The sequence below is a fragment of the Neobacillus ginsengisoli genome (genome assembly GCF_030813055.1).
This window is the reverse complement of the sequence record NZ_JAUSTW010000008.1, coordinates 115,343-173,013: the sequence shown is the minus strand read 5'-3', so window position 1 is coordinate 173,013 and position 57,671 is coordinate 115,343. Positions and strand designations below refer to the sequence as shown.

General features: G+C 39.4%; 50 protein-coding genes, 5 pseudogenes and 2 riboswitches (1 of these 57 cut by a window edge). Of the genes and pseudogenes, 47 read left to right on the top strand and 8 right to left on the bottom strand.

All coding sequences use genetic code 11. From position 1 onward, the window contains the following. The 9 genes from J2S10_RS21700 to J2S10_RS21660 all read left to right on the top strand — a co-directional run. Nucleotides 1-288, top strand: partial view of a sugar phosphate isomerase/epimerase family protein gene (locus J2S10_RS21700; RefSeq protein WP_307412296.1) — the end only. Its footprint begins 555 nt before the window's first position; the window shows 288 of its 843 coding nt (coding positions 556-843); the start codon falls outside the window, past its left edge; it ends in the stop codon at nucleotides 286-288. Between the two features lie 93 nt (nucleotides 289-381). Next, nucleotides 382-615 (top strand): hypothetical protein, encoded by a 234-nt coding sequence (locus tag J2S10_RS21695; protein ID WP_307412293.1) that lies wholly within the window; start codon nucleotides 382-384, stop codon nucleotides 613-615. Nucleotides 616-690: 75 nt separating this feature from the next. Continuing rightward, entirely contained in the window at nucleotides 691-1,242 is a 552-nt protein-coding gene (locus J2S10_RS21690) for a shikimate kinase (protein WP_307412290.1), read from the top strand. A gap of 400 nt (nucleotides 1,243-1,642) precedes the next feature. After that, nucleotides 1,643-2,656, top strand: a complete 1,014-nt coding sequence (locus J2S10_RS21685) for a LacI family DNA-binding transcriptional regulator (RefSeq protein ID WP_307412287.1) — start codon at nucleotides 1,643-1,645, stop codon at nucleotides 2,654-2,656. A gap of 312 nt (nucleotides 2,657-2,968) precedes the next feature. Further along, nucleotides 2,969-3,997: a zinc-dependent alcohol dehydrogenase gene (locus tag J2S10_RS21680; protein ID WP_307412285.1), complete on the top strand. Its 1,029-nt coding sequence runs from the start codon at nucleotides 2,969-2,971 to the stop codon at nucleotides 3,995-3,997. Continuing rightward, complete coding sequence (locus J2S10_RS21675; RefSeq protein WP_307412281.1) at nucleotides 3,966-5,732, top strand: thiamine pyrophosphate-binding protein; 1,767 nt, start codon at nucleotides 3,966-3,968, stop codon at nucleotides 5,730-5,732. Before J2S10_RS21680 ends, J2S10_RS21675 begins: the two co-directional genes overlap by 32 nt. A gap of 103 nt (nucleotides 5,733-5,835) precedes the next feature. After that, nucleotides 5,836-6,789, top strand: coding sequence for a hydroxymethylglutaryl-CoA lyase (locus J2S10_RS21670; RefSeq protein WP_307412279.1), 954 nt, complete (start codon nucleotides 5,836-5,838; stop codon nucleotides 6,787-6,789). Between the two features lie 47 nt (nucleotides 6,790-6,836). Continuing rightward, nucleotides 6,837-8,267, top strand: a complete 1,431-nt coding sequence (locus J2S10_RS21665; RefSeq protein ID WP_307412276.1) for an aldehyde dehydrogenase family protein — start codon at nucleotides 6,837-6,839, stop codon at nucleotides 8,265-8,267. A gap of 458 nt (nucleotides 8,268-8,725) precedes the next feature. Next, nucleotides 8,726-10,045 (top strand): MFS transporter, encoded by a 1,320-nt coding sequence (locus tag J2S10_RS21660; protein WP_370876263.1) that lies wholly within the window; start codon nucleotides 8,726-8,728, stop codon nucleotides 10,043-10,045. 146 nt (nucleotides 10,046-10,191) lie between these two features. Here the strand turns inward: J2S10_RS21660 and J2S10_RS21655 are convergent, their stop codons facing one another. Next, nucleotides 10,192-10,365, bottom strand: a complete 174-nt coding sequence (locus J2S10_RS21655; RefSeq protein ID WP_307412270.1) for a hypothetical protein — start codon at nucleotides 10,363-10,365, stop codon at nucleotides 10,192-10,194. A 446-nt stretch (nucleotides 10,366-10,811) separates the two neighbouring features. Here J2S10_RS21655 and J2S10_RS21650 point away from each other — a divergent pair, with 446 nt between their 5' ends. The 3 genes from J2S10_RS21650 (at nucleotide 10,812) to tagD (ending at nucleotide 12,686) form a co-directional block, all read left to right on the top strand. Then, the gene (locus tag J2S10_RS21650) at nucleotides 10,812-11,534 is read left to right on the top strand and encodes a cell wall hydrolase (protein ID WP_307412267.1); all 723 of its coding nucleotides are present in this window, start codon (nucleotides 10,812-10,814) and stop codon (nucleotides 11,532-11,534) included. A 448-nt stretch (nucleotides 11,535-11,982) separates the two neighbouring features. Beyond that, nucleotides 11,983-12,159 (top strand): hypothetical protein, encoded by a 177-nt coding sequence (locus tag J2S10_RS21645; protein ID WP_307412264.1) that lies wholly within the window; start codon nucleotides 11,983-11,985, stop codon nucleotides 12,157-12,159. A 122-nt stretch (nucleotides 12,160-12,281) separates the two neighbouring features. Then, nucleotides 12,282-12,686 (top strand): glycerol-3-phosphate cytidylyltransferase, encoded by a 405-nt coding sequence (gene tagD / locus J2S10_RS21640; RefSeq protein ID WP_307412262.1) that lies wholly within the window; start codon nucleotides 12,282-12,284, stop codon nucleotides 12,684-12,686. 180 nt (nucleotides 12,687-12,866) lie between these two features. Here tagD and J2S10_RS21635 read toward each other — a convergent pair. After that, a pseudogene (locus J2S10_RS21635) lies at nucleotides 12,867-12,959 on the bottom strand (glucose-1-dehydrogenase); the annotation flags it as partial. Nucleotides 12,960-12,969: 10 nt separating this feature from the next. Next, a pseudogene (locus tag J2S10_RS21630) lies at nucleotides 12,970-13,185 on the bottom strand (GRP family sugar transporter); the annotation flags it as partial. Between the two features lie 173 nt (nucleotides 13,186-13,358). On the opposite strand from J2S10_RS21630, the gene J2S10_RS21625 reads away from it, so the two are divergent. Further along, nucleotides 13,359-14,165, top strand: a complete 807-nt coding sequence (locus tag J2S10_RS21625) for an HAD family hydrolase (protein ID WP_307412259.1) — start codon at nucleotides 13,359-13,361, stop codon at nucleotides 14,163-14,165. Between the two features lie 136 nt (nucleotides 14,166-14,301). On the opposite strand, the gene J2S10_RS21620 is transcribed toward J2S10_RS21625, so the two are convergent. After that, complete coding sequence (locus J2S10_RS21620; protein WP_307412256.1) at nucleotides 14,302-15,726, bottom strand: Na+/H+ antiporter NhaC family protein; 1,425 nt, start codon at nucleotides 15,724-15,726, stop codon at nucleotides 14,302-14,304. A gap of 193 nt (nucleotides 15,727-15,919) precedes the next feature. Here J2S10_RS21620 and J2S10_RS21615 point away from each other — a divergent pair, with 193 nt between their 5' ends. The 6 genes and pseudogenes from J2S10_RS21615 to J2S10_RS27520 all read left to right on the top strand — a co-directional run. Continuing rightward, nucleotides 15,920-16,138 (top strand): hypothetical protein, encoded by a 219-nt coding sequence (locus J2S10_RS21615; protein WP_307412253.1) that lies wholly within the window; start codon nucleotides 15,920-15,922, stop codon nucleotides 16,136-16,138. 178 nt (nucleotides 16,139-16,316) lie between these two features. Then, on the top strand, nucleotides 16,317-16,445 hold the full coding sequence (locus J2S10_RS21610) for a hypothetical protein (protein WP_307412251.1): 129 nt from the start codon (nucleotides 16,317-16,319) through the stop codon (nucleotides 16,443-16,445). 174 nt (nucleotides 16,446-16,619) lie between these two features. Beyond that, complete coding sequence (locus J2S10_RS21605) at nucleotides 16,620-17,804, top strand: cytochrome P450 family protein (RefSeq protein WP_307412248.1); 1,185 nt, start codon at nucleotides 16,620-16,622, stop codon at nucleotides 17,802-17,804. A gap of 138 nt (nucleotides 17,805-17,942) precedes the next feature. Then, nucleotides 17,943-18,029, top strand: a pseudogene (locus J2S10_RS21600) (hypothetical protein); the annotation flags it as partial. Between the two features lie 86 nt (nucleotides 18,030-18,115). Next, a complete protein-coding gene (locus J2S10_RS21595; protein WP_307412245.1) occupies nucleotides 18,116-19,261 on the top strand; it encodes a glycerate kinase family protein in 1,146 nt (381 codons plus the stop codon). Then, nucleotides 19,239-19,355: pseudogene (locus tag J2S10_RS27520) on the top strand (cupin domain-containing protein); the annotation flags it as partial. The gene J2S10_RS21595 and the pseudogene J2S10_RS27520, both read left to right, overlap by 23 nt. 487 nt (nucleotides 19,356-19,842) lie before the next feature. Here the strand turns inward: J2S10_RS27520 and J2S10_RS21590 are convergent. Then, nucleotides 19,843-20,391 (bottom strand): MerR family transcriptional regulator, encoded by a 549-nt coding sequence (locus J2S10_RS21590; protein WP_307412242.1) that lies wholly within the window; start codon nucleotides 20,389-20,391, stop codon nucleotides 19,843-19,845. A gap of 344 nt (nucleotides 20,392-20,735) precedes the next feature. After that, the gene (locus tag J2S10_RS21585; RefSeq protein WP_307412456.1) at nucleotides 20,736-24,068 is read right to left on the bottom strand and encodes a glycosyltransferase; all 3,333 of its coding nucleotides are present in this window, start codon (nucleotides 24,066-24,068) and stop codon (nucleotides 20,736-20,738) included. Between the two features lie 639 nt (nucleotides 24,069-24,707). Between J2S10_RS21585 and J2S10_RS21580 the strand changes: the two genes are divergently transcribed. From J2S10_RS21580 to J2S10_RS21450, 27 genes are all read left to right on the top strand, one after another. Further along, nucleotides 24,708-25,337 carry a hypothetical protein gene (locus J2S10_RS21580; RefSeq protein ID WP_307412239.1) on the top strand — a complete coding sequence of 210 codons (630 nt, stop codon included), beginning with the start codon at nucleotides 24,708-24,710 and terminating at the stop codon, nucleotides 25,335-25,337. A gap of 263 nt (nucleotides 25,338-25,600) precedes the next feature. Then, a riboswitch (cobalamin riboswitch) is annotated at nucleotides 25,601-25,797 on the top strand. Between the two features lie 235 nt (nucleotides 25,798-26,032). Continuing rightward, nucleotides 26,033-26,221, top strand: a riboswitch (cobalamin riboswitch). Between the two features lie 134 nt (nucleotides 26,222-26,355). After that, on the top strand, nucleotides 26,356-26,739 hold the full coding sequence (locus J2S10_RS21575) for a (2Fe-2S) ferredoxin domain-containing protein (protein WP_307412236.1): 384 nt from the start codon (nucleotides 26,356-26,358) through the stop codon (nucleotides 26,737-26,739). Between the two features lies 1 nt (nucleotide 26,740). Then, nucleotides 26,741-27,064 carry a hypothetical protein gene (locus tag J2S10_RS21570; protein ID WP_307412234.1) on the top strand — a complete coding sequence of 108 codons (324 nt, stop codon included), beginning with the start codon at nucleotides 26,741-26,743 and terminating at the stop codon, nucleotides 27,062-27,064. A gap of 1 nt (nucleotide 27,065) precedes the next feature. Further along, nucleotides 27,066-28,688 (top strand): precorrin-3B C(17)-methyltransferase, encoded by a 1,623-nt coding sequence (gene cobJ / locus J2S10_RS21565; RefSeq protein ID WP_307412230.1) that lies wholly within the window; start codon nucleotides 27,066-27,068, stop codon nucleotides 28,686-28,688. A 60-nt stretch (nucleotides 28,689-28,748) separates the two neighbouring features. Continuing rightward, the gene (locus tag J2S10_RS21560; protein ID WP_307412228.1) at nucleotides 28,749-29,681 is read left to right on the top strand and encodes a sirohydrochlorin chelatase; all 933 of its coding nucleotides are present in this window, start codon (nucleotides 28,749-28,751) and stop codon (nucleotides 29,679-29,681) included. Further along, nucleotides 29,678-30,478, top strand: a complete 801-nt coding sequence (gene cobK, locus J2S10_RS21555; protein ID WP_307412224.1) for a precorrin-6A reductase — start codon at nucleotides 29,678-29,680, stop codon at nucleotides 30,476-30,478. Before J2S10_RS21560 ends, cobK begins: the two co-directional genes overlap by 4 nt. Nucleotides 30,479-30,494: 16 nt before the next feature. Next, nucleotides 30,495-31,142 carry a precorrin-8X methylmutase gene (locus J2S10_RS21550; RefSeq protein ID WP_307412221.1) on the top strand — a complete coding sequence of 216 codons (648 nt, stop codon included), beginning with the start codon at nucleotides 30,495-30,497 and terminating at the stop codon, nucleotides 31,140-31,142. A gap of 3 nt (nucleotides 31,143-31,145) precedes the next feature. Continuing rightward, a complete protein-coding gene (locus J2S10_RS21545; protein WP_307412218.1) occupies nucleotides 31,146-32,249 on the top strand; it encodes a cobalt-precorrin-5B (C(1))-methyltransferase in 1,104 nt (367 codons plus the stop codon). After that, on the top strand, nucleotides 32,236-33,441 hold the full coding sequence (cbiE, locus tag J2S10_RS21540; protein WP_307412216.1) for a precorrin-6y C5,15-methyltransferase (decarboxylating) subunit CbiE: 1,206 nt from the start codon (nucleotides 32,236-32,238) through the stop codon (nucleotides 33,439-33,441). The genes J2S10_RS21545 and cbiE overlap by 14 nt, the downstream gene beginning before the upstream one ends. 2 nt (nucleotides 33,442-33,443) lie before the next feature. Beyond that, complete coding sequence (gene cobI, locus J2S10_RS21535) at nucleotides 33,444-34,145, top strand: precorrin-2 C(20)-methyltransferase (protein WP_307412214.1); 702 nt, start codon at nucleotides 33,444-33,446, stop codon at nucleotides 34,143-34,145. Then, nucleotides 34,142-34,915: a precorrin-4 C(11)-methyltransferase gene (gene cobM, locus J2S10_RS21530; RefSeq protein WP_307412208.1), complete on the top strand. Its 774-nt coding sequence runs from the start codon at nucleotides 34,142-34,144 to the stop codon at nucleotides 34,913-34,915. Before cobI ends, cobM begins: the two co-directional genes overlap by 4 nt. Then, nucleotides 34,915-36,036, top strand: a complete 1,122-nt coding sequence (locus J2S10_RS21525; protein WP_307412454.1) for a cobalt-precorrin 5A hydrolase — start codon at nucleotides 34,915-34,917, stop codon at nucleotides 36,034-36,036. The genes cobM and J2S10_RS21525 overlap by 1 nt, the downstream gene beginning before the upstream one ends. A gap of 23 nt (nucleotides 36,037-36,059) precedes the next feature. Beyond that, the gene (locus J2S10_RS21520; protein WP_307412205.1) at nucleotides 36,060-37,430 is read left to right on the top strand and encodes a cobyrinate a,c-diamide synthase; all 1,371 of its coding nucleotides are present in this window, start codon (nucleotides 36,060-36,062) and stop codon (nucleotides 37,428-37,430) included. Beyond that, nucleotides 37,423-38,940: a cobyric acid synthase gene (locus tag J2S10_RS21515; RefSeq protein WP_307412202.1), complete on the top strand. Its 1,518-nt coding sequence runs from the start codon at nucleotides 37,423-37,425 to the stop codon at nucleotides 38,938-38,940. The genes J2S10_RS21520 and J2S10_RS21515 overlap by 8 nt, the downstream gene beginning before the upstream one ends. Next, nucleotides 38,937-39,977 carry a nicotinate-nucleotide--dimethylbenzimidazole phosphoribosyltransferase gene (cobT, locus tag J2S10_RS21510; RefSeq protein WP_307412198.1) on the top strand — a complete coding sequence of 347 codons (1,041 nt, stop codon included), beginning with the start codon at nucleotides 38,937-38,939 and terminating at the stop codon, nucleotides 39,975-39,977. Before J2S10_RS21515 ends, cobT begins: the two co-directional genes overlap by 4 nt. Before the next feature lie 19 nt (nucleotides 39,978-39,996). Continuing rightward, nucleotides 39,997-40,776: a uroporphyrinogen-III C-methyltransferase gene (cobA, locus tag J2S10_RS21505; RefSeq protein WP_307412196.1), complete on the top strand. Its 780-nt coding sequence runs from the start codon at nucleotides 39,997-39,999 to the stop codon at nucleotides 40,774-40,776. 1 nt (nucleotide 40,777) lies between these two features. Further along, complete coding sequence (locus tag J2S10_RS21500; RefSeq protein ID WP_307412194.1) at nucleotides 40,778-41,347, top strand: nitroreductase family protein; 570 nt, start codon at nucleotides 40,778-40,780, stop codon at nucleotides 41,345-41,347. 12 nt (nucleotides 41,348-41,359) lie between these two features. Beyond that, on the top strand, nucleotides 41,360-41,917 hold the full coding sequence (gene cobO, locus J2S10_RS21495) for a cob(I)yrinic acid a,c-diamide adenosyltransferase (RefSeq protein WP_307412191.1): 558 nt from the start codon (nucleotides 41,360-41,362) through the stop codon (nucleotides 41,915-41,917). A gap of 181 nt (nucleotides 41,918-42,098) precedes the next feature. Continuing rightward, nucleotides 42,099-43,010, top strand: a complete 912-nt coding sequence (locus J2S10_RS21490) for a GHMP family kinase ATP-binding protein (protein WP_307412186.1) — start codon at nucleotides 42,099-42,101, stop codon at nucleotides 43,008-43,010. After that, nucleotides 43,000-43,638 carry a 5,6-dimethylbenzimidazole synthase gene (gene bluB, locus J2S10_RS21485; RefSeq protein ID WP_307412183.1) on the top strand — a complete coding sequence of 213 codons (639 nt, stop codon included), beginning with the start codon at nucleotides 43,000-43,002 and terminating at the stop codon, nucleotides 43,636-43,638. Before J2S10_RS21490 ends, bluB begins: the two co-directional genes overlap by 11 nt. 281 nt (nucleotides 43,639-43,919) lie before the next feature. Beyond that, entirely contained in the window at nucleotides 43,920-45,506 is a 1,587-nt protein-coding gene (locus J2S10_RS21480) for a bifunctional metallophosphatase/5'-nucleotidase (protein WP_307412180.1), read from the top strand. A 705-nt stretch (nucleotides 45,507-46,211) separates the two neighbouring features. Then, nucleotides 46,212-47,498 (top strand): glycosyltransferase family 2 protein, encoded by a 1,287-nt coding sequence (locus J2S10_RS21475; RefSeq protein ID WP_307412178.1) that lies wholly within the window; start codon nucleotides 46,212-46,214, stop codon nucleotides 47,496-47,498. Between the two features lie 266 nt (nucleotides 47,499-47,764). Next, nucleotides 47,765-49,678, top strand: a complete 1,914-nt coding sequence (locus J2S10_RS21470; protein ID WP_307412176.1) for an LTA synthase family protein — start codon at nucleotides 47,765-47,767, stop codon at nucleotides 49,676-49,678. 507 nt (nucleotides 49,679-50,185) lie between these two features. Further along, on the top strand, nucleotides 50,186-51,460 hold the full coding sequence (locus tag J2S10_RS21465) for a glycosyl hydrolase family 18 protein (protein ID WP_307412174.1): 1,275 nt from the start codon (nucleotides 50,186-50,188) through the stop codon (nucleotides 51,458-51,460). 318 nt (nucleotides 51,461-51,778) lie between these two features. Further along, nucleotides 51,779-52,327, top strand: a complete 549-nt coding sequence (locus tag J2S10_RS21460; protein WP_307412452.1) for a cell wall hydrolase — start codon at nucleotides 51,779-51,781, stop codon at nucleotides 52,325-52,327. 560 nt (nucleotides 52,328-52,887) lie between these two features. Beyond that, entirely contained in the window at nucleotides 52,888-54,051 is a 1,164-nt protein-coding gene (locus J2S10_RS21455; RefSeq protein WP_307412171.1) for an iron-containing alcohol dehydrogenase, read from the top strand. A gap of 119 nt (nucleotides 54,052-54,170) precedes the next feature. Continuing rightward, nucleotides 54,171-55,334 (top strand): YecA family protein, encoded by a 1,164-nt coding sequence (locus tag J2S10_RS21450; RefSeq protein WP_307412168.1) that lies wholly within the window; start codon nucleotides 54,171-54,173, stop codon nucleotides 55,332-55,334. A 241-nt stretch (nucleotides 55,335-55,575) separates the two neighbouring features. Here J2S10_RS21450 and J2S10_RS21445 read toward each other — a convergent pair. Further along, nucleotides 55,576-55,773: pseudogene (locus J2S10_RS21445) on the bottom strand (gfo/Idh/MocA family oxidoreductase); the annotation flags it as partial. 338 nt (nucleotides 55,774-56,111) lie between these two features. Beyond that, complete coding sequence (locus J2S10_RS21440; RefSeq protein ID WP_307412165.1) at nucleotides 56,112-56,354, bottom strand: hypothetical protein; 243 nt, start codon at nucleotides 56,352-56,354, stop codon at nucleotides 56,112-56,114. Nucleotides 56,355-56,846: 492 nt separating this feature from the next. Here J2S10_RS21440 and J2S10_RS21435 point away from each other — a divergent pair, with 492 nt between their 5' ends. Beyond that, nucleotides 56,847-57,557 carry an ABC transporter ATP-binding protein gene (locus tag J2S10_RS21435; RefSeq protein WP_307412162.1) on the top strand — a complete coding sequence of 237 codons (711 nt, stop codon included), beginning with the start codon at nucleotides 56,847-56,849 and terminating at the stop codon, nucleotides 57,555-57,557. The last annotated feature ends 114 nt before the right edge of the window (nucleotides 57,558-57,671 follow it).

Below are 57,671 nucleotides of genomic sequence, written 5' to 3'. Positions count from 1 at the left end.
TGGTTTCGATTTTTCCATCTTTGCGATACAATGAAAGAAATACCTCCTTCTATGGAAGAAATGACCCGAATCCTTCGTGAGGAACGCTTGTATGTAGGAGAGGGGAGCATCGAAATTGCAAGTATTGTTAATCGAATTCCAGAAATTCCATATTCAATTGAATTGCCAAACATCAAGCGTGTTCAGGAATATGGGTTTGAAGAGCATGCACGTCGCTGCTTGCAATCAGCGAAGAACTATTTTGATCTACACCAGTGTGATGAAGAAACCATTTTTCATTTAAAGTAAAATTAGATCGATCTAATTTATGATGAAGCATCATTGGAACCAAAGATTTTGAAAAATATCTTCTTATACTATTTACGCAAGGGGGATTTCAAGATGTCATTTTATGATAAAATGTTTAGCACCTTAGGCTATAAAACATTGCAGATCATTTTTAATGTTGATGAACCGTCGCTAACGGAAGAAGAAAAGAGACTGTTGGTTCAATTAATCATATTGATGGAAAAGGATACTGAACTTAAGGCTAAAGTAAATGAAGTAATCAGTAGTAATTTGGACAATGTGGCAAAATTGGATATGTTTTATAAATTAGAAAAAAATAAAGAATAAATTATCATTTAATCAAAAAAGGAAAAGATATCCTGTTCGTGCAAAAAAATTACCTGAAAAGAGTGTTTTTAATTTATGAACAATAGAGAGTCAATAAGGGAAAAAAGTATCGTTATTATTGGATTTATGGGAGTAGGGAAAACTACAGTTGGAGAATTGGTTGCTAAAAAGCTCTATAGAGATTTTATTGACATAGATAGGGTTATTGAAAATAGTTTCAATATTCCTATTGTTGATGTCTTTAAACTTATCGGTGAGAAATCATTTCGGCAAAAAGAAAAAGAAATAATTAAGGAATACTGTGCACAAAAACTAAAGGTAATTTCTTTGGGGGGGGGAGCTTATCTTCAAGAAGATATTCGAAAAGTTACATTAGAAAATTGTATAGTTATTTTTTTAGATATTACATGGGAATCCTGGAAAGAAAGGCTTAATATTATTATTGATAGCAGGCCGGTATTGCACGGAAAAACAATGGAAGAAATTGAAGAGTTGTTTTATAAGAGACAAGGTATATACAAAAGTCATCATTCCAAACTTGAAACCGATAATTTAAATACGATCGATATTGCTGACTTTATAGTTGAATCTTTGAAAATAGCATATGAAATGTATGATCCAAATTAATAAAAAATTACTAAGCCAAGATTATTCAAGTAATCTTGGTTTTTTTCATGCAATTTAAAAGACTTTATTGAAAAAATTCGAGGAAGACTCTTAAGCTCAACTGATTCAAATTACCAAGAGCCGTGGACATAATTTTGTTCCCGCTGAAGCGTGGTAGTTATGGGATGAATTTCTTTGCAAATTCAGCAGAAATCCGGAAGGACTCATAAAGTAACCAGGATTCAGAACTTTTGAAATAGCGTAATACTCCACTAATGCTAGAACAAATAAAAAGTAGCTAAATGCTACTATCAAGGTTATAATTATATCCATAATGGAAATTGCTGGTGGCAACCGTAGAAAAAGAAGAATTGCATTGTCACCTATTTTCGATGAAAAACTTTAATTTTGAAAACGGTGAATGGATATGAATCAAAAAAAACGTGTCACCTTATTAGATGTTGCTAAGCATGCAGGTGTATCTCGTGCAACTGCTTCACTTATTGTGCGAGGAAGCACTAATATTGCTGAAAAAACACGTAAAAAAGTACTAGAATCAATGCAGGAGCTTGGATATGTTTATGATCGGGTTGCTGCAAATATGCGTTCGCAGAACACTTCAACGGTAGGTCTTATTATAACAGATATCGGGAACCCGTTTTTTTCTGAATTGCTTAGAGGTGTTCACAATTCCTTGGAAGAGGCAGGATATACGGTATTTCTTGGAACTACCTTTGATTCTGATTCTAAACAAGAACAGCTGTTATCAAGAATGCTTGAACATCGGGTTGGTGGATTGATTTTATGCCCTGTCTCTGATAGTTCACATGAAACGATCGAGCGAATCAAAAAATTAGATGTTCCGCTAATACTCGCTGTTAGGGAAATAGAAGATATAGAATTAGATTATGTCGGGATTGACTATGTGGCAGGATCACATATGGCTGTAAACCATTTAATCCAAAAGGGACATCGGAGAATAGCATTCCTTGGAGGTTCTTCAGGATCCTCTGCGTGGCAAAAAAGAAAGCAAGGTTATTGCAATGCTCTTGTACATGCTGGAATTGAAGTAGATGAATCATTAATAATTAGTAGCACTGTGACACGGGAAGGAGGAGTAAATGCAATTCAGAAGGCTTTGCATCTTCCGAATTCACCTACCGCAGTCTTTTGTTTTAACGATTTGGTCGCACATGGGGTAATGTTAGGGTTGGACGATGCCAGAAAAAAACCAGGGAAAGATATAGCGGTCGTTGGTTTTGACAACGTTCCAGAAGCATCCTTATATAATCCGCCGTTAACAACTGTTTCTTCATTTGCCCGGCAGATCGGTTCTGAAGCAGCAAGTCTTTTACATCAAAGAATTATAGATCGTGACCGCGAACTGCAAAGAATTATTATTCAGCCGGAATTGGTTGTTAGGAGTTCCTCTTAAATGTATATCCGGAGTGAGTTCAAATTTCACCCGGATATACATTTTTTATTTTTTAATTAAATTTAATTATAAGAATATTTATAAAATTGATTGAAAGGGTAATCGTTTTGTTGTATTATAATGATAACGCTTTCTTACAAAGGAGTGAGGCAGAGAGCTTTGATCTAATTTATTTTTTTACCGTTTTATTAGATCGATCTAATAAAATGAATTTTTTTGTACAAGAATTAGATCGATCTATTTATTAAGTTTTTTTTATTAGAGCCTTTCTTAAAACTAGTGGAGGATGATAAGAAGATGGAGGTGAACAAGATGTTAGGGTTGTTTTTGAATAATCCAGGTGATCTTCAATTAAAGGAATTAACTTCCGAAGATCCTCTTAATGATTATGAAGTAAAAATTAAATCAAGTTATGGTGGAATTTGCGGCTCAGATATTAGTGTATATAAGGGGAAGATGGCACATGCCAATTATCCCGTAACACCGGGCCATGAAATTGTTGGTGAAATTATTAAAGTTGGTAAGGAGGCGAAGTTTAAAGCTGGTGATAAGGTAGTCGTTGCACCGAATTCTTTTTGCGGTGAATGTGAGTATTGTTTAAAAGGTATGTCTAATATTTGTGAACACAAGGTATCGTTAGGAATCAATGTTAATGGAGTATTCGCACAGGAATTTACCATCTCTTCAAAATATGTGTTACGTGTTCCTAATGAATTGCCCGATGAAAAAGCGGTGTTAATTGAACCTTTTGCCGTTATTGTTCATGCTTTCCAAAAATTTAGTCTGACGAAAGAAACGTCGATTGCGATTATTGGCTGTGGTACCGAAGGAATGCTCGCTATCACCCTGGCGCATCATTTAGGTGCACAAGTCACGGCAATTGACATCAATCCGACAAAGCTTGAAAAAATACGCAATAGTTTTAAAGGAATAAAGACAGTCCTTCCCAGTGAGATGACAGAGGAGAGATTTGATGTAGTCATTGAAGCTGCCGGCACAAGAGATTCGGTTGAGCATGGCATTCAGCATGTAAAACCGGGTGGCACAATGGTATTAATCGGGTTAACACCTGAAGCAAATTTTCCGGTCATGCAAATGGTCAGAAAGGAATTAACGATCCACGGATCCATTATCTATAATTTCCCTACTGATTTTTCAAAAGCGGTGGATTATTTGCTCAAGGATGATTTCGATGTGGCACCGATCATTTCGAAGGTTTTCCATTTTAATGAGTTTAATAAGGCTTACGATGATGCACTTTCAGGCCAATACGGAAAAATAATTTTGAATTTTAAGGAGGATAATGTGAATGAAAAAATTAGTATCACACCAGCTGGTTAAATATTTGGAAGATCGAGGAATTGAACATATCTTTGGATTATGCGGACATACGAACATTGCAGTTTTAACAGCATTGGAGACTAGTACAATAAAATATGTCAATGTTCGCCATGAGCAAATTGCTGCCCACATGGCTGATGGCTATGCGAGAGTAAAAAAACAAGCAGCGGTTTTACTAAGCCATTTAGGTCCCGGTTTAACCAATGCGGCTACTGGGGTTGCTAATGCGGCTTTGGATTCAATTCCCATGGTCGTGATTGCCGGAGATGTACCAACACATTATTATGGAAAACATCCACATCAAGAGGTTAATTTACATGCCGATGCAACTCAATATGAAATTTACCGGCCATTTGTAAAACGGGCTTGGAGAGTTGACAGTGCACATCTTTTTCCGGAGATTTTAGAGAAAGCATTTCGATTAGCGGAAAGCGGAAATCCCGGTCCGGTTCTAATTTCCGTTCCCATGGATATTTTTTCAACTGAAATGGATACATGTCATTTTGAACGAGTTAAACACAATACAAAAAAATTGCATAAACCTTCTATTGATCAAGAGACTGCGCAAAAAATTATTCAAACCTTAACAAGTTCGAAAAACCCTTTATTCTATGTGGGAGGAGGGATTATGCTAGCCGATGCTGCACAAGAGCTAAGACAGCTTGTTGATCACTTAAATATACCCGTTGCTTATTCACTGATGGGGAAAGGGGCTGTTTCAGATGAACATCCACTTACACTGGGAATGACGGGGTTCTGGGGAACAAAGTTTATTAACGATAAATGTAAGCAAGCAGATTACATTTTAGCATTAGGTACACGATTTGGCGAAGCAGATAGCAGCTCTTGGGAGTCAGAATATACTTTCAATTTTCCGCCAACGAAATTGATCCAAATCGATATTGATCCAAGTGAGATAGGTCGAAATTACCCGGTTGAAATCGGAGTGGTTGCTGATTTAAAACAAGCCTTGACTGTTTTAAATGATGTTGCGGAGGAAATATTGCCAAATGGTTTACAACCTGTTTCTTTAAACTCGTTAAAAGAAGAGATTGCTAGAAATCGTAAAGCTTTTAAAGAAAGCAATAAACCTTTTATTCAAGATAATTGTTTTCCTATGATGCCACAACGAATTTTAGAAGAAGTACGTCAGGTGCTTCCGAAAGATGCACTTATCACGACAGATGTAGGCTGGAATAAAAATGGGGTTGGACAGCAATTCCCAATCTATGAAGCCGGGTCTATTCTTACTCCCGGCGGTTACTGCACAATGGGCTTTGGCGCACCTGCCGCTTTAGGAGCAAAGATTGCTAAACCGGATCGAGTGGTTGTCTCTTTAGTTGGAGATGGAGGGTTTGGTCAAAATCCGGCAGTGCTTGCAACTGCTTTCGAAGAGAATATCCCAGTTGTATGGATTATCATGAACAACTTTGCGTTCGGTACAATCGCAGGTTTACAAAAGGCTCACTTCGGCACAACGCTCGGTACTGTTTTCGAGAAGGATGGAGAGCCATATTCACCTGATTTTGCAGCAATTGCCAGAGCATATGGAATTGAAGGAATAAAAATTAAAGCGGCCGAAGAATTCAAACTGGCATTAGAAAGAGCCATTAGGATAAATAAGCCTGTAGTCATTGATGTGGCCATGCTCAACAATCCTGTTCCGACAGATGGGCATTGGAATATCATGGATATTTATTCCCCTAATAAAAAGGTTCATCATGCATCAGTTTAATAGATTATTATTATTCAAAACTATTACAAGAAATTTTTAAAAAAGTAAATTTCCCTAGGTTTCCGGGAATCATGATAGTAATTTGACAAGGAAGAGGGATCGGATGAGTACATTATCAAGTATGAATCTGCCATCAAAGGTTGTGATTTGCGAGGTAGCTCCACGCGATGGATTCCAAGCGGAGAAGGTATGGATTCCAACAGAAGTTAAAATAGCGATCATTAAAAAATTAGCGCAAACAGGAATTCAATCAATGGAAATTACTTCATTCGTCCATCCAAAAGCCATCTCGCAATTGAAAGATGCAGAGGATGTGGTGAGGCAGGCACAAGAATTCACAGGTATTAAATTTCGGGCGCTTGTTCCAAATGTAAGAGGTGCACAACGAGCGATTGATGCAGGAATCAAAAAGTTTAAATTAATGCTTTCTGCGACGGATTCCCATAGTATCTCTAATGCAAATTGTCTTACAGAAGAAGCGATGAATGGCTTTGGTCCTATTATTGAATTAGCGGACAAACATCGAGTCAAAGTGGGAGGTTCGATTTCGGTGGCTTTCGGGTGCCCGTTTGAGGGAATTGTTCCATTGGAGCGAATTGATCAGATTGTGGAACGCTATATCTCAATGGGGGTCGCAGAAATATCCTTAGCTGATTCAACAGGAATGGCAAATCCTAGGCAAGTCTATGAAACAGTAGGTTATCTAAAAAAACATTTTCCGACTATGATTTTTTCCATGCACCTCCATAATACGAGAGGTTTGGCACTTGCAAATGCTTTTTCTGCTTTGCAACAGGGCATCACTCATTTTGATAGTTCAATTGCAGGGCTAGGCGGTTGTCCTTATTTACCCGGTGCATCCGGAAATATTGCATCCGAGGATCTCGTTCATGCTTTTCATGAAATGGGAATGGAGACAGGAATCAATTTAGATTTGCTAATCAATGCAGCAAAAGAGGTAAAAGAACTCATTGGGCATGATGGGGGAAGTTATATGCTCCAGGCTGGACCATTTTCCCTGCATGAAAAGCCAAAATGCCAGGAAAAGCTAGGATAAATATCGTTCAAATTTAGATCGATCTAAAAAATAGTGGAGGTAATCATATGTCAAAAACTGTTACAAAGCAAATGGAACTAACATACGAACAGCAGGAAGAATTAGAATTAGCGTTTGAACGGGCAAAAAAAGCATTGGCGATTATGGCAACTTACGATCAGGAAAAAGTGGATCGTCTATGTCAGGCTGTCGCTTGGGCCGTATCAAACAAAAAAACATTTACACGTTTGGTGGAGATGGGGATCGAAGAAAGTGGTCTTGGCGATCCTGTAAGCCGGATGGGTAAACGTTTAAAAATCCGCGGGATCCTTAGAGATGCGATGCGCCAAAAAAGTGTAGGAATTATTGAGGAAAATCAAGAAAAAGGAATTGTGAAGTATGCAAAACCTGTTGGGATTATCGCATCTATCGTACCAACTACCAATCCCGATCTAACTCCGGCCGGTTCTGCCATTTATGCGATTAAAGCACGGGATGTCGTGATTTTTTCTCCCCATCCACGTTCCAAAAAGACTTCTTTTGAGACCGTTCAGTTAATGAGAGAAGCACTTGAGCGAGAAGGAGCACCAGCTGATATTTTACAATGTTTACAGAATGTCAATATCCCGATGACCAAAGGACTTATGGAACGTGCAGACCTTGTTTTAGCAACAGGCGGTAAAGACATGGTAAAAAGTGCTTATAGCTCCGGAACCCCTGCCTATGGAGTAGGTGCAGGGAACTCTACCATGATTATTGATGAAACGGCAAATACGGCTGAAGCTGCCCATAACACAATGTTGAGCAAAACATCTGACTTTGGATCAGGCTGTTCAGCCGATGGAAACCTCATCATTAGCGAAAAGGTATACGATGAAATGGTTGAAAAATTAGTTTTAGAGGGAGGTTATTTGGCGAACAATGAAGAAAAAGCAAAGCTCCGCACCGTTATGTGGGACGAAGAAGGGCATCGTTTACCTACAACTGTAGCCATTGCCCCTCAACAATTAGCTGAAATTGCCGGATTTCAGATCCCTGATGACCGCAAGTTTTTGATCGTTAAAGGTGATGGGATTGGGAAAAACTATCCATTTTCCGGCGAGAAATTAACTACTCTCCTTGCGGTTTACAAATATGAGGGTGAATTTGAGAATGCACTAAACATGATGCGTGCGATCTACGAGGTGGGAGGAAAGGGCCATTCTTGTGGAATCTACTCTTTTAACGATGATCATATCCATCGTCTTGGCTTAGCAGCACCTGTTAGCCGGATCATGGTTCGACAGCCTCAGTCAAAAGCAAATGCAGGAGCCTTTAACAATGGAATGCCAATGACATCAAGTCTTGGCTGCGGTACTTGGGGAGGAAATGTAGTTTCAGAGAATGTACATCTTAAACATTATTTAAATACAACTTGGGTATCCTATCCGATTCCTGAAGATAGACCGTCGGACGAGGAACTTTTTGGAGAATTTTACGATTCTGAATTAGAAAAATAATGTAAAAGCTTCACTTGTTCTGTTTTTATATTAGACCTGCTCTTACTATTTTGTTTAAAATAGTAAGAACGGGTTTAGAATGATCAGGTTAGTAGAACCTGCCAACCAAGGCAGAAATAAAGGGATGTTTGCTGCAGCATGGGCTTATTATTTGGGAGTGAATGTAACCGCTTTCGGTGTTATCATGTAGTTCGTAGTGAGTTAACCCTATATGGAACGATCATTTATAACTTTCCGGAGGAGTACATACAAGCTATTGAATACCTAAAAGATCCCAAATAAAAAATTTAACCTATCAGATCGATCGTTTTTAAATTTACAGAATCTAATCACGCCGAAAACAGGCTTTATCAGGGCTCTTCAGAAGAAATTTCTGAATTTTAAGGATAAACAGATTTTTAAAATGAAAAAATTATTCTTTATATTGAAAAGGGGGTTCTTAAGTGGCAAACCAACCACTGCAAAAAACTGTTGGTCAACCTGTATCAAAACCATTAAACAACAAACCTTCACGTGCTCGATATCTTATTCTATTTTTACTATTTATCGGTACAGCTATTAATTACCTTGACCGTACCAATATTTCAGTAGCAGCCCCATTTATTAAGGCAGATCTTCACTTAAATCCAGCTATGTTAGGTTTGATTTTTTCAGCATTTGGTTGGTCCTATGCTTTCATGCAAATTCCGGGCGGGTGGTTTTTAGATCGGTTTGGACCAAGGCTGGCCTATGGTGCCTCCCTCATTTTATGGTCTTTGTTTACACTTTTCCAAGGATTTGCTAAAAATTTCGGTCTATTATTTGGTTTACGCGTCGGTCTAGGTCTATCTGAAGCTCCAGCCTTTCCGACAAATAGCAGGGTTGTTGCCGCATGGTTTCCACAGCAAGAACGTGCTTTTGCGACAGGGGTTTATACTGCAGGAGAGTATATTGGCTTAGCTTTTCTTACCCCTTTTCTTTTTTGGATTCTGGACCAGTTTGGTTGGTCTACCATCTTTTTCGTTACAGGATTAATAGGATTAGTTTGGTCCATCATGTGGTTTAAACTTTACCGCGATCCTAAGGAAAGTAAGCGGGTTAATCAGCTAGAGATGGATTATATTCGGGAAGGTGGAGGATTGGCAGAGAAGGCTGGCGAAAAGATAAAATTGAATTGGTCCCACTTAGGTCATTTGTTTAAGTTTAGACAATTCTGGGGAATTTATATCGGTCAGTTTGCGATCGCATCTACACTTTACTTTTTCTTAACGTGGTTCCCTTCCTATCTTGTCACAGCAAAACATATGACCATGCTTAAAGCGGGATTTGTTGCATCTGTTCCTTACATTGCTGCATTTATTGGAGTTCTTTTCGGTGGATTTTGGTCCGACAGAATGGTGAAAAGCGGCAGGTCCACTGGAGCAGCGCGTAAAATTCCGATCATAACAGGGTTATCATTGGCATGTCTGATTATATTGGCAAACTATACCTCATCAACCAGTTTGGTTATCCTCATTATGTCGGTTGCTTTTTTCGGGCAAGGGATGTCAGCGATAGGTTGGACTCTCGTTTCAGATATTGCCCCTCGAGAATTAGTTGGCTTAGCCGGCGGCGTATTTAACTTTGCTGCCAATTTATCCGGGATCATAACCCCAATTATAATCGGATTAATTGTCAATTCAACCAATTCATTTAATGGAGCGATATGGTTCGTTGGTGCAGTGGCTCTACTGGGAGTGGTTGCTTACACCTTTATAGTGGGAGAAGTTCGTCGTATTGAATTAAATAGTAACCAATAGACTCATTTTAAAGGTTCCTATTTTATAACCATAGTTGAATAAGTAATCTAAACGAGAATCTAAACATAACAAAAAGGCTTCCATAGAAGGAAGCCTTTTGTTAATAGAGTTCATGTTATTCTCATGTCTTGATGTATAGTTTATATCTAACCTACTTCACTTTCTTCCAGAGCATGTTGCCAACTTGGGTAGTAATACAAAGCACTCCGCATTAAATCAGGATAAAGTTGTTTTACCTCTTTTTTACGTAGAGATTTGCCTTCGTTCTGTAACTTCTGGATCTGAGTAATGACTTCCTTTGATGTTAATTTGACATCCATTATTCATTCCTCCCTTTCCAAGTTATCATAACCATCTTTCCCATTGGCTTACTAATTTAAACAGTAACATAGATGCATATTCGTTGCTCCCATGTTTCCACAAAGTCTAGCAAATAGAAAATGTAATGTAAAGAAATCTGTTTTATAGAAAGGACATCCACCAAGAATGGATGTGACATAATCCGGATTATCGAAAGCCAATCTAATAAAAACAAGTTTATTAATGTCTGAAGGAAACAAATGGTGTTTCAAAAGCCATGGTAATATGTACCTTTATTTCGTAATTATTGGGTTGGATATTACATTTAAATAGGAATAATTTCATAATTGTACCCTACCTGTAATGTTGTTCATCAAACTAAAAGAAATGTAACTGAATCGTTGGGTAAAACAAGTACTAGCCTATGCTACAGTTATACCATACGAATTTTCAGGAGGTAACACCCATGAATAATAGGTATATAAAAACATTAATTGTAACTTTTGCAGCTGCAACTGCAATGGTATTTATATTTATAGGTTTACAAAATAATAAGGCCGAGGCTCAAACTGAAGGAGATCGTCTTTGGAAACTTGGACAACAAAATCGTGTAGCTATTAAGGAGATAAAACCAGAAAATAATCTTCATAATGAGTGGAATTATATAGGAGAAATGTTGCGAATTCCTAAAAAAACGAAAAAATTAGCAGTACAACCATCAAAAAATGTTATGGGGATTGAAGGTAAAACGAAGGGGTTATCAGTCCAATCATTAAAACCTGCAATGGAAAGGCCAGAAAAAGAACGAGCGGAACCAGCCGTTTCAAATGAAGAGAAAGACTTATTTGCCCGCTTAGTAGAAGCTGAAGCTAAAGGTGAATCATATAAAGGAAAAGTAGCAGTTGCGACTGTTGTGTTAAATCGAGTGGATTCTCCTAAATTCCCAGATACAATTACAGATGTTATTAAACAAGTAGTAGGCGGTAGCTATGCCTTTTCACCTGTTCAAAATGGTGAAATTAATAAGCCGGCATCAGATGAGGCGAAACGAGCCGTAGATGAAGCACTAACGCGAAATGATCGGTTAAATGATTCAATTTATTTTTATAACCCGGATATTGCAACAGATAAATGGATTCGCACGCGTCACGTAGTGATGACAATTGGTCATCATGTATTTGCCAAATAATGAATAAAGATCTGTTGTATGACAATTAAATATTTAGCTGTTCGTTTTTTTGATGGTTTATGAAATTAAAATCCGCTTTCCTTCTTCAAAATGTTAAATCATTTGTTTAGGTGCGTTTACAAATGTTGAATATTTCAGGGATTGTAAAAATTTGATAAATCATCCATAACGGCAACTAGGACAAAAGTTTTCTCTTTACTTCTGTTATAAAACTGTTATTTTTCATTAACTAAACTGTAAACAAGCTATGATATCGTAGATACTCCAAGGTATTTCCTCTAGTAACAAGCTGGCAATCCTTTTTCAGAGGAATGCCGGCTTTTTCATTCGAAGAAAATTAACGGTAGTTGCAATAGTTTAAGCCATAAACAAAAGGTAAAGGCATAACCTTAAGGTTGTTTAAGATTAGCAACGTTGATAAATATTGTTAAAAGAATGGGGGATAGAGATGGGCAAAGAAAGTAATTGTAATCTAGATGGAATTAATAAGGACGTTTTAAAACAAATGGAACTAAAAAGAAGGGAAATCATTTCAAACATTTCTGATTTGCCTCCATCGAAAAAAGAAATCGCGATTAAAAACCTTGATAGATTAATTATATTATTAAATAAGCCCCATCAATAATTATAAGTCCTTTCACGTTAGACGACTGAACGGAAAAATAACGTTTTTCAGTACCCGGAATTTAGCAACTTTATTGTGTTTATACGCTTTAATGAATTCACCTATTAGAAAGAGGTTCGAAAATGAAAAAAGTAATTACTTACGGAACATTCGATTTATTGCATTATGGACATATTAATCTTTTAAAAAGAGCTAAGTCTTTAGGAAACTATTTAATTGTAGGACTTTCTACTGATGAATTTAATAAAACAAAAGCAAAAAAATCATATTTTTCCTATGAGGAAAGAAAATTACTTTTAGAATCCATTGTTTATGTTGATGAAGTTATTCCGGAGAAAAACTGGGAACAAAAAAAAGAAGATATTGTCCATAACAATGTGGATACCTTTGTAATGGGGAATGATTGGGAAGGGAAATTCGACAGTCTTTCTGATTTTTGTAAAGTGGTTTATTTATCTAGAACAAAAGGCATCTCAACCACAAAGGTTAAAAAGGATCTGTATAAACTTAAAGCAGTGTCATACTAAACCGCGACTATTGATTTAACTGGGAAAGTAAAATTAATAAATAGAGTCCGTGGATGGGAAAGTGGTGTGTTGGGAAGAAAAGAGGTGAATCAGTTGATATCAAATTATTTTTACTAAGCTATAATCAAAACTAATACAACGAAAAAACCTGACAACAAAGTCAAGTCTTCTCAGTTTTTACTCTTCTAGCCCAAAACGATAAGCCATCGCTTGACCGTGTCCTGTTGAGGCACCAGTAATAACAACCACTTTTCCTTTTAAATCTGGATACATAAAAAACCTCCTATTTTTTAGTGACCCCTAACAAAATTCCTCCTGCAATAACGAGAACACTGCCAACGATGAAAAAAACCAATTGTCTTTTAGTGTTTTTCTTATGAAGGAGAAAAACACCTCCAAAAGTTGAAATAATAATACCTGTTTGGGAAAGAGAGGAGCTGGTAGCTACGCCTAATTTAGGAATAGATAACAAAAGGCCGAGGTTTCCCTCACCCCAAAGCGCCACATCGTGTTCTTGCAATTAGGGTTTTGTCATCTGAAAAACCGATGGGCGAAAATAACCATAATACACTATTGAAAGGTTATTTTTGAATAGGTTGAAAAAAGGTATTTTTAACTAGCGCCTGTGGAAAAATAATTAGAGCCTAAAGATATCGTTAGAAGGAGTAAAAAATGCAGAAACAAAACATCATATTTAATCTTGACGATACGCTAGTATATTGTAATAGATATTTTAACCATGTGAGAGAAATGTTTGCTGACCAAATGACCACATGGTTTTCCTCACTAACAAAAGAGGAAATAAAACTGAAACAACTTGAAATTGATTTAGAATCTATTAACAAATACGGTTTAACATCAGCCCGATTTCCTGAGTCTTTTGTTGGTACTTATAATTACCTTTGTGAAGTAACAGGAAAAGATAAGGAAAAATCCGAAATTGAATTTTTAAGGGAGTTGGGGTTTAAGGTATTTAAAATTCCTGTAGAACCGATCCCATATATGAATGAAACTCTGCAAAGATTAAAAGAAGCAGGGCATGAATTGTATTTGCACACGGGTGGGGACGAGGCTAATCAACGTAGAAAGATCACTCAGTTAGAACTAACTACCTTTTTTGAACATCGTATCTTTATTTCAGAACATAAAGATAGAACAGCTTTATCAGATATATTAAAAACAATTGATGCGAATCCTAAAATAACTTGGATGATTGGAGATTCATTAAGAACGGATATCGTGCCAGCACTGGAGATGAGCATCAATACCATTTACATTCCTGCTGAAACAGAATGGAAATATAACGCTGTTGAAGTTAAGGTGGAGCCAAAAGGGGCTTTTTTTACGTTAAATTCACTAAATGAAGTACCTGATGCTATTCATAAACACATTCTAGATGAAGGTCGATTGAGCAATAACTTCTCTTCAAATTATGATTCTCATAATCGAAAAGGGGAAGAAGATAATCTTTACACTTAAATGGGTAAGCCTAAAAACCTTTTAAAGCAGGTGCTACAGCATCTGCTTTTATAACACCGCCAGTGAACCTTATTCAACCTGTCAACATCAGTTTGAAATAGCTTTGCTATTAACTTCAGGTGATGATTTCTTAACTTCAAGAAATAAACAAAGCCCCAACAATATATAAAACAACGGCAATCGCTGCACCGATCGAAGCAATCTTCAATTTAAAGCGGGAATAATCGACAAGAGTCATATCGAGAATGGAGGCTGTTGTGATGGTTGTATCCCCCAACGGAGAACATAGCGCCCCAAATGCTCCACTTGCAAAGACAGCACCTACGGTCAACGGGATAGATGCCCCGGTAGAAACGGCTAATGACATTCCCAAGGGCATGAACAATCCCCATGTTCCCCAAGAGGAACCAATAAAATAGCCGATAATAGAACCAAGCACAAAGATGGTTACCGGTGTCAAAAAAGCCGGTAAAAATGACCCTAAAGTGGAACTAATAAATTTCGAAAAACCAAGATCTTCTGCCGATAGGGTTAAGGACCAGATGAGGACAAGCAGCGTGATGGCCTCCATCATTTGGTTTCCTCCATCAAAAAAATGGTACAAGATTTCGTCTAATTTCTGACGTCTGATGATGTAAAAAACAAAGGATAAAACGAGGGTGATGAAAACAGCTAATAGCATGACAAAGGTGGCATCTGCCATCGAAAAAGCCGTAAATATGCTATGTGCTCCTTTAGCTGTCCCATCCTGCCACAAAAGAAATAAGGATAATCCCAGAAGCAAGAAAACGGGGAAAATCAAATTCCACGGCTGTGCTTTTACCAAGGACAACTCTTTTTGAATTCCAGCACGGTGAAATTCATTACCTTCATCATCTACCTTTTTTTGTTCAGGTTTTATGATGGATGTTTTGTTAATAGGATTCCAGATTGTTTGCACGATACCAATCACCAGCATCACAATCGCAAAAAAGTTAAACAAAATACTAAGTAAGAAAACATGATAGGCCGACATCCCTAAATGAAGCTTTCGAATGTTGCCTTCCACTAAAGAGACCATGAAGCCAACAAATGCCGTAGCTACCGGTAAAAGAACAATGACCGACTCTGTTGAAATATCCATCGTTAGTCCGACCCGTTGCTTTGGCAGGTTCATTTTTTTAATCAGGGATTTAACAATAGGACCAATCATCATGATCCGAAACATCGGCATCATAAACGTAAAAGGAAGGGTAAGCCAGATGAGCCCCAGCAGCCCGCGCTCTGTCTTAATTCTACTCCCAACCCATTCTGAAAAGCCCTTAATCCCACCGGAAATGTTCATCATCCCCACAAGACCGCCAAATAAATAAAGAAACCCGATGATTTTAATATTGTTTCCAGCCGACAAGGTTGTGACGATATAGGATACCGCTTGATAGGTCCCATCTAATAAATTGGCTTTAAAAATCAAAGAACCCACAAGTAAACCTAAGACAAGACCAGGTAAGATGTTTTTTAGCCAGATGGACATGGAGATTACAATCAAAAACGGTAACAAAGAAAGCCAAGTATGTTGCAAAGTCTCTTCCCCCTATAACTGACATCGTTATTTTTAAAGCTCTTAGAAATATTATTGCCTAATTTCAACTCTTTAAAAGAAATTTGAGGAAATGGAGTTTGAAAAGGAGAATACTTAGATATTATTCGTGAATAAGTTACACCTTTTCTCATCACCTTAAGAAATAAACAAATTAGAGAAGTAGATGTAATGTATGTCGCGTTACTGTTATCAGTCATTCACCATCATTTCTTTAAGTATGTCCATTTTACTAATGTCATCGTGCGGTCAGTCACAAAGAAAAGATGATGTCCCAAATATTGTTCGAGAAAATACGAATGGTATCGGAAAGCCATCGGCAGTCTATTTTAAATCAACTCTATTTATTGATTTTTGGGCAATGAGAATAAAGGATATTTGTTTAGTGGTGTAGAAATCTAAAAAATAGGAATAGTAAAAAATCCGGATGAATTTTTTTCTCTTTAGCTAAGAGGCTCGAGAGTTACAGGTTTAATGAAGGGTAACAACTTTACCCTTGAAATTACTCCGGGTGTTAAAGAATGAAATTAAGGTGATATTATCCAATGTAATAATCGGGGAGGTGAGAAAATATGCATGATCTTAATGAAGAAGATTTAATAGAGATACAACGCCTAATGACCTCAGATGATGATGAACTCGGTGATCTGAATCAGTTCTTAGAAGATGGATTAATCACGCGAGAAAAACAGATTGATTAAAAGACACTCTTGGTGATTTACCAGGATTAAGATCATTTTCTGAGTCCGATGGGGCTCTTTTTATTTTGTCCGAACTGGAATTAATAGCCTGTGGCGTTGTTTTTAACCATTAACAGGGCTATTTAATTTAAAATAGGGAGACTAAAAAAATGAGCAAAGAGAGGAGAAAGAACGGTGAATCCCCAATTCAAGCTGTTTTCCAATGAATTCACGTCAAATCCGTATCCCGCTTATGCCAGATTAAGGGAAACCGAACCAGTTTACAAGATGTTATTCCCTGATGGACAAGAGGGTTGGTTGATCACTAGATATAATGATGCAGTAGAAGTTTTAATGGATCCGAGATTTATTAAAGATATTTCAAAGCTTTATGGCGGCAGTATCGAGCAACAGAGTGTGTTTATGCATACGATGCTTTTTTCTGATCCGCCTGACCATAAAAGGCTGCGCGGGCTCGTGCAAAAGGCTTTCACTCCACAAATGATTGCCGGCATGCGGGGAAGGATCCAGGAGATTACGAATGAACTGCTAGACAAGGCTGAGGGGAAAACAACGATGAATCTGATTGATGATTTTGCTTTTCCACTGCCGATTATCGTCATTTGCGAGATTTTAGGAGTCCCATCCGCAGACCGTGACAAATTCCGTGTCTGGTCTAATTCACTGATTGAAGGGTCGAATGGCGAACATGCTACAGAAATGTTCAAGCATATGAATGAATTTATTCAATACCTAAGCCAATGGTTTGAAAAAGTTCGGAAAAACCCAGGATATGACCTCATCAGTCAGCTGATAATGGCTGAGGAGGACGGAGATCAATTAACCGAACGTGAGCTATATGGAGTGGTCGCTCTATTAATCATCGCTGGCCATGAAACGACCGTCAATTTAATTGGCAACACCATACTGGCATTATTAGAGAACCCTGATCAGCTAAATTTGTTGAAAGATAAGTCTGATTTGATTCATACTGCCATTGAGGAATCGCTGCGTTTTAATGGTCCGGTTGAGTTCAGTACATCCCGATGGGCGAATGAAGACATGGAGTTTAGAGGAAAGTCTATCCGTAGAGGAGATTTAATCGTCATCGCATTAAATTCGGCAAACCATGACCAAGGGCAGTTTAAAGACGCTGATCTATTTGATATCACCAGGGAGAAAAGCCCACATCTTGCATTTGGTAAAGGGATCCATCTCTGTCTTGGAGCCCCGCTTGCCAGGCTGGAAGGCGAAATCGCGATCAACAGCCTTCTTAAGAGATTCCCACTCATTGAGTTAGCTGTTGATAAAGAACAGCTCGAGTGGAGGCCTGGAATGATTGTAAGGGGAATAAAGGAACTACCACTAAGTTTAAAATAAAGTCGGCATGGTGAAATATGTAAGGAGTACTTTGAAAAAATTTATTTTTCAATCTCTTGATGGATATGAACGAAGTTAAATAAGTGAACACGAATCAAATTTTAGGACCAGAAATCAAAAGTAGATTTCTAGTCCGGCCTAGGTTCCCGTGATGATGCTGTTGGAATGCAGTTTTTGATTCCGGGCTGGAAATTCGATACCAAGCGTCCGTGTTTGGTAAGATAATGAAAGATTAGGGATGGCTAAAGTGGTCATCCTAATGATTTTTAAAAGGAATATTTTTCTACTATAACTGAAAAGGACAGATGGTTATGAAATTCGTGCTAGCACCGGATTCATTTAAGGAAAGTATGACCGCGAAAAAGGCTGCCCTTGCGATGGAAAAGGGAATATTGGCCGTTTTTCCTGACGCGGAATGTAGGATTGTTCCCATGGCTGATGGAGGGGAAGGAACAGTTGATTCTCTAGTGAGTATGACAAATGGGGAAATTATCAGGACCGAGGTGCTCGGACCATTAGGGGAAATAGTGATTGCAGAGTATGGCCTTTTAGGTGGATGCCAAACAGCGGTTATTGAGATGGCAAGTGCAAGTGGCTTGGAATTAATTAAACCAGTGGATCGAAATCCTTTCCTGACAACCACTTATGGTACAGGAGAATTAATCAAACATGCCCTAGACAAGGGGGCAAGCCGGATATTAATCGGCATTGGCGGGAGTGCGACGAATGATGGGGGAGTTGGAATGCTTCAAGCCCTGGGGGCATCCTTTAAGGATGCAATGGGAAATGAACTATTACACGGCGGTGGTTCCCTAGACCAATTGGTTTCGATTGATCTAAGTGGTTTAGATGAAAGATTAAAATACGTTCATATCGATGTTGCTTGTGATGTTACCAATCCTCTTATTGGCAAAAATGGGGCATCTGCCATCTTTGGACCACAAAAGGGAGCGACTCCTGAAATGGTAAAGAAGCTGGATCAAAATTTATTTCGTTATGCTGAAATCATTAAACAAGAATTGGGTAAGGATGTAGCTTATCTGGAAGGTGCCGGTGCAGCCGGAGGTCTAGGTGCAGGATTAATGGCCTTCTTAAACGCCCGACTGAAAAAAGGTGTTGACCTTGTAATTGAATACACTCGTCTTGAGGACCAAGTTAAGGATGCTGACTATGTTTTTACAGGTGAGGGAAGCATAGATGGCCAAACCTTGTTCGGCAAAACACCATACGGGGTTGCCATGGTCGCAAAGAAACACTCCGTTCCTGTCGTTGCTTTTGCCGGTAGAATCGGAAATGGTGTTGAGCCTTTATATGACAACGGTTTTACCGCAATTATTGGAATTTTAAAAGGTGTAACTTCTTTAGAAGAAGCATTGAATTTAGGAGAAGAGAATTTAGCCTTTGCAGTGGAAAATACATGCCGTGTTTTAAAACAAAGTAGAAGAGACGGTATATGAACTCAACCAATTCGATTCCATCAAGTTTGAGGCTTCCAGCAAACATTCTTATAGTAATACCGGAGATGCTCAGACTGTATTGATCATAAAATGAGAAGTATAGGTTATGCACTATATTATAGGATATCGCCGTAATATTAAGTATGTCAGAGTTATATTCTCGAGTTTGGATGAGATTGCCTAATATAGCGAAAAATGGCGTTTATTCGATTTTGTGTGACCTAGAATTCAATGATAAGATGAATACTGTGTAAAAGAACAATTCGCCATGTGAAAAGAACCGAAAGGAATGATTCGTTATCAATCATTTACAATTAAGTTACACAAGCGAAATGGAAAAAGCGATGCTTAGAGCCCATGGTATAGGATATGAAGTGTACAGAAGACATCATTCAGTGAGAACGAGTGTTGAAAAACGACGTGAAAAGGATTATGTTACATGTCGCCGAATGGTTGCAGATTTAGACCGACTTGTTCATTTGAATAACACTTAAACATATGAATAAAAAGGGAAACCAATGTGAATTGACACGAGTTTCCCTTTTTATTTTGTAAGAAATAAATTATGAGCCTATTTTTTCTTATTTCCACCATTTCCACCATTTCTTTTGAGTGGCGGCTGCGGTCTGGTTTCTTGTTTCAATCTCAATCATTTTACAACGTTCTAGTTGCTCCATTCGTTCGACATACTTCAAGATTTGATTCATCATCTCTTCTTGCTTAGCTTCACGTACTGCTTTTTCCTTCAAATGGTTGATTAAATCTAAGTTTATTTGCTCCAAATGTTCAATACGCTCCAATAGTTTATCATGGATAGTATCCTGCTCAAAATCCCGATTATTAGTAGTCTGTACCGGCAATACTTCCGTAACGGTAACTGTATTTTCTTCTTCAGAATACCACGTCATTACAGCTTCGACTGAACGTTCCATCGTCATATCCTCTTGCTTACTAAATTCGATTAATTTACGTAGGGTGATAAGATCTTTATCATAGTAGCCTCTGTGTCCTCTATTATTACGGTGAACGTGATACCCATGCCTTTCCAAGAGAGTGGCATACTTCCGTAATGTACTGCTATCAATCCCAAGCAAATTCTGTACGTCACTAGGTGAATATATTACTGTCATAACACAACACCTCCGTTATAACACTTCTCTATAACGCAAAGAATCCCTCTTTTTTATTAGAAAACCTTCTAAATTAGTAAATATGCAACATCTGAGCTTCTCTGCTCAGCCTTTTTTGGAACGATTACATTAAGTTGGAATTGGAATATAGTAGGTGATCAAATTCCGATGGAAATGGTAACACTTATTCTATCATTTGAATACTATATATAAGACGTAAGGAAGCACCTTGCGTCAAAATAGGACTGACTGTTTGTCAGTCTATTTTTTTTTGAAGCAGTACGGGTACATTTAAACATAAAAAAGGCCTTTCCCAAACGGGAAAGACCTGTGCGGATATTCCATTACATATTTTCCTTTACCTTCACAATATAGGTTTCCTGAGTTACATTACCTTTTCGTTTTAGTTTATTCCAACCAACGGTTACTCCCATTATTGCCGAGAAGATGGATTTGATCACGACGTAAGTCATAAGCTGCTTGTACAGGATTCGTTGTAGAAACAAGGAACCAAGTGGTTTAGGACTTTCATTCTCTAATCTAAACGCATAAAGAGAAGTAACGAAATCCAGTAAGTAAAACAATATAAATCCAATAGCCGCTTTTCCGGGGTGTGCGCCAAAGAGGGCCATTACGAACAATATATCCGCAATAGGCGATATTGTTTGATAAATATATTGGAAAAGCCACATGTTTGGAAGGCCGATATATCCTAATGAGTTATGTTTTTTATTAAATAAAGCCTCCCGATGTTTCCATAAGCATTGTAAAGTACCATAAACCCATCGGTAGCGCTGTTTTGCCAGACTTTTAATATCTTCCGGCACCTCTGTAAAGGCATAAGCCTTTTCTTCAAATTCAATCTTTTTCCCTTGGCGTAAAAGAGTAAGAGTGATATCGGTATCCTCTGCCAATGTATCCTCTTTAAAGTATCCTGCTTCTTCTACCGCCGTTTTTCTCCATGCACCGATCGCACCTGGGACAACCGTAATGCAATTGAGTGCGGCAAAGGCCCTTCTCTCTAGGTTAAAGCCTGTCACATATTCGATATGCTGCCAGTTTGTTAGCAAGTTCCCTTTATTGCCGACCTTAACATTACCTGAAACAGCAGCAACATTTTCATTTTTAAAATGGTTAACAAGCAGTGAGATGGCATTTTCAGCAATGAGTGTATCAGCGTCAAGAGCAACGACGATTTCCCCGTTTGCTTCTTTAAAACCAACATTAACAGCAGAAGATTTTCCCCCATTGTTTTTTTTAATTAATCTTACTAAGGAATGGTTTGCATAAGTTTTTTGAACAACATCAGCAGTATCATCTTTTGATCCATCGTCGATAATCAGCACCTCAAAAGCAGGGTAATCGCTGGATAAAATAGAATGAATCGTTTTGCAAATTACTTTTTCCTCGTTATAGGCAGCAATAACGACACTTACAAAAGGTGTAAAGCTAGGATCAATCTGGGTCTCTTTATATCTTTTAACCTGTTTTCTAGAAAGGAAAACGAAAATAGCCAGGCGCAGGATTCCTAAAAGGATAGCTGAGTAGAACAGGACGCTTAATCCTAAACGCCAGCCTTGTATGACCTTAAATACCGCCTTGTCATAGACCAAATAAGGGCTGTCTTGATTAGCAGATGGCATAATCTGACTATCACTTTTTCCAATAAGATGAGCAATGGTGGTAAATGTGTAGCCGCGCTTTTTAAGTTCTTCAATAATCATCGGCAAGGCCTTTACAGTGTTGGAGCGGTCACCCCCGGCATCGTGCAGCAAAATGACATTTCCTTTTGGAAGCTGGTCGATTACGCGCTTTACAATTACACTACTAGAAGGTCTTTGCCAATCGTTCGTGTCAATTAATTCACCAACCATTGTATAACCCATATCCTGTGCACGTAAAACAGGAAGCAGTTCGCTCCTTGTACTCGGCTCCGCATCGGCCACATAAGGAGGGCGGAAAAGGTTCATCGAATGACCCGTAATTTCCTCAAATAAGCGCTGATTTGCATTTAGCTCCATCTTCGTTTGAAATGGTGTGGTGGATGCAACATCTGGATGGGTAAAGGTATGGCTGCCAATTTCATGGCCTTCCTTATACATCCTTTCAATCAGTTCTGGATGCAATTCAGCATTCTCTCCAACGATAAAGAATGCCCCTTTTATATGATTCTTGTTCAAAATGTCCAATATTTGTGGTGTATAGATTGGATCGGGTCCGTCATCAAAGGAAAGGACCACTTCCTTACGTTTCGGTTTGCCATAACGAACTACCTCAAAAGGCTTTGGTAAGGTAGTATAGGTTTCTTCTTGAATCATACCATGTGAATCGGTTTGAATTGTTCTTTTACCATTTTCTGATTGAGAAACAATGTTTAAAATCTCTCCAGCACCCGTATAATGAACAGGTTCAGGACTGATTAAGGTTTTAATGGCAGTGGATGGATGCTGTATTTCCTTCGGTTTATTAATAAAATTCCAGATTGAAGGATCTTCAGAACCGAGACGCCAAACTGCTATTCCTTTTGAACCGCTTTCAGACGCTTGCTTCATTTGGTTATAAAATGTAGCAGCATCTAAAAACCAAACAATATGGTTCTCTCCATTTTTTTTGTAGCGTAAATAAGGATTGCCTGCTTGTTTATTCCAATGGATTTGAAGGTTCGTACCAATTCCCAAATCCATGAGATCCCCGAAGGTCATGGTATCTGCTGGCTGATTGGAGTTTTCTTCCCAGTCGTAACCGTAGCTTCCCAAACTGACAATCAATTTTTGGGAAGGAATATGGAGCTGGTTTAAGCTCTCTTTTACCCAATCAGATGGAGCAACAGGTCCAGGTTTGCTCATGGAGTTGTGCTGATCATATAGCATGACAATCATCCGATCAACGTCAGCTGCTAAAGAAGCATAGTTATAACGATTGTTCTTCGGCGGGACATCCATTGTTACCATGAGACCATGTTGATGAAATTGCTTTGATACCTTATTAATAAAATGAGTCAAATTAGCATTATCATCTTGATTGATTTCTTCGAAGTCAATATTGATGCCGGCAAAATCATTTGTTCTCACATAAGCTAACAAATTTTTAATAAAAAGATCTTCGGCGCCTGGAGTAGTAAATAACCGGTGCAGAGTTTCTGCATCCCATTTATTATTAATAAAATTATTAACTAATGGGAGAATCTTGATATGATGTGCCTTTGCCAATGCAGTAATAGACGAGTCAGTGCTGGTTTTAAAGGTAAGGTCAGGTGTAAGTTGCAGCCACTCCGGCATTAAGGTTGTGATTGTATTGATATTTTTTTTAAATGAGCTTTTACTGTTTTCATCCCAATTGACGTAAAAACCGTAAACTTCTTGTTTGCTGGCCATTTGATTTTTGTTCAATTGACCATTATTTCTTTGAATAAGAGGGGAAGGATCCGTTTTTTGAAGCTGTGAAGCAAGCTGTGCCTCATTGAAACTTTGATTAATCGGCTCGATCCCGCTCGTTGCTGCGCTTGTATTCAATTTCAGGCCAGGAAACAATGGGTCAGTAGTAAGGCTTTCAATAAAAATAATCGATACTAAAACTATTAACACAGTAAAGCCTACACTCATTCGTTTAATAATCGACCAGCGTCTTTTGGCGGGATCAAGAAAAACATGTTCTTGATTTTGTTCTCTTTTTTTCAGTCCTAAATTGTAAAACCAATGGAAGAAAAAATAGCAGACAAGACCGATCAACCCCCCCAGGACCCCTGTTGCAATGCTTTGGGAGAGTGGTATTTTATGTTTCAGGTAAGAAAATAACCAGTTATTCAAGTATCCTTCCCATCCCTTTAAATTGAGGAAGGGTAAATGACGAATGTAAGGAATAAAAATCGGAATCAACGTTCCAAGGAATAAGGCGACAATATTAAAACGAAACAAAATTGAAAGAACAAGCAATAAAGGAATCCTTACACTATATAAAGGTACAAAGCCCAGGAAAAAACCAATTGTACTCGCAACTGCTCCTCCATATCCAGCCACAGGTGCAAACAACGATCTAACAATCCACCTAAAAATTCGATTCAATAAGATTCCTCCTTGGTGACAGGCACCGTTTATGGACAGTCTATCCTAAATGTCCGTATCCAGTGGACAGAGTTTTTTCGACAAAAAATGACTACCTACAAAAGATTAGGTAGTCATTTTAGGATTTTGGGGGTAGGAGGAAAATGTTCTTTTATTTTATATATGGCACTGGAGTAATAATACCCCCATAAACCATTTAGGGTTGGACGAACTGTTGTAATGCGACCGCGCACAAAAAGACACGAGGGGAAAAACATGAACAAACTAACCAAAAGAGCCCTTGCCATGGTGTTAGTGGGATCCGTTACGTTTTCTGTCACCAACGCCTTGTTAGCCGATCATTCTTTTAAACGATTAGCGCAAGCAAATTCGTTAACCAATTTCGGAGGCCAAAAAACAGCGGATAACATCAACCAAGCAGAAAAAACGGTGAAAGATCAAGCACCAACATCGGATGTAAAAGACGTGCAACCCACGGTTTCTCATAATATTACTGCTCTCCAAGCGGATTTAAAAAATGGAAACAAGAGTGATAAAGTCATAGCCGTGATTCAAAAGAATACGACGCCAATTAGTGCTACGATAACGACTACCAATACAACAGCACTTGCTACTAACACTACGACGAATTCGAATACCGCTACAACGGGAACGACAAGCACGAAATCAGCTACTACAACTGTACCGACGAACTCAACTGTACCGACGAACTCAACAGCACCAACGAACTCAACAGCACCAACAAACTCAACAGCACCGACGAACTCAACAGCACCGACGAACTCAACAACAACGACAACCAACCATGGAAAACAAGTTTCTCAAGTAGCAAAAGAAAAAGTTTTGAGCCATCAGGTTAAAAAAGAAAACTACTTAAGAAAATAGTAAATCTTTGAAAAAGGATCGCCAAATGTAAAGAAGGTGATCCTTTTTCATCATCGAAGATGGTTTTCAATAGCATACGCTAGACTTCATTTCTCAAATAATAAACTAATTTATATTGTTTCGCTAAATTAGCAGTAACATTTTTTTATAAATTTTAACGGTTATATGCATTTGAACAATTTGCCATAAAAAATTCTTGTAAAACGATAATTGTTAGGCTAGTATAGAATTTGTTATAAATAGTTAATTGAAAATTTAATAATTGTTTACAAAATAGTTAAGATGCCCATGGGCTTAAAAGGGAATCTGGTGAAAGACCAGAACTGTCCCCGCAACTGTAAGTGTGGACGAAATAGACAAACCACTGTATCGATATATTTTTTAAATATGCTCAGTACGGGAAGGGTCTAAAGTAGGAGGATACACAAGTCAGGAGACCTGTCTTAACTTTTTAAAGTTTCGATTTCTTCGGGTGTTGAGAAGATGAGACGTTGGCGACAAAAAGTATGACATTTCTTTGTCTTTTTTTGCTTACGTTTTATCCGTTCAACTCCAGTTGAACGGATTTTTTATTTTTCTATCAAAATGTTTGATCTAAAAGCTTAAGAACATCTTGCAGGAAAAAAAGTGTAGAAAGATTCTTATTGAAATTTAATGGCATAACATGTTTAAGGGATTAAGCTTGTCATGAAAATTGAATATTGTTAGGGAAAGGTGCGCTATATATAAAAGATGGCGCTTAAAAGGGAAGAACGGTGAAAATCCGTCACGGTACCCGCCACTGTATTGGGGAGGTACATTGCAAATGTCACTGAATGGATTTGGGAAGACGCAATGTATCGATGAACCTGAGCCAGGAGACCTGCCTTTTACCTGCATACTTCATTAAACCTACGGGGTATAGGTGGAAGTGCTGAATAATTGCAATCATCCTTTGTATGTTTGACTGTATTTGCTCTGCACCCCTATTTATGTAGGGGTGCTTTTTTTTGCAAAAAAAAGTTTGGGAGAGTGTGATATGACTACTTGGAATTTAAAAGGTACAAAGCATCACGTTTTAATTTGTAACGGGAGCAGCTGCATGAGAAAGGGAGGAGAAGAGGCAACACAGGCAATTCGCAACGAGATTGAGCATTTAAATTATGACACATTCATACATACAACAAGAACGCGATGTAATGGAAGATGTAAGGATGCCCCCGTTGTCATCGTCTATCCGGAAGGAACATGGTACAAAGAGGTTACTCCGGAAGTTGGCAGCAAAATTGTCCATCAGCATTTGGCAGGAGGTTGCAGCATAGAAGATCATATCATTTATCAATATGAACAGGAAGGCTTTAGATCGCCAAAAGAAACAGATTGTATAGAAGGAGTATCTAAACCGATAAAAAGGAGTGTATAAAATGGGACTGATCACGTTTGCTATTTTAGCTGTATTGATCGGGATGAGACATGGTATGGATGGAGACCATGTGGCGGCCATTGCCGATATGGTAGGAAGCGAACAACAAAAAAGAAAGCAAGTGTTTCTTGGGGCCATGCAATTAATTTTATTTGTGATTGGATTGCTAATTTCAACCGTATGTATCACGTTCTGTCTTTCATGGGGATTTTTAAAAGCAAGACTTAAAAGACAGCTTTACCTTGTCCTCGGTTCGATCACAGGGATGTATAGCTTAGGACTTGGCGTCTCAATGTTAGTTGAATTTTGGAAAGGGAGCGTATGATATGCAGGGAAAACTGTTTGTTATCGGTTTTGGCCCAGGAAGCAATGAACATATTACAGAACGGGCAAGGGCAGCCATTCAAGAAAGTGACATGATCGTTGGCTATAAAACCTATGTCGATTTGGTTCAAGGATTATTAACAGGGCAAGAAATAATTAGCACGGGAATGACGGAAGAAGTAAGCCGTGCCCAGGAAGCAGTAAGGCAGGCGGAACAGGGCAGGAAGGTTGCCGTGATTTCCAGCGGTGATGCCGGGGTATACGGGATGGCTGGTCTCGTTTATGAGGTGTTATTCGAGAAAGGGTGGAAAAAAGAAACAGGCGTAGAAGTTGAGGTGATACCAGGAATTTCCTCTATCAACTCCTGTGCGGCGTTATTAGGAGCACCCATCATGCATGATGCATGTACGATTAGTTTAAGCGACCATTTAACACCGTGGAAAATAATTGAGAAAAGAATTGATGCAGCAGCACAGGCTGATTTTGTGATTGCACTGTACAATCCAAAAAGCGGGAGAAGAACAAGACAAATTGTGGAAGCGCAAAGAATTCTATTAAAATACCGGTCTCCGGAAACGCCAGTAGGTTTAGTCAAAAGTGCTTTCCGTGACCGTCAAAGTGTCGTAATGACTAATTTAAAAGAGATGCTTAATCATGAAATTGGCATGTTAACAACCGTTATTATTGGAAATTCGTCTACCTTTTTCTACGAAGACTTAATGATTACACCGCGTGGGTACCAACGGAAGTATACATTAAATCAAACGGTACAGCCCTTAAAACCGCATCAACGCTTACAAAAGGAAGCTGAACCCTGGGCGCTTGAGCAATTTAACCATATGGAACCACTGAAGGATGTAGCGGTGGCACCAGTAGTAAGGGAATCTTCCAGAGAACTGGCAGAGGAAGCACTGCAAATGATTCTTGGTGATGGCGCAGAATTCTCTCAGAGTTTAATAGCGAAGCAGCCCATTCAATCTATTTTTGAACTTGCAGTTAGTCCTGGTGTTGCAAATAAAAAATTTACATCCAAACAAATGATGACTCTTTCCGAACTAGTAGGAGAAGAAGGTGTAATGGAATATACACAAGACCATTACATTAAGCTGCAAATTTTAACTTCTGAGCCTGATGACATAGTGGAAAAATTAACAAATGCTAAATTTTTGATTTCTCCGATTGGCGACGTTTTAACTGTAAAAGCCTGTGATTTTTGCGACGGAGAAAAGAAGGAGGCTATTCCCTATGCGGAAGAGCTTCAAGAAAGGCTCGGAGGATTGGAACTTCCTAAGGAATTAAAGCTGGGTGTTAACGGCTGTGGCATGGCATGCTATGGAGCGGTAAAAGAAGATATTGGAATTGTGTACCGCAAAGGAGCGTTCGATTTATTTTTAGGGGCAAAAACTGCTGGAAGGAGTGCCCATCCTGGTCAAATCGTAGCGGAAGGAATAGCGTCTGATGAAATCGTTGGGGTTGTCGAGGGGATTGTCCAAGAATATAAACAGAAAGCCTATCCGAACGAGCGTTTCTATAAATTCTTTAAACGTGTAAAACAAATTCAAGGATTTGAGTATCAAGATATGACACCAAAAATAAAAATTGAAGCTGCTGCATGCGGGGAGTAAATGAAAGAATCATAGTGGTCAATTTGAAAGTTTGATAGTTAAACAAGGGGAGGAATCATTTTGAAAGCAATTCTATTTGTAGGTCATGGAAGTAAAGATCGTGAAGGAAATGATCAAGTACGTCAGTTCATAGAAACGATGAGAAGGACGTGGGACGAAACCGTACTAGTTGAGACGAGTTTTTTAGAATTTGAAAGACCAACTGTAAATCAAGGAATTGATGTATGTGTCGAGAAAGGGGCAGACCATATTGTTGTGATTCCCATTATGCTTCTGCAAGCAGGACATTCAAAAATCCATATTCCAGCTGCCATCGATGAGGCAAAGAAAAAATATCCGCTTGTGGAGTTTACGTATGGCAGGCCGATTGGTGTACATGAGGAAACGTTTGAAATCCTAAAAACGAGATTAGAAGAAATCGGGGAGAACCAGGATGATCCAGATCCCGATACAGCTGTCCTCCTGTTAGGGCGTGGCGGAAGTGACCCCGATGCTAATAGTGATTTATATAAGATTGCAAGATTACTTTGGGAAAAAACAAACTTCAAAATAGTTGAACCGGCTTTTATGGGGGTAACCAATCCCCTTGTGAATGAAGGTATCGAGCGGTGTATTAAGCTCGGAGCAAAGAAAGTCATTATCTTGCCCTACTTTTTGTTTACTGGAATTTTGATTAAACGGTTAGAAGAGATGATGGTTCCATTTCAACATCAATACGCTACCGTCGAATTTAAATTGGCAGGCTATTTTGGCTATCATCCCAAGCTGCAAACCATTTTAAAAGAACGTGTGGAAGAAGCATTACGTGATGAAGTAAAGATGAACTGTGATACCTGCCTTTATCGCTTGGATGCTATGGAGCATGTTCATCACCATCATCACCATGATCATGATCATGACCATCACCATGACCATGACGGACATGATCACCACCATCATGTACATAGCCACCACCATGAACACGAAGGAGAAAAGGCAGGGGATAGAAGATGATTTTAGTATTAGCCGGAACAAGCGATGCCCGGGCACTTGCTTTAGAAATCAAGAAAGCCGGCTACAATCTATTGGCTACCGTTGTAACGGAAAATGCCGCGGATGAACTGAAACAGGCAGAAATTAATGTACAAGTAGGCAGATTAACGAATGAAGAAATGGTGAGTTTGATCAAAACAAAAGGAATTCAAGCGATTGTGGATGCGAGTCATCCTTTTGCAGAAGAAGCATCTAAAAATGCCATAGGTGCGGCAAAAACAGCGAATGTACCCTATATCCGTTACGAGCGCGAGTCCCAATCCTTTCAATATGAAAAGATAAAGCTGGTAGAAAGCTACGAGGAAGCAGCGGAGATGGCGGCAACAAAAAAAGGGGTTGTGATGCTGACAACAGGCAGCAAAACACTGCAGGTTTTTACAAAGAAATTACTAGGGAACCCGGAAATCCGGCTGATCGCTCGTATGCTGCCTCGCACGGATAATATGGAAAAATGCGAACAGCTTGGTTTTCCGCAAAAAAATATTGTCGCGATTCAAGGCCCGTTTACAAAGGAGTTCGACCAAGCTCTTTATAAGCAATATGGCGTGACGTTAATGATTACAAAGGAGAGCGGTAAGGTCGGTTCTGTTGATGAAAAGGTTGAAGCAGCAAAGGAGCTTGGGATCGAGATCATAATGATTGGACGTCCAAAAATAAATTATGGAACGGTATATTCGGATTTTTTTGATGTGGTCAATGAATTACAGAAAAAGTCCCGTTCCATATTTGACTATCTGGAAGTAGAAAATAAATTTTAATGAAGGAGTGAGGATAATGGACTTTCGGACCGAATTTAAACCGTTAACGGTTCAGCCCGAACAAATTGAAGGAAAAAGCTTTGAAATGATTAATGAAGAAATTGGTGAGCATTCCTATACGGATGAGCAATATCCCATCGTCCAGCGTATCATTCATGCGTCAGCTGACTTTGAATTGGGAAAAAGCGTACTCTTTCATCCTGATGCAGTCCAGGCAGGAATTCGTGCCATTCGCAGCGGAAAAAAAGTAGTAGCAGATGTACAAATGGTTCAGGTAGGCGCAAATAAAGCACGAATTGAAAAGTACGGGGGAGAGATCAACGTTTATATTTCCGATCCGGATGTGATGCTGGAGGCAAAACGATTAAATACAACTAGGGCCATCATCTCGATGAGAAAAGCTATAAAAGAAGCGGACGGCGGTATTTTTGCTATTGGGAATGCCCCGACTGCGTTACTCGAACTAATCCGTCTGATTAAAGAGGGTGAAGCCAAACCGGGCCTTGTCATCGGCCTGCCGGTTGGTTTTGTTTCAGCGGCTGAATCAAAAGAAGAATTAGCCAAGCTCGACATTCCTTTCATCACAAATATTGGCAGAAAAGGCGGCAGTACCGTTACCGTTGCGGCATTAAATGCCATTTCCATTCTTGCAGACAGGGTGTAAGACATGCAGGAAGTACCAAAAGGAAAGCTGCGTGAAGGATATACGACAGGAGCCTGCGCTACGGCAACGACAAAGGCCGCGCTGACGGCGTTAATTACAGGTGAATCGCAAACAGAGTCTACTATTTATTTACCAGTAAAAAGGTTTGCTACCTTTCATATCGAAAGCTGCGAGATTACGGAAGAGATGGCGATAGCAAGTACCATTAAAGACGCAGGAGACGATCCGGATGCGACCCACAGGGCATTGATCGTTTCAACGGTTTCCTGGTCGGATGAACCAGGGATTATCCTTGACGGGGGTGTCGGGGTTGGCCGCGTAACCAAGGAAGGATTGCCGGTTCCTGTCGGGGAAGCGGCAATCAACCCCGTACCTCGCAGGATGATCCGCGAGACTGCAGAAGGGGTCTTAAAAGAATATCGGATCGAAAAAGGAATAAAGATCGTGATTTCGGTACCCGATGGGGAGGAAATTGCGAAAAAAACGCTTAATGGACGTTTGGGGATTATTGGGGGAATTTCGATCCTGGGTACCCGCGGGATCGTCGTTCCGTTTTCCACAGCTGCCTATAAGGCCAGTATTATTCAGGCCATCAGTGTGGCACGGGCAAGCGGGTGCGAGCATCTTGTCATTACCACTGGCGGACGAAGTGAAAAATGCGCGATGAAGCAATTTCCGGAGCTCTCTGAGGATGCGTTTGTGGAGATGGGCGACTTTGTCGGTTTTACGCTTAAACAGTGCAAGAAGCAAGGGGTAAAAAGAGTTTCAATGGTTGGAATGATGGGGAAATTTTCAAAAGTTGCCATGGGGATTATGATGGTTCATTCGAAAAGCGCCCCTGTTGATTTTCATTTTTTAGCTAGTGTAGCAAGGGATGCTGGTGCTGAGGCTACCCTTATTGAGGAAATAAAACAGGCGAATACCGCTTCACAGGTGGGGGACATGATGTCAGCGCAAGGATTTCTCTCATTTTTTGAACAGCTAAGCGATTATTGCTGCCTCGCTGCGTTAAAGGAAGTGGATGGCGGTATCGCTGTAGACACCTCTTTATATACGATGAAGGGGGAATTTTTAGGAAAGGCGGTGCGGGATAATGGCATCGATTAAAATGATTGGCATCGGGGATGAAGGGAAATTAAGCCTGCTTCCCATGTATGAAAAGTGGATCGATGAAAGTGAGATATTAATAGGAGGAAAGCGTCACCTTTCCTTTTTTCCTGAATACCAGGGAGAAAAAATCGTCATTGAGGGCGGTCTTTCTTCGCTCGTTGACCGCTTGCGGACGGAAACGAAAAACGTTGTGATTTTGGCATCCGGAGACCCGTTGTTTTTTGGAATTGGCGGCTATTTATCTTCTAAAATCCGTTTGGCTATTTATCCTTATTTAAGCTCTGTCCAGCTGGCATTTGCCAAAGTGGGAGAAAGATGGCAGGATGCTTACTTTACAAGCGTACATGGAAGAAGTATGAAAGGGCTGGCGCAGCGTATTGATGGGAAAGAGAAAGTCGCGATTTTAACAGATATGGAAAATTCGCCGAACAAAATTGCCCAGTATTTGCTCAGCTTTGGTATGACCGAATATCAGGCGTTTGTTGGTGAGAACCTGGGCAATGAAAATGAAAGATGCCGCTGGTTTCGCCTCGATGAAATGAAGGATGCTGAGTTTTCACCGCTTAATGTCGTGATTTTAAAGAAAATAGAAAAAAATCCGTCATGGTCCATCGGAATTGAGGATGAAGAGTTTATTCAGCGAAAGCCGGAGAAAGGCTTAATCACGAAAAAAGAAATTCGAACATTAAGCATCAGTGCAATGCGTTTAAAGGAAGATAGTGTCGTTTGGGATATCGGTACCTGTACAGGTTCAGTAGCGATTGAAGCCGCTAAATTGGCCCGGGAAGGGCAGGTCTTCGCGATTGAGAAGAACGAGGGAGATTTGGAAAACTGCAAACAAAATTTAGTCAAGTTTCGTGTAGATGCGACGCTCGTTCACGGCAAAGCACCGGAAGGATTAGATACATTCCCGGATCCGGATGCGGTATTTATTGGCGGAACGGCCGGCGGGATGGAGGAAATTTTGGATAGTTGCTGCAACCGCTTGAATGCTGGAGGCCGCATCGTATTGAATGCCGTCACAATTGAAAATCTGTCAGAAGCGATGTCGGCCTTTAAGGAACGGGGATTTCATACGAAGATTACGCTTGCCCAAATTTCAAGAAGTAAACCAATCTTGAATCTTACAAGATTTGATGCATTAAATCCTATTTACATAATTGAAGCATGGCGTCAGGAAGGGGAGTAAGTATGTTTGGTACATTATACGGCTTAGGAGTTGGCCCTGGGGACCCCGAGCTAATAACGGTGAAGGCATTTCGAAAATTAAAGGAGTCACCGGTAATTGCCTATCCAAAGAAACAAAAAGGCAGCAAAAGCTACGCCCATCGAATTATTGATGTTTATTTTCAAGCGAATGAAAAGGAAATGCTTGGTCTTGTCTTTCCGATGACAAAAGATCCGGCTACATTGGAAAGAAAATGGAACGAAACGGTAGAAAGTGTGTGGGAGAAGCTGCAAGAAGGAAAGGATGTTGCTTTTGTAACAGAAGGAGATCCGCTTCTTTACAGTACCTTTATTCATATGATGCGCCTGATGCAAGAGAATCATCCGGAGGTCCCAATTGAAGTGGTCCCGGGAATTTCTTCTATCAATGGAGCTGCTTCAAGGCTTGGGATTCCACTGGCAGACGGTGATGAGCATGTGGCGATTATTCCGGCGCGGGATGACTATGAAACAATGAAAAAAGTAATCGTAGACAATGATTGTGTCATTTTTATCAAAGTAGCTAAAGTGATTGATTTAATGCTGGACGTTTTACGAGAATTGGATTTGCTTCATAAGGCCTCCGTCGTCACAAAGGTTACATCGGATGAGGAGATTATTTGGAGGGCAGACGAGCTTGAAGGAGCTGAGCTTGAATACTTAACGTTAATGGTGGTGCGAAAATGAAGCTATATATTATCGGAGCGGGTCCCGGAGATCCGGATTTAATCACGGTAAAAGGCCTTAAACATCTTCAAGAAGCAGACGTTGTTCTTTATGCCGATTCGCTTGTAAATGAAGAATTAATTGCAAAGGCAAAACCGTCAGCGGAAGTAATGAAGACAGCAGGCATGCATTTAGAGGAGATGGTTGACATTATGGTTGACCGAATCCGGCAGGGAAAAAAGGTCGTTCGCGTCCACACTGGAGATCCCGCTGTCTATGGTGCAATCATGGAGCAAATCGTTCTTTTGAAACAAAAAGAAATTGACGTGGAGATTGTGCCGGGAGTTAGCTCCGTGTTTGCAGCAGCTGCGGCGGCTCAAGCCGAGCTGACGATTCCCGATTTAACCCAAACGGTTATTTTAACTAGAGCAGAGGGGAGAACACCGGTACCGGAATTTGAAAAATTATCTGATTTAGCGAAACATCATTGTACGATTGCTCTGTTCCTAAGTGCGACGTTAACGAAAAAGCTTGTCAAGGAATTGACCGAGGCAGGCTGGAGCAAAGATACTCCGGTTGCTGTCGTCTATAAAGCATCGTGGCCGGATCAAAAAATTGTCCGGTCAACACTAGAACGTTTGGATGAAGATATGCGCGTAAACGGTATTCGGAAACAAGCGATGATTTTAGCGGGATGGGCACTCGATGAAAACATCCACGATCAAAATTACCGCTCGAAGCTGTACGATAAAACCTTTACACACGGTTTCCGCCGGGGGGTGGATACTTGATGATCGAGCTTCAGGAAGGACAAAAAGCGGTTATCCGGAAGCAGGGTGACTACGCTGTCGTTGCCATTACAAAGCACGGAGTTGAACTCGCACGCAAGCTGGGCCATTCTCTTCAACATGCTGATGTATACTATATGAGTAAATTTGAAAAAGGTGATGAAGAGGCGAAAGACATTCAACTGTTCACCGGCAGTGTCCGCCTGCTTCTGCCATCGCTATTCGAAGCATACAAGGGGCTTATCATTATTATTTCCCTTGGAGCTGTTGTTCGAATGATTGCGCCATTGTTAAAGGATAAAAAAACCGATCCCGCCGTTGTTGTCATCGATGATAAAGGTGAACATGTGATCAGCGTACTGTCAGGGCATATCGGCGGTGCCAATGAATTAACGAAAGAAGTAGCTGCCACCCTAAAGGCACGTCCAATTATTACAACTGCATCGGATGTGCAGGAAACCATTCCTGTTGATTTGTTTGGCAAACGGTTTGGCTGGGTATGGGACTCCGCAGAAAAGCTGACACCTGTAAGCGCAGCTGTTGTGAATGAAGAAAAGATTGCAGTCGTACAGGAGTCAGGGGAAAAGCAATGGTGGCAGTATGGCCGTCCGCTTCCCGAAAATATTAAAGTATACCAATCGGTTGCAGACGCACTTTCAGAGAATCCCGCCGCTGCTCTAGTGATCACTCATCGGAATTTAACGGAACAAGAAAATTTGATTTTACAAAATGGAGTCTTATACCGGCCGAAGGTGATTGTACTTGGAATGGGCTGCAACCGCGGGACATCTTCAGAGGAAATTGAAGCGGTTATAAACGAAACGCTTGAGGAGTTACACTTTTCCCGCAAAAGTGTCAAGGCTCTATGCACAATTGAGTTAAAAAAGGATGAAGCCGGATTGATTGAAGTTGCGAATAAAAATGCTTGGGAGTTTATCTATTTTACACCGGATGAACTGAATTCAATAAAAATCCAAGAGCCCTCGGAGACGGTTTTTACCTATACAGGCGCATACGGCGTCAGTGAGCCTGCCGCGCAGTTGTACAGCGGAGCGGAAAAATTGGAGCTAGTCAAAAAAAAATCAGGAAATGTGACGATTTCAGTCGCGATTATTCCAAATTGAAGAAGTAGAGAGGGGGAACTAGCATGTCAGTTCGCAGACTTGTAATTGCAGGAACCGGAAGCGGCGTTGGAAAAACAACCTTGACGATCGGGCTAATGGCTGCCTTAAAGAAAAAGGGATATACCGTTCAGGGATTTAAATGCGGTCCGGATTATATTGACCCGACCTACCATACAGCGGTTACCGGCAGGGTTTCCAGAAATATTGATAGCTGGATGCTGAATCACGAGATGGTCAAAGAGATTGTAAACCGTGGCAGTGAAGGCTCCGATATTTCCATCATTGAAGGGGTAATGGGATTCTTTGACGGAAAAAACCCAACGAATAACAATGGCTCGACAGCAGAAATCAGTATCATCACGAAAAGTCCAGTGGTTCTTGTCGTGAATTGTGCTAGTATGGCCCGAAGCGCAGCAGCAATTGTAATGGGATTTCAAGCTTTTCTAAAAGAGACCGATATTGTCGGTGTGATTGCAAACCGGGTGGGCAGTGAAGGGCATTTTAAAATCGTCAAAACAGCTATTGAACAAGAGTGCGGCATTCCGGTTCTTGGGTATTTGAAAAAGGATTCTGATATTGCCATCCCGGAACGGCACTTAGGGTTGATTCCATCCGTAGAACGGGGAGAACTTAATCCATTTTTTGATTCTCTCGGCGATTTAGTACTTGAAACAGTAGATGTGGAAACCTTATATAAGCTGGCTAAAGCTACACCCCTGGAGATAAAAGAATCCCAGTTTAAGAGAAGCGAAAAGGAAGCGGTGCGAATTGCGGTTGCAAGAGATGCTGCCTTTAACTTTTATTATCAGGAAAATCTAGAAATGTTAGAAGCATCCGGCGCTGAGCTCATAGAGTTTTCCCCCTTAAAGGGTGAAACATTACCGGGCGATGTGGATGGTTTATATATCGGCGGGGGATTTCCGGAAGAATTTGCAGAAGAGCTTGCAGAGCAAACCGAGGTAAAACGCTCGATTCGGGGAGCGATTGAAAAAGGCCTGCCAACATTGGCAGAATGCGGCGGTTTTATGTTTTTAACCGAATTTCTTGAAACCACAGATGAAAAGAACTATAAAATGGTCGGTATCATTCCCGGTAAGGTTAAAATGCAAGCTCAGCTGGCTGCTTTAGGTTATCGCGAAATAACAGCAGAAGCAGGAAATTTCTTATTAAATGGGGATCTGAAAGCAAGAGGTCACGAATTCCATTATTCTACCTTTCATCCTAAAACGGAAATTCAGCACGCCTATCAAACAAAAGGAATGCGCGGGTTCAAACAAGAAGGCTATATGAAAGGAAATTTAATAGCAGGCTATACTCATTTTCACTTTGGTTCGTGCCCTGGAATGGTTGAAAATTGGATTAACAAATGTAAGGAGTATCAAGCAAATGGTTAAAGCACTCCCAATTATGTTTCAAGGTACCAATTCTGATGTCGGTAAAAGTGTCCTTGTAACGGCATTTTGCCGTATTTTTGCACAGGACGGACATAAAACGGTTCCATTCAAATCGCAGAATATGGCATTGAATTCTTACATCACGGTTGACGGGAAAGAAATAGGAAGAGCCCAAGGAGTGCAGGCGGAGGCAGCGGGCATTCAGGCAACCACCGATATGAATCCGATTTTAATTAAGCCCAATCGTGGTAATGAAGCTCAAATTGTTGTACATGGAAAACCGTATAAAAACATGGAAGCCGGTGTTTATCGAAAGGAATTTTTTCAAACTGGGATAGAGCTAATCCAAGACTCCCTTACTGTTCTCTCGGAAAACTTCGAACGGATGGTGATAGAAGGGGCGGGCAGTCCTGCCGAGATTAATCTGAATGATCGCGAATTAGTAAATATGCGTGTCGCCAGAATGGCCGATGCACCCGTTATTTTGATTGGGGATATTGAAAAAGGAGGGGTTTTTGCTAGTTTAGTAGGTACCCTTCAATTAATGGAACCGGAGGACAGAGACCGGGTGATCGGTGTCATCATAAACAAATTCCGTGGAGATGTTCATTTGCTGGAATCCGGATTGACCTGGTTTGAAGAATATACAGGAAAACCGGTTCTCGGTGTGATCCCCTATTTGGAGAATTTAAATATAGATGCTGAGGATTCTGTTATTTTACATCAATATACATCCATTCCAAATACCGAAAAAGAACTGGATATTGCCGTTATCCAGTATCCGAAAATCTCAAATTTCACCGATGTCGATCCATTTTTTGCCGAGCCAGATTGTCATGTCCGTTTTATTACGAGAGCTGAACAAGTACAGGAACCCGATTTAGTTATTCTGCCTGGCAGCAAGAATACAATCGAAGATTTCCTATTTTTAAGAGAAAGCGGTATCGGGCAAATAATAATGGAATTACAAAGAAAGAAAAAGTCAGTAATATTCGGGATATGCGGCGGGTATCAAATGCTCGGTGAAGAAATCCAAGATCCGTTTGCAATTGAGTCCCTGCATAAAGAAATCGAAGGACTTCGCCTGCTGCCAATCCGGACAGCCATCACAAAAGAAAAGACGACAGTATTATCAAACGGAGTTCTAGATTTATATGGAAAGAGCTTTAGTGTAACAGGTTATGAGATTCATATGGGAAAAACGGAAACAACGGGAGCGTGTCAGGGGCTTATTGAAACAATGGGCAGATCAGAAGGATGCAAAACAGATGATGCGAAAGTAATAGGAACCTATTTTCATGGGATTTTTCATAATGATGCATTTCGTGAGGAAATGCTTAATCAGATTCGGCAAGCAAAAGGACTGGCTCCGATCGACCATCGTGTTTCGTTTAACCAATTGCGTGAAGAAGCGTTTGATCGTTTAGCAGTCCATGTAAGAGGACATGTGAAACTCGATTTGATTGAAGATAAAATGAAAGAATTTCAAAAAAGGAGGATGACACAATGAGTTATTCAGTAGCTGAGATTCAGCCGTTAGATAGAGAAATGGGTCAAAAAGTAAAAGAGTATATCGATACATTAACGAAACCGCCCGGGAGTTTAGGGAGATTGGAGGAATTAGCCATTCAGTTGGCAGAAATGACTTCTGAAACATTTCCTGTTGTGACTCCGCCGGGGGTTATTGTGTTTGCTGCTGATCATGGGGTGGTTGAAGAGGGTGTTTCGGCTTTTCCTCAAGAAGTAACGGTCCAAATGGTGATGAATTTTTTAAACAGGGGTGCTGCCATCAATGTCTTCAGCAGGCAAATTGGTGCAGCGTTTGAGGTGGTCGATATCGGCGTTGCAGCTGATATTGAAGCAGCGGGCGTGGTAAAACGAAAAATTCGGTATGGCACGGCCAATTTTTGTAAACAAGATGCATTGTCAAAAGAAGAAGTCGAAAAAGCGATCGCGGTTGGATATGAGCGGGCAGAAAAGATGATCCTTAATGGAAGCAAATGCCTTATTCTTGGCGAAATGGGAATTGGCAATACCACTCCCAGCAGTGCCATACTAGCTGTTTTAAGCGGCCAAGATGTCAGTGCTCTTGTCGGCCGGGGAACAGGAATCGCTTCTGAAAAAATTATTCATAAGCAAGAGGTTATCAAACGTGCAATAGAAGAGAGAAAGCCTGATCGAAATGATCCCATTGACATTTTAATGAAAGTCGGCGGATTGGAAATTGCAGGAATGACAGGTGCGATGTTAGCGGCAGCTGCGAATCGGGTTCCAATTCTTGTAGACGGCTTTATTTGTACAATATCTGCTCTACTGGCAAAGGAAATTTGCAATTCGACAAGTGACTATATGATCGCCTGCCATCGTTCTGTTGAACCGGGCCACGAGATCGCCCTTCAGCTATTAGGAAAGAAGCCAATCCTTGATTTAGATTTACGTTTAGGGGAAGGAAGCGGAGCGGCCGTTGCCTTTCCAATTTTACAATCAGCCACTTTAATGCTTAAGGAAATGGCAACTTTTACGTCTGCAGGCGTTTCAAAAGAGTAACGGTAAAAGGAGATAGATGATGACAAAAGGAAGAGTGTATCTTGTCGGAGCGGGACCTGGAGATCCAAAGCTAATCACCATTTATGGGATGGAGTGCATCCAAAAAGCGGATGTAATTTTATATGACCGATTAGTTAATGATGCGTTGCTGGAGCATGCAAAGGACGGTGCGGAGCTGATTTTTTGCGGGAAGCTCCCGGGAAAACATCAAATCATACAAGAACAAATTCATGAGCTCTTAATCGAAAAAGCAGCTAAGGGGAAGACCGTCACCAGATTAAAAGGGGGCGATCCTTGTATATTCGGACGTGTTGGTGAGGAAGCGGAAGTATTGGCTGAGCATGGCATACCATATGAAATCGTGCCTGGTATTACATCAGGAATTGCTGCGCCTGCCTATGCGGGAATCCCTGTTACCCATCGCGATTATGCTTCTTCCTTTGCAATCGTAACCGGCCATGGACGGGCTGAAAAGGAAGAAGATCATTTGAATTGGTCAGCGCTTGCGCAGGGGATTGATACGATTGCATTTTATATGGGGATTGGGAATTTAAACTATATCTGTACCAAGTTAATAGAGCATGGGAAAAACCCCAATACGAAAGCAGCCATCATACAATGGGGAACAACAGAAAGGCAGAAGACTGTAACAGGAAACTTATTAACTATTGAAGAACGTGCTGCCAATGCAGGTATTACCCATCCTGCCATTGTCCTCGTTGGTGACGTCGTAGGGGTACGGGAAAAAATAAGCTGGTTTCAAGAAGGAGAAAAAGAAGTGAGCATAGGGAGAGAGTAACATGTCGATTATAGCTGAAATCAAAAATCGGAGAGCTATTCGGGATTATGCCGAAAGAGATGTTGAAGATGATAAAATTAAAACATTATTGGAAGCTGCTACATGGGCTCCAAACGATCGAATGAGGGAACCATGGGGCTTTTATGTCATCAAAGGCGAAGCCAAAAAACGCTACGAGATATTGGCCAATGAATATTTGCAGGAGCGGTTTCCAACGAAACCCCATTTGGTAGAAAGTTCCTTAAAGGTACTGAAAACCACACCGGTTCACATTATCGTAACAGCCGACATAGTTCCCGGTGATGCCGAGGCTTCCCGGGATAATGAATACGCTGTCTGTTGTGCTATCCATTCGATGTGGCTTGCCGCAAAAGAATTAGGCTTAGGGCTGGTTTGGCGTACAAGGGGCGTGGGACTTGTAGGTGATACGCGGATGTATGCGTTTATCGGTTCACCGGAAAACAAAAAAATAATTGGAAATCTTTTTATCGGTTATCCGGATAATGAAGCATTAAAAAAAATCAAAGCGCCGGCTCGGACATCCTTTGAAGAAAAAACAGTCTGGCTTTAACGAGGTGATTAAATGAGAGAAGCAGTGGAAAACAAAAAACAGCGCGGTCTAACGTTAGTCTATACAGGCGATGGTAAAGGTAAAACAACGGCCGCCCTTGGCCTGGCCATCCGGGCCGCCGGCCGTGGGAAACGGGTACTAGTGATCCAATTTATTAAATCTCCCCAAAGAACCTACGGGGAAAAAATCACGTTGGAAAAATTGGGCATTGAAATCTTTCAAACGGGAGTCGGCTTTACGTGGACAAAAACACCAGAGGAACATCGGGAGGCTTTAAAAACGGCGTGGGCCTTTACGAAGGAAAAGGTGCTCTTGGGCGGATATGATGTGGTCATTTTAGATGAATTGAATAATGCCTTAGCGATAGAAACGTTTCCTATAGATGATGTCCTACCGTTGAAGGAGGTACTTGAATTGATAAAAAACCGCCCGAGTCAAATGCATCTTATCATTACAGGACGGTCTGCAAAGGCAGAGCTATTGGCCTGCGCTGATTTAGTGACGGAAATGAAGGCAGTGAAGCATTACTATAATGATGGAATTCCTGCCGTGATGGGAATTGAATTTTAATGGCATGAATTGAAAAGGATCGACAGGACGGAGTAAGCAGTTCCATTTATTTTTTAGGCTCTTTTCTTAAGATTGTTGCTTCTTGAAATAGAAAACTGCTTTTCGCAAAAGAAAACAGCCATTATTTATCATTTCTTTTTTGGTTGAGAAGGTGTGAAATAGTCGAATGGGAGCTTTCACAATGAAACGAGGCAAGGGAAGTTGTAATGGTACATTTGGAGAACTTGTGCAAGGGGTAATAGGGGAACGACCTTTTTTAATCACGCTGCCAATCTCAAGTTTGAGAAGTGAGGCCATCTTTATCCCTGATCCAACCGTCTCTGAAATTGCGGTTTTGGATTCAAAGGTAAAAGCATTAAAAGCTGGAGAATTGTTAGTTCAACAGTTTGGTTTGAAACATGGCGGCCTTCTTGACATTCGTTCCAATATTCCGGCTGGCAAGGGGATGGCGAGCAGTTCCGCTGATATTGTAGCAGCTATGAAAGCCATTGCTCATAGTTACTCACTCCCTCTAACCAAAGAAATGATCTCTACAATAGCGGCTAAAATCGAGCCGACAGATGGAGTGATGTATGATGAGGTTGTTGCCTATGACTATATTCAAGGTGAACTTATGGAAATATTTGGAACCTTACCTTCGTTTATCCTTGTTGGAATAGACCTTGGAGGAGAAGTAAATACCATTGAATTTAATCAATTTCCAAAAGCATATGATCGGCACGAACAAAAGCAATTTTTAGAAGCATATGAATGGGTAAAAGAGGGGTTTAGAAAAAAAGATTTATCATGTATTTGTAAGGCAGCAACGATTAGCGCACGAGTAAATCAAAAAATAGTACCCAGCCCATTTTTTAATGAATTTGAAAAATTAGCTCATGTATGTCAGGGCGGCATTGTTGTCGCCCACAGTGGAACTGTGATGGGAATTTTAATAGATAGGAATATCCCTAATCGGAACGAGGTTGTTTTACATTTATCAAGGCAAATGTCTGTTATGATAAAAAACCCTACTATAAAACCTTTTTATTATGAAAGCAATGAAAAAATGAACAGTCAAAAAATAGCGGAAGGGAGGATAATAAATGTTTTGTAATGAAGAAAAAGAAGCGATTTACAATGTGATTTACAAACGGAGAGATGTTCGCAGTTTTCTTCCTGACCCAATTTCTCCCGAGATCATTGATCGAGTTCTTCAAGCGGCGCATCATGCCCCATCAGTAGGATTTATGCAACCATGGAATTTTATCTTAGTAAGCTCAACTGAAATGAAAGAACGACTAGCATGGGCGGCAGAAAAGGAACGAAAAGCACTGGCTATTCACTTTGAGGAAGACCGTGCTGCCCATTTTTTAAGTTTAAAAGTCGAGGGGATAAAACAAGCACCATTGACCATTTGTGTAACATGCGACCCTACACGGGGGGGCTCCCATGTATTAGGAAGGAATTCCATTCCCGAAACGGATATTCTTTCGGTAGCTTGTGCAATACAAAATATGTGGCTTGCCACATGTGCGGAAGGTTTAGCGATGGGATGGGTTAGCTTTTATAAGAAAAATGATGTAAGGGATATATTACAAATTCCTCCACATATTGATCCTGTTGCCTTAATTTCTATCGGATATACAAATGAATTTCCATCCTCCCCAATCCTGGAACAAGTTAATTGGGAAAAAAGGAGGTCGCTTCAGAATTTAATATTTTATGAGACATGGGGAAATTAATAAAAGGTAAAAACTGTATGGATGGACGGGGTATTTTCAGGTAAATGGAATATCATAGAAATTTTTTTAAAATAATTTTGTCTTTTATTTCCAATGAAGCGAATCAAAAACTTAGCATATTTCTAAATGGTAAGCCATATGAATATTTTTGAAAAATATGTATCTTTTGTATTAATTTAACAATTATTACAAAAAATTAAACAAAGATTTTACGATCCCTTCATACGGATATAAAATTCCAGTGTTATCCTAAATTTACATCTGGAGGGAGGGATCGGAAGTTGTCAAAATTTCAGGTCATATCTTCTTTGTTCATCTTGGTATTTATCCTTTTCGTAACTTATGAAATCACAGCATTCTCATCCAATCATTCCACAACGAATTTTTCCACATCTAACCGCTACATTCATGTACAATTATTAGGCGTTAATGATTTTCACGGCCAACTAGACAAGTATCAAAGGATTTCAGGAACCATGGCAGGGGGTGCTGAATACCTGGCTGCCTATTTAAAAAAATATAAAAAAGAAAACCCAAATACTCTGTTAGTTCATGCCGGTGATATGGTAGGAGGAAGTCCGCCAATCTCTTCTCAATTTCAAGACGAACCCACGATTGAATTTTTAAACCTCCTGCACGTTGATATCGGGACACCCGGAAATCATGAATTAGACCAAGGCGTAAATGAAATGCAACGTCTTATTTATGGAGGATTCAATAATAAAACAGGTTATTTTCAAGGTTCCGATACCTCTTACATTTCTGCAAATATCATCGATAAAAAAACTGGTACTCCCTTGCTACCACCGTATATTATAAAACAAATTGACGGAATTGAAATTGGATTTATCGGTGTGGTCACAACCGATACTGACCTGTATGTGACCCCTGAAAATCGAAAAGAAGTAGAAATTCAGGATGAAGTTTCTGCGATTAACCGTACCGTTAAGCTATTAAAGGAAAAAGGGGTCAAAGCGATTGTTGTTTTGGCACATGAGTCGGCTAAATCGGATCAGACAGGAGCAAATCCTCAAGAAGCTTTAGTGGAGATGGCTCCAAAAATCGATGATGAGGTTGATGTCATCTTTGCCGGTCACAGCCATGATTATGCCAATACCGTTGTTGCCGGTAAATTGATCGTTCAAGCTTATTCTTATGGGAAAGCATTTTCCCAAGTAAATCTTGAAATTGACCCCCATACGAAAGATATTGTCAAGAAGCAAGCAAAGATTATTGTCACTTCACATGATCAGATAAAACCGGATAAAGAAACGGTTGCCCTTCTAAATAAATATAGAAAAAGATTGGGGAGCTATTTTTATCAAGTAGTAGGAAAATTGCCTGAAGAGATCACACGGAATCAAGATGCAAACGGTGACTCCCCTTTAGGGAAAATGATTGGAGAATCGGAGCGGGAAGCCATGGGGGTAGATATAGCTTTTGTCCATCAAGGGGAAATGCGGAATAATTTAAAAAAAGGGGATATCACTGTTGAAGACCTATATACAGATTTGCCTTTTGGTCATAGTGTCAGTAAGTTAATCTTAACAGGAGACCAAATCAAATTTGCTTTAGAGCAGCAGTGGACGAAAGATTATGAAAATAGACTACAGACGGTTGGTTTAACGTATAGTTGGAACCCGAATGCCCCAATTGGCAGCCGTATTGTAGCGATAAAAGACATAAAGGGTCAAGAGATTGAGCCGAACAAGGAATATGAAATTGCTGTTAGTAATTATTTAGCTGCAGGCGGTGATGAATTCACTGCATTTGAACAAGGTAGACTCGTAGAATCCGGTCCACAAGTTGTCACTGCACTAATACACTATATCCAACAAAAGTATTCCCACGAAATGGTTCTACATTAATTAGAAGTACTTTATTGGATGAGGGAGAAAATACATGTACTTGCATAACTTTGTATTCACTTGTATTGGCCCCGCCTACGCCAAATACCATGATAGCCACTCATGCTATCCTCGCTAATAATATATTAATAAAGTATTGTTAAGTGATTGCTTCTTTTTTGTTAAGGAGTTGTAAATAGTTTATTGAATTTAAATGATTAGCTTTGAAACTCCCTAAGGATGTACCAACTAGTAAAGAACAAAAAAGATGAGAAAGAGTTTCTAGTCTGATTCAATAGAACGTTTTATTGATAGACTGTATGGTATAATTTAAACAGACTGTGAAGCCTTTTTCTCTATTTTGGAATACCCAAACGCGAAAGAGGCTTTTTTAGATAAAGATGGCAAAACAACCAGTTGGAAGTTCTTTAAAAATTAATAAAGAATTAACATATTTTTAATCTATAATTAGAATATGTGTTATATACTTAGTAATTAACGGGTAAAAAAGATAGATGATGCCTTTTTACTGGAAAATTTAATTAGTGTTAACAGGAAAGGCGTGATTTACTTAAGAAACATTTTAATTTTCTTCGGAGTCGCTAAACCCAACAGCATGAATTTGAGGTTTAGATACTTAATCCGATTAGCTACCATTTTCTTGGTAGTGGATGAAAAGGCGGAAGAATGTTAAAATTAAAATGATAACTCCGTGGAGATGATGGCGTGGGCTCAACTATTTCAACTTTAATTAAAGATTTTAATTTTTTCATTTTTCTATTATTTTCATTGATGTATTCGTATAAGATTGTATACATGTTTGTTGCATTTAAGGCAAAAAAGGATAATAATCCTGGGGTGCAGAATATTCATCCCAGAAAATTTGCAGTAATCATCGCAGCTCGCAATGAAGAACTTGTCATCGGACAACTGATCAAAAGTATAAAAAACCAGAAATATCCCAAGGAATTGATTGATATTTTCGTTGTAGCAGACAACTGTACCGATCATACTGCCCGGGTTGCAGAGGAAGCGGGGGCTATTGTCAAGGAGCGCTTCAATAGGGACCAGGTTGGAAAAGGGTATGCACTCGACTATATGATAAAAACCATCGAAAGGGAATATTCCTCAAGAAAGTATGAAGGATATTTTGTGTTTGATGCTGACAATCTCCTTGACGAGAATTATATAGCAGAGATGAACAAAACTTTCAATCAAGGATACAGGGTAATTACCAGTTATAGAAACTCCAAGAACTATGACCAGAATTGGATTTCTGCTGGTTATGCACTCTGGTTCCTGCATGAAGCTGAATATATTAACCTTCCTAGAATGGTCCTTCATTCCAGTTGCGCCATTTCTGGAACAGGATTTCTGGTACATGCTGATGTGATTAAAGAGAATGGAGGCTGGATCCACCATCTCCTTACTGAAGACATCGAGTTTTCCGTCTCTCAGATCATTAAAGGCGAAAGGATTGGGTATTGCAGAAGCGCCATATTCTATGACGAGCAACCAGTCACCTTTGGCCAGTCCTGGCATCAGAGATTACGTTGGGCGAAGGGTTTTTACCAGGTCTTTACTAATTATGGCAGGGGTTTGATCGGCGGTATTTTCCAAGGAAAGCAAAACAGGTTTTCATGCTATGATATGACCATGACGATTATGCCTACCATGCTTGTTTCTTGTATCAGCTCTATATTGAATGGATTATTATACTTGGCTAGTTTTTTTGAGTTATTTGATGATAAAGGGATAATAAATACTACCACTACAGGAGTGTTAGTTTCGATTGGGTGGTCTTATGGGGTAATGTTTATACTTGGTTTCATTACAACCGTGACTGAATGGGAGAAAATTCATTGTTCCGGATGGAAAAAAATCGCTTATACAATTACTTTTCCACTTTTTATGTTTACCTATTTACCAATTTCAGTGGTAGCCCTGTTTAAGGAAATTGAATGGAAACCAATTGCTCACACTGTGGTGAAATCTGTTGATGATTTCCGATAATGGAATGACTTGAAAAAAGCAGATGCAACTTTTTTCATGATGGACGAACACATATTTTTAGCAATAGGTGCCTTTGGGTTTCTTACGGAGAGTAGATTGCTCTTCGTTTTTTTTTTTTTGTTGGTTACCAGGAAATTATAAATTTCTGGACTTATGGATAACTGTTCGATATATATATGATAAGAAATTCCGTATAAGCCAGCTAAAAGTGTAAGAATCAACCGTAGATGATATAGTTACTGTGTACAGCAAGAGAGGAGAAAAATATGAAAAAAATCGCTCATAACCATCTAGTTTTTTTTGTCATAGCTGTTGTGTTGTTCTGGATCAAAACGTATATTGCATATCAACTTGATTTTAGACTTGGAACAGATAATAATCTTCAAAAGTTTTTAGTATTTTTCAATCCTTTGAGCTCTGCTCTTTTCTTTTTAGGGTTCGCGCTGCTTTCCAAAAAATATTTTAAGCGTGTATTGATTGGAATCCAATTTTTCTTGTCCTTTTTATTGTATGCCAATATTGTTTATTACCGCTTTTTCAACGATTTTATTACGGTCCCTGTTTTGCTTCAGGCAAAATCCAATGCCGGGGGATTAGGGGATAGTGCTGCAGGTTTGATGTCTTTTTCTGATATTTTTTATTTTACCGACACGATTCTCTTGATTGTTCTTGCCTGCACTTTTTTTAAACAGGTGAAAGTCAAAACCCGGAAAACGTACCAAATCGTCTTACTGTTTTCGATCACCGTTTTTTTAGTAAATTATGGACTTGCAGAAAAAGACCGTCCTAACCTTTTATCACTATCCTTTGACCGAAATTATATTGTTAAATACCTGGGTGCGTACAATTATACTGTCTTTGACATCTTTCAATATATCCATTCATCAAGTCAGCGCGTTTTTGCGTCCGGCAGCAATCTTACAAATGTGGAGAATTACCGAAAAGCAACCTATACCCCTCCCAATCCGACTCTCTTTGGAAAAGCGAAGGGGATGAACGTTATATTTGTTTCAATGGAATCATTCCAAAATTTCATGATTGATTATAAAATGCCGAACGGACAACTTGTCACACCTTTTTTGGACTCATTAGCTCATGATGGCAATACCTTTTATTTTGATCATTTTTATCATCAAACCGGACAAGGGAAAACGTCCGACGCGGAGTTTTTAATGGAAAACTCGCTTTATCCTTTGAATCAGGGCGCTGTGTTTATCAACAAAGCGCAGAACACCTATCAGGCGACTCCTGCCATTTTAAAAGGATACGGATACAATTCGGCGGTTTTCCACGGAAACTATAAGACTTTCTGGAACCGGAATGTCATGTATAAGGCATTAGGATACGACCAGTTTTTTGACGCTTCTTATTACAGCATGACGCCGCAAAATACAAAGAATTTCGGAATGAAGGATAAGCCGTTTTTTGCTGAAAGCATGCCAATGCTCGAAAGTTTAAAACAACCGTTTTATACGAAATTCATCACTCTATCAAACCATTTTCCTTTTGAGGTCGATCCAGGTGATACCGATTTTCCAAAGGGGAATTTTGGGGACTGGGCTGTGGATCAATACGTTCAATCTGCGAACTATATGGATCAGGCACTTAAGCAATTCTTTGATGCCCTTAAAAAAGATGGATTGTACGACAAGACGGTGATTATTCTTTATGGCGACCATTACGGACTTTCCAGTAACAACTATACTGCCCTGGCAAAAGCGCTGGGAGTGGACAAAATTACCCCTGTAATGGACTCTAATTTTCAGCAGGTTCCATTGTTCATCCATGTTCCAGGCGTTAAAGGCGGAGTGGAACACCAAGTGGGCGGGGAAGTTGATGTTCGTCCGACTCTTCTTCATCTTCTTGGAATGGATACAAAAGATTATATAGAATTTGGTTCCGATCTATTATCGCCGCAGCATCGGAATTGGGTTGCCTTTAGGAATGGGGATTTTGTTTCAACTAATGTGATTCAATCCGGTGACAAATGCTATAGCGTGGCTACGGGTTCTCTTGCTGCTAATCAAAAAGCATGTAACAGCATTAGCACCCAAGTGAAAAATGAACTGCAGATGTCAGATATGATCGTAAACCAAGATTTGCTTCGCTTTTATCATCCGAATGGGTTTAAACCGATCAATCCAACTGATTATCAATATTTAGGACCGACTAAGAAATAGGGAGCTTATCTCCTTCAAGTCTTTGAGAAAGGAAATAAAAGCACCTATTCTTAACAGTGAATGAACTCATGGATAAACTCATTATTGATACGGAAGGTATAGTATACGATTAAATAAAAGTATATTCTAAGAAGCTCTTTTAAATTAAATAAGGTACTAAATACTCCACTAGGAATATTTATACCTACTGAATTGGTAACTGGTAGCATGGGATTTTTTTGCTCAAAAATAAAATTAACTTACAATTTTTAATCTACCGTAACTATGAATATAGTATCAAACACTAAGTTGAATATGACCCGGTGTTTGAACGATTTAAAAAAAAAGTAAAATTTAATTCGTATCAAAAGTCCAAAAGGGTTATTCCCATTGGACTTTCTTTTTTTCACTTCATTCACCATCATAATGATGAGTTGTTTAGAGATATTTAAAAATTAAATTTTAGACATAAGATATGGTGTATAAGGATATTTTGGTAATGTATGAGATTTTGGAAGGGGGGAGAGTGTGTCTGTTCATGTTGTAAGTAGCGGTGAAAATCTGTGGTCTATTTCCAAGCTCTATGGAGTCTCAATTAAATCAATAGTGAGTGTAAATGGGTTATTATCTACTGCGGTTGTTGTTCCTGGTCTTTCTCTTTATATTCCTGACAATACGCTACCGATACGTGCCTATCGGATAAAAGCAGGTGATTCCCCTTGGAAATTGGCCCAAGAATTTAACTCAAATCTTTCTTTGATACGTACTGCTAATCCAGGAATAGATCTAAATCATCTTCATATCGATCAGGTCATTAACATCCCCTCAACAAATAAATTAATAATTACCACTCTTGGGTTTTTAGTTCCTTCGGCAAATACTACAACTCTTTCTATTATAGATTCACTCTCAAGTCAGCTTACCTATTTAGCGGTAGTGGCTTACTCATTTACAAATGAGGGTTTCGCTTTTAATCAAATAGAGGATTCCGCGATAGTAACAAAATGCAAACAAGTAAACATTACCCCATTATTGTTGATTAGAAACTATACAACCGAGGGGTTCGATGCTGAGCTTGCGGGAAGAGTTCTGGAAAGTCGAACCTATCGAAACAATTTAGTAACTAGCATAGCAAAACTCACAACAGATAGAGGGTTTGGCGGTGTCAGTCTTGACTTTGAATTTATTCCACCAGCAAGGCGCAATGATTTTAATTTGTTCCTAATGGAATTAAAGAAATCATTAGGCGACCTACTATTACATGTGAACGTTCATGCCAAAGCAGCGGATTTCCCTACGAATCGGATTGTAGGGGCTTATGATTATGCAGCAATTGGAAATGCAGTTGATCTTATGGCGGTAATGACGATCGATTATGGCTATCCGGGTGGCCCGCCTGATTCGATCGCACCCTACGGATGGGTAGAGCAGGTGATTAAGTACTCACTAACTCAACTTAATTCACAAAAACTGTTAATTGCTATGCCGCTATATGGATATGACAAAGATGCCACTACAAATTCAACTCAGGCATTATCGGTGCTTGCTGCACAAAATCAAGCGATTTCAAAAAGAGCAACGATTCAATTCGATTATACGGCTAAATCGCCATGGTACCGATACTTTCGCGGTCCTAAAGAGAATATCGTTTGGTTCGAAGACATTCGAAGCTATATCGAAAAGTATAAACTTATTGATAATTACAATTTAGTTGGAACAACTTTTTGGCAAATCAGTTTGCCAGCACCTCAGAATTGGGTATATTTAAGTAAGAATATAACGGTTGTTAAGAATAGATTTTGAAGATATATAGGTATTTATTTTGAATGTTACAGTATTGAAATCTCTTGTAAAAATTGGACATTAATTTTCATGTAAAGGTTAATGTTGGATATTCTATAAAATTGGATAATTTTAACATAGTATCTTTTAAAGGCTTTATATTAAATGATTGAAAGGCCTTACATTGTATTACCAAGTTTTGGACAATGAATAGAAATATTACAACTGATAGCCTAATAGTAGACCAACCAAAAGAGCGGACTATTAGGAGGTTATAAAAACATGAAAAAACTAAAAAAACTTAAAAAGTTAGTAATAGCAGCTGGAGTAATCTTATCAATGTCAGTACTTACTTTAAATAGTAAATCTGAAGCAGCTACATTTACTCACACAGTTTCAAATGGTGAAACATATTGGAATATCGCAAAAGGTATCGGGGTTCCTTTAAATAGTTTAGAAGCAGCAAATCATTGGTCATCTCTTTATGCAGGAGAAAACATCGTAATCCCGAACTCTCCTGTATCAGCAGCAGATAAAGCCCTTATGGCACGTCTTGTTCATGCAGAAGCAGTAGGAGAACCTTACGCTGGGAAAGTTGCAGTTGCAACCGTAGTTTTAAACCGGGTAAAAAGTCCAAACTTCCCTAACACAGTCCATGGAGTCATTTATCAAATCTCCAATGGACATTATGCATTTACACCTGTAGAAAACGGTCAAATTAATCAACCTGCAGATGCAGCTTCTATAAGAGCCGTTAATGAAGCAATAGCTTTAATGGGGAGAGGAAACGGATCTTTATTTTTCTACAATCCTGCAACTTCTACAAGCTCTTGGGTCTCATCACGTCAAGTGACAGCTAGAATTGGTCATCATATATTCGCTAAATAATTATTTAGTAAGTGGGCACTAATCTTTTACGATTGGTGCTTCTTTGTTTTTTTATTGCGCACAATCACATTAGCTTTAATAAATCCTTTATTGATTTACTCCCGCTCTCTTGGAGGTTTTTTCCTAATTCTAACGAAGGTAAGTGCAATAAGAACTTTACAGTATTTTACAGAATTATACATAGAGTTTTTATAATATCTAATAAGAATGTGGATAATGGTACATATACTAAGTTTACTAAATATTGGAAAATTGGTGATAATAAAATACCACTAGTGGTAGTAAATTCATAAAGATGACTAAATATCTATAAAGTTATGACATCTACAAAATAGCAAAAACAGAAATTTCCTATTTGTATTTGTTTGTACCAAAAGTTAAACTCTGTTTGCTTACAATTTTGAAGAGGCAGTTTCCAAAGGGCTTTATTCTCGAACCTTTTGGAAACTGCCTCTTTTTTCTAGTAGCATGTCTTTTTCGGCTTTTTCTGCTATTCTTTCCAATACAATCAATAGCTTTTATTATATAAAAATATTACTATTAAAATAGGAGGGGAAATCATGCAGGATTTTGTTTTTCAAAATAGTACGAAGATTATTTTTGGTAAGGATCAAGAGCAAGTAGTTGGGCAAGAGTCAGTTGTTTATGGGAAAAAGCTTCTTTTGCATTATGGCGGGGGAAGAATTAAAAATAACGGGTTATATGATACGGTTGTAAAGTCATTGCACGACCAGGGAATAGAAATTGTGGAGTTAGGCGGAGTAAAGCCAAATCCTCGGGTAAGTCTTGTTCGAGAAGGAATTGCCCTTTGTAAGGAGCATGATATCGACTTTATTCTCGCTGTTGGCGGAGGCAGTGTGATTGATTCGGCGAAAGCGATTGCAGCAGGAGCAAAATATGATGGGGATGTATGGGACTTCTTTACAGGGAAAGAAGCGGTTTCAGACTGTTTGCCGATCGGTGTTGTCCTTACCATTCCTGCTGCCGGCAGTGAATCAAGTTCAGGAACGGTTATTACGAACGAGGATGGATGGTATAAGAGGGCAACAGGACATATGAAAATGAGACCTCAGTTTGCGATCCTCAATCCGGTGCTTACATACACATTGCCTTCCTATCAAACCGCTTGCGGCATTACAGATATGATGGCACATATTTTGGAAAGATATTTTACGAATGAAAAGAATGTAGAACTGACCGATCGTTTATGTGAGGCTGCCTTAAGAACGATTATTCATAATGCCCATACGGTTTTAGAAGAGCCAACAAATTATGCTGCGAGAGCTGAGATTATGTGGTCCGGGACCATTGCACATAATGATTTGTTAGGGACAGGAAGAATCGGTGATTGGGGAAGCCACGATATTGAGCATGAATTAAGCGGCATTTACGATATTGCGCACGGGGCCGGATTAGCGATTATCTTTCCTGCGTGGATGAAGTATGTTTATAAACATGATGTCAATCGTTTTGTTCAATTTGCAAACCGGGTATGGGATGTAGAAATTGACATGAACAATCCGGAAAAAACAGCTTTAGCCGGCATTAAGAAAACAGAACAATTCTTTAGTTCAATCGGCATGCCGGTTACCATGAAAGAAGCTGAGATTGGCGAAGAACATTTTGAAGAAATGGCAAAGAAGGCAACTGAAAGAGGCCCATTAGGCAACTTCATCAAGTTATATGAGCCCGATGTCTATCAAATTTATCAATTAGCAAAATAAAGCCCTAGAACCTCGTTTACAGATTTGTAGCGGGGTTTTTTTGATGAAGAACGATTGATTTTGGTAATAATGATTATAAAATGGCGTTTGAGTAAAAGTAGAGTGAAAGGACTAACTCAATGAGATTTTTAGAAAAAATTAAACCCCACTTAATTAGCGATGATCTTTTAATTCAAGAAACGGTGCTTCATGCACTGCACGATTTTCCAAACGTTCCGGAAGAATGGACGGTAGAATTATTAAAAGAAGCTTTTACAAACAAAGAGAAGCAAACCTCCATTCTCATCTATGTAGAAAAACAGACGATCAATGAAGAGGCCGTCAAGATTCTGATAGAAAATATCCCGATGATGGATAAGTCGAAGATGCATTTAGCGCTGAAATTGTTTGACCATATGGACCCGGAACTTGCTCTAGCATATAGGGAGCCTCTGGAAGGATATATTTGTGAGGAAATGTGGTCCTTATATGAGCTAGTAATAAATGGAACGGAGGAAGAAGTTTACACCGAATATGGAAAAACATTAAATGCTCTTGAACGGGCGGATTCTTATCAGCATGATCTATACATTAAAGCGAAAAAACTGGCATTGTGTATTGTTCAAAAGGGCTGGATCTCAGAAGACGAAATAGATTTGATTATTCAAGAGGAATCAGCAGAACAATGGTTTTCATTTAATGGATATCTGTCGGTTTATATGACTGGATTACTAAAGCTGGAAAAGCAGATCCCATTACTGGCTAGCTTGTTAGTACGTGATGATGATATCCTGTTAGAAGAAGCCGCTGCTGCGTTAATTCGCTTTCAAACGGATGAGGTTGTGAAAAAGGTAGCACCTTATTTAAAGAAAGAGGAATCGATTATTTTTGCCAGTTCAGTTATCGAAAATATTAAATCAGACTTCGCTGTTCAAGTTTTAAGAGAGGCTTATCGAGAGGCAGAGGAAATCGATAATCAAGATTTACTTATCGAAGCACTCTGTCATCACCTTTCTGAAAAGGCACTACCCGAAATTAGCGGTCATATGAAATTGGAGTATTCTTCAGGCCTTGTTGATATTGAACAGACCGTTTATAGCTATTATTCCATTTTAGGCGAGCAGCACCCTGACCTAGAAGAGTGGAGACAAGTAGCCATGGAAAGGGAGATGGACTTTAGTAATGCAAGTAAGCAGGAGAATTTGCTTCAAAGCGTTCCGATTCGAAAGGAAAATAAAGTAGGCCGAAATGATCCCTGTCCATGTGGAAGCGGCAAAAAATATAAAAAATGCTGCGGTAAATGAACTGAATAGGAAAACGACTGATCCGTTATTGCCTTGTGAAAGGGATTACGTATAAGGATAAGCTGTATTAGCGGTTGAAACTCCAAGAGGTTAGAACCATTGAAACAGAGAAATGTGAGAGAGTCTCCCAATACACAGGGAGACTCTAAATTAATATATAACCTGGTTATCAAACAAGGGAAGAAAGTAATCTACTTATACCTAGAAGACTGCAATTCCACAGACAAAGATTCAGGCCAGGAGGAAGCGAAGTACCGCCAAAAGCATCAAAGCTTGTTGTAATGGTTCCGATCACACCCGATCCAAAATCAATGACGCCTGATATATGAGTCGGGGTAGTGACTTGTAATTTAGTGCCTGCTTTCGGTTTACTCAAAACCGTTCTTTCTGGATAGCTAATTCGGGTTGAACCGGAAATTCGTTTAATCGGTCCTAACAGATATTCAAAATTAATATTTTTTTCTTTGAACCTATTTAAGAATTATAGCTATGTATATTTCTTAAGAAAAGAATGGTTTGGACAATCATCACCATTTAAGACAAAATCGGCAATTTACCTAAAAATGTAAGAAACGTCTGCTGTTGAAGCAAACGTTCCTTGGAAGGTAATGTTTTATACAGATGGTTTTGGTGGTAGTAATAACATATGTACAAGATAGTAAACTGGAATGGACAAGTGCTGATTTAAGTAAAAATTTTTTAATATAAGGCTTAACCCATTGGTTATTCACTTGAAATGCTGCTTAAGCTAATGTTTAGTTACCAATGATATGCAATTCAGTTTGAATCCTTCAAAGCAAGACTTAATTTTTCGTTATATCGTTCTAGGTCTTCCTGTAAGTTTACTTTAAAAGTAATTAAGGCCTTTTCCATAATTCCATTGTGGTTCCAGAGGCTTTTAAGCTCCTGTTCACATTCTTCAAGATCCCTTTGTTTATTCGAAATAATTTTATTTAAAACCTCAATATTAATTTCTTTTAACTCCTCAATAGTAAGTTCATTTAACTGCTCTATGTCCATAGGTTTACCCTCCTACATATCAAAGAAATTATCTGCTCTTGCAGCTGGATCAATTTTTCTAAAAGGCTTTTTAAATTAACTTTGAACGTCTTTTCCCTAAGTTTCAGCCCAATCTCCATAAATACACTTCTCCAAAATAATGCTTTTTATCAACATTTTGGACAATTCCCATAAAAAATACTCATAGTTAAAAGCCAGGCTGCCAGTAAATCTTAGAATATTAATTGAATTCCAACCTTCACTGATGAAGTCGATATGTACCTCGGCCTAGATTTGACGGGCGTAGCAATCCTCAAATTAATACAAGCTAGAAAGCAAGTAACCTTGTCAAGTCATTCCCTGACCAAACATATATTAGAAGAGGAACAAAGATTTTAAATGAACAAATATCAATGACTTGGGTACCTACATGCGATGGGTACATTCACTCGACAATCCACAAAGCCTAATTATTAGAATGAGTATTGACATCAGTGGAAGGAGAGGAAAATAATGAGCACACCTATTATTCAATTAAAAAACATAGTGAAGAGGTATAAGCTTGGCGGTGAAACAATCCATGCTCTAAATGATGTCTCACTTGAAATTCTAAAAGGAGGGTTTGTAGCGATTATGGGCCCTTCTGGTTCGGGGAAATCTACTTTAATGAACATGATTGGGTGCCTTGACAGGCCGGATGCAGGAACCTATTTATTACAAGAGGAGGATATTGGAAAAAAGAATGATAATCAACTGGCAGCCATTCGAAATCAAGAAATAGGATTTATTTTTCAAAATTTTAACCTGCTAACAAGGCTGACGGCTATGGAAAATGTTGAAATGCCTCTACTATATACTAAAATGTCTATGGCAAAAAGACGAGAAAGGGCATTAGAAGTTCTAGACCAGGTTGGATTGAAAGACCGAGCAGGACAATTACCGACACAGCTTTCAGGCGGCCAGCAGCAAAGGGTTGCCATTGCCAGAGCACTAGTTGCCAAGCCTACCATACTCCTTGCGGATGAACCAACTGGAGCCCTTGATAGTAAAACGAGCAAGGAGATTCTGCAGGTCATGAAGGAGTTAAATGAATTAGGACATACCGTGATTTTAATAACCCATGACCTTTCAATCGCAAAACAAGCAGGCAGAATGGTCATTCTTCAAGACGGCAAGCTTTTTGAGAATGGTGGTGAACGATTAGGGGAGTTTTCAATCCATTAAAAGGGCTTTGCAGGGCTTAGGCCGATTGGCAGCAAAATGATTTTTTTGTAGTTGGAGGTGGTGGAACCGTAATTACTAGACCGGTACGAACAACTGACGTGGGGGGGAAAGGTC

Excerpts from the sequence above, each read along its gene's own strand:
- J2S10_RS21675 (WP_307412281.1), top strand. The coding sequence starts at position 3,966 with ATGAAAAAATTAGTATCACACCAGCTGGTTAAATATTTGGAAGATCGA.
- J2S10_RS21645 (WP_307412264.1), top strand. The coding sequence starts at position 11,983 with ATGGGCAAAGAAAGTAATTGTAATCTAGATGGAATTAATAAGGACGTT.
- J2S10_RS21455 (WP_307412171.1), top strand. The coding sequence starts at position 52,888 with ATGCAGGATTTTGTTTTTCAAAATAGTACGAAGATTATTTTTGGTAAG.
- cobM (WP_307412208.1), top strand. The coding sequence starts at position 34,142 with ATGAAGCTATATATTATCGGAGCGGGTCCCGGAGATCCGGATTTAATC.
- J2S10_RS21500 (WP_307412194.1), top strand. The coding sequence starts at position 40,778 with ATGTCGATTATAGCTGAAATCAAAAATCGGAGAGCTATTCGGGATTAT.
- cobJ (WP_307412230.1), top strand. The coding sequence starts at position 27,066 with ATGCAGGGAAAACTGTTTGTTATCGGTTTTGGCCCAGGAAGCAATGAA.
- cobT (WP_307412198.1), top strand. The coding sequence starts at position 38,937 with ATGAGTTATTCAGTAGCTGAGATTCAGCCGTTAGATAGAGAAATGGGT.
- bluB (WP_307412183.1), top strand. The coding sequence starts at position 43,000 with ATGTTTTGTAATGAAGAAAAAGAAGCGATTTACAATGTGATTTACAAA.
- J2S10_RS21665 (WP_307412276.1), top strand. The coding sequence starts at position 6,837 with ATGTCAAAAACTGTTACAAAGCAAATGGAACTAACATACGAACAGCAG.
- J2S10_RS21615 (WP_307412253.1), top strand. The coding sequence starts at position 15,920 with ATGTCGCGTTACTGTTATCAGTCATTCACCATCATTTCTTTAAGTATG.
- J2S10_RS21520 (WP_307412205.1), top strand. The coding sequence starts at position 36,060 with ATGTCAGTTCGCAGACTTGTAATTGCAGGAACCGGAAGCGGCGTTGGA.
- J2S10_RS21595 (WP_307412245.1), top strand. The coding sequence starts at position 18,116 with ATGAAATTCGTGCTAGCACCGGATTCATTTAAGGAAAGTATGACCGCG.
- J2S10_RS21685 (WP_307412287.1), top strand. The coding sequence starts at position 1,643 with ATGGATATGAATCAAAAAAAACGTGTCACCTTATTAGATGTTGCTAAG.
- J2S10_RS21435 (WP_307412162.1), top strand. The coding sequence starts at position 56,847 with ATGAGCACACCTATTATTCAATTAAAAAACATAGTGAAGAGGTATAAG.
- J2S10_RS21490 (WP_307412186.1), top strand. The coding sequence starts at position 42,099 with ATGAAACGAGGCAAGGGAAGTTGTAATGGTACATTTGGAGAACTTGTG.
- J2S10_RS21655 (WP_307412270.1), bottom strand. The coding sequence starts at position 10,365 with ATGGATGTCAAATTAACATCAAAGGAAGTCATTACTCAGATCCAGAAG.
- cbiE (WP_307412216.1), top strand. The coding sequence starts at position 32,236 with ATGGCATCGATTAAAATGATTGGCATCGGGGATGAAGGGAAATTAAGC.
- J2S10_RS21575 (WP_307412236.1), top strand. The coding sequence starts at position 26,356 with ATGACTACTTGGAATTTAAAAGGTACAAAGCATCACGTTTTAATTTGT.
- J2S10_RS21625 (WP_307412259.1), top strand. The coding sequence starts at position 13,359 with ATGCAGAAACAAAACATCATATTTAATCTTGACGATACGCTAGTATAT.
- J2S10_RS21515 (WP_307412202.1), top strand. The coding sequence starts at position 37,423 with ATGGTTAAAGCACTCCCAATTATGTTTCAAGGTACCAATTCTGATGTC.
- J2S10_RS21550 (WP_307412221.1), top strand. The coding sequence starts at position 30,495 with ATGGACTTTCGGACCGAATTTAAACCGTTAACGGTTCAGCCCGAACAA.
- J2S10_RS21590 (WP_307412242.1), bottom strand. The coding sequence starts at position 20,391 with ATGACAGTAATATATTCACCTAGTGACGTACAGAATTTGCTTGGGATT.
- tagD (WP_307412262.1), top strand. The coding sequence starts at position 12,282 with ATGAAAAAAGTAATTACTTACGGAACATTCGATTTATTGCATTATGGA.
- cobK (WP_307412224.1), top strand. The coding sequence starts at position 29,678 with ATGATTTTAGTATTAGCCGGAACAAGCGATGCCCGGGCACTTGCTTTA.
- cobI (WP_307412214.1), top strand. The coding sequence starts at position 33,444 with ATGTTTGGTACATTATACGGCTTAGGAGTTGGCCCTGGGGACCCCGAG.
- J2S10_RS21440 (WP_307412165.1), bottom strand. The coding sequence starts at position 56,354 with ATGGACATAGAGCAGTTAAATGAACTTACTATTGAGGAGTTAAAAGAA.
- J2S10_RS21580 (WP_307412239.1), top strand. The coding sequence starts at position 24,708 with ATGAACAAACTAACCAAAAGAGCCCTTGCCATGGTGTTAGTGGGATCC.
- J2S10_RS21545 (WP_307412218.1), top strand. The coding sequence starts at position 31,146 with ATGCAGGAAGTACCAAAAGGAAAGCTGCGTGAAGGATATACGACAGGA.
- J2S10_RS21450 (WP_307412168.1), top strand. The coding sequence starts at position 54,171 with ATGAGATTTTTAGAAAAAATTAAACCCCACTTAATTAGCGATGATCTT.
- J2S10_RS21680 (WP_307412285.1), top strand. The coding sequence starts at position 2,969 with ATGTTAGGGTTGTTTTTGAATAATCCAGGTGATCTTCAATTAAAGGAA.
- J2S10_RS21470 (WP_307412176.1), top strand. The coding sequence starts at position 47,765 with ATGAAAAAAATCGCTCATAACCATCTAGTTTTTTTTGTCATAGCTGTT.
- J2S10_RS21525 (WP_307412454.1), top strand. The coding sequence starts at position 34,915 with ATGATCGAGCTTCAGGAAGGACAAAAAGCGGTTATCCGGAAGCAGGGT.
- J2S10_RS21570 (WP_307412234.1), top strand. The coding sequence starts at position 26,741 with ATGGGACTGATCACGTTTGCTATTTTAGCTGTATTGATCGGGATGAGA.
- cobO (WP_307412191.1), top strand. The coding sequence starts at position 41,360 with ATGAGAGAAGCAGTGGAAAACAAAAAACAGCGCGGTCTAACGTTAGTC.
- J2S10_RS21670 (WP_307412279.1), top strand. The coding sequence starts at position 5,836 with ATGAGTACATTATCAAGTATGAATCTGCCATCAAAGGTTGTGATTTGC.
- J2S10_RS21695 (WP_307412293.1), top strand. The coding sequence starts at position 382 with ATGTCATTTTATGATAAAATGTTTAGCACCTTAGGCTATAAAACATTG.
- J2S10_RS21460 (WP_307412452.1), top strand. The coding sequence starts at position 51,779 with ATGTCAGTACTTACTTTAAATAGTAAATCTGAAGCAGCTACATTTACT.
- J2S10_RS21610 (WP_307412251.1), top strand. The coding sequence starts at position 16,317 with ATGCATGATCTTAATGAAGAAGATTTAATAGAGATACAACGCCTAATG.
- cobA (WP_307412196.1), top strand. The coding sequence starts at position 39,997 with ATGACAAAAGGAAGAGTGTATCTTGTCGGAGCGGGACCTGGAGATCCA.
- J2S10_RS21650 (WP_307412267.1), top strand. The coding sequence starts at position 10,812 with ATGAATAATAGGTATATAAAAACATTAATTGTAACTTTTGCAGCTGCA.
- J2S10_RS21690 (WP_307412290.1), top strand. The coding sequence starts at position 691 with ATGAACAATAGAGAGTCAATAAGGGAAAAAAGTATCGTTATTATTGGA.